At 49.1% G+C, this 57,671-nt stretch carries 50 protein-coding genes; 26 read left to right on the top strand and 24 right to left on the bottom strand.

The annotated features are described in order from the left end of the window. Window positions 1-3: 3 nt before the first annotated feature. The 3 genes from HMPREF2596_RS02460 to grxC form a co-directional block, all read right to left on the bottom strand. Window positions 4-3,048 (bottom strand): TonB-dependent siderophore receptor, encoded by a 3,045-nt coding sequence (locus tag HMPREF2596_RS02460; protein WP_070849588.1) that lies wholly within the window; start codon window positions 3,046-3,048, stop codon window positions 4-6. A 262-nt stretch (window positions 3,049-3,310) separates the two neighbouring features. Next, window positions 3,311-3,745, bottom strand: a complete 435-nt coding sequence (gene secB / locus HMPREF2596_RS02455; RefSeq protein ID WP_003745844.1) for a protein-export chaperone SecB — start codon at window positions 3,743-3,745, stop codon at window positions 3,311-3,313. A gap of 21 nt (window positions 3,746-3,766) precedes the next feature. Next, a complete protein-coding gene (gene grxC, locus HMPREF2596_RS02450) occupies window positions 3,767-4,024 on the bottom strand; it encodes a glutaredoxin 3 (RefSeq protein WP_003684090.1) in 258 nt (85 codons plus the stop codon). Between the two features lie 238 nt (window positions 4,025-4,262). On the opposite strand from grxC, the gene HMPREF2596_RS02445 reads away from it, so the two are divergent. Continuing rightward, a complete protein-coding gene (locus HMPREF2596_RS02445; protein WP_036491908.1) occupies window positions 4,263-5,756 on the top strand; it encodes an Rne/Rng family ribonuclease in 1,494 nt (497 codons plus the stop codon). A 59-nt stretch (window positions 5,757-5,815) separates the two neighbouring features. Here HMPREF2596_RS02445 and HMPREF2596_RS02440 read toward each other — a convergent pair whose 3' ends face one another. The 4 genes from HMPREF2596_RS02440 to HMPREF2596_RS02425 all read right to left on the bottom strand — a co-directional run bounded on the left by HMPREF2596_RS02440 (window position 5,816) and on the right by HMPREF2596_RS02425 (window position 9,483). Beyond that, complete coding sequence (locus tag HMPREF2596_RS02440; RefSeq protein ID WP_049352170.1) at window positions 5,816-6,484, bottom strand: DUF3108 domain-containing protein; 669 nt, start codon at window positions 6,482-6,484, stop codon at window positions 5,816-5,818. A 30-nt stretch (window positions 6,485-6,514) separates the two neighbouring features. Next, window positions 6,515-7,141 carry a phosphoribosylglycinamide formyltransferase gene (gene purN / locus HMPREF2596_RS02435; protein WP_070849423.1) on the bottom strand — a complete coding sequence of 209 codons (627 nt, stop codon included), beginning with the start codon at window positions 7,139-7,141 and terminating at the stop codon, window positions 6,515-6,517. 97 nt (window positions 7,142-7,238) lie between these two features. Beyond that, window positions 7,239-8,057 carry an FKBP-type peptidyl-prolyl cis-trans isomerase gene (locus tag HMPREF2596_RS02430; protein ID WP_070849421.1) on the bottom strand — a complete coding sequence of 273 codons (819 nt, stop codon included), beginning with the start codon at window positions 8,055-8,057 and terminating at the stop codon, window positions 7,239-7,241. A 160-nt stretch (window positions 8,058-8,217) separates the two neighbouring features. Then, entirely contained in the window at window positions 8,218-9,483 is a 1,266-nt protein-coding gene (locus HMPREF2596_RS02425) for a Glu/Leu/Phe/Val family dehydrogenase (RefSeq protein ID WP_049348913.1), read from the bottom strand. 421 nt (window positions 9,484-9,904) lie between these two features. On the opposite strand from HMPREF2596_RS02425, the gene HMPREF2596_RS02420 reads away from it, so the two are divergent. From HMPREF2596_RS02420 to HMPREF2596_RS11360, 3 genes are all read left to right on the top strand, one after another. Beyond that, window positions 9,905-10,618 carry a phosphoglycolate phosphatase gene (locus HMPREF2596_RS02420; protein WP_070849420.1) on the top strand — a complete coding sequence of 238 codons (714 nt, stop codon included), beginning with the start codon at window positions 9,905-9,907 and terminating at the stop codon, window positions 10,616-10,618. 96 nt (window positions 10,619-10,714) lie between these two features. Beyond that, window positions 10,715-11,176, top strand: a complete 462-nt coding sequence (recX, locus tag HMPREF2596_RS02415) for a recombination regulator RecX (RefSeq protein ID WP_036491744.1) — start codon at window positions 10,715-10,717, stop codon at window positions 11,174-11,176. Between the two features lie 75 nt (window positions 11,177-11,251). Continuing rightward, window positions 11,252-11,413, top strand: a complete 162-nt coding sequence (locus HMPREF2596_RS11360; protein WP_003745829.1) for a hypothetical protein — start codon at window positions 11,252-11,254, stop codon at window positions 11,411-11,413. 117 nt (window positions 11,414-11,530) lie between these two features. On the opposite strand, the gene HMPREF2596_RS02410 is transcribed toward HMPREF2596_RS11360, so the two are convergent. From HMPREF2596_RS02410 to gmk, 3 genes are all read right to left on the bottom strand, one after another. Next, entirely contained in the window at window positions 11,531-13,687 is a 2,157-nt protein-coding gene (locus HMPREF2596_RS02410) for a RelA/SpoT family protein (protein WP_036491742.1), read from the bottom strand. 105 nt (window positions 13,688-13,792) lie between these two features. Continuing rightward, the gene (gene rpoZ / locus HMPREF2596_RS02405; protein ID WP_003682294.1) at window positions 13,793-13,999 is read right to left on the bottom strand and encodes a DNA-directed RNA polymerase subunit omega; all 207 of its coding nucleotides are present in this window, start codon (window positions 13,997-13,999) and stop codon (window positions 13,793-13,795) included. A 52-nt stretch (window positions 14,000-14,051) separates the two neighbouring features. Next, window positions 14,052-14,669 (bottom strand): guanylate kinase, encoded by a 618-nt coding sequence (gene gmk, locus HMPREF2596_RS02400; protein WP_036491739.1) that lies wholly within the window; start codon window positions 14,667-14,669, stop codon window positions 14,052-14,054. Window positions 14,670-14,837: 168 nt separating this feature from the next. Here gmk and HMPREF2596_RS02395 point away from each other — a divergent pair, with 168 nt between their 5' ends. Beyond that, window positions 14,838-15,398: an adenine phosphoribosyltransferase gene (locus HMPREF2596_RS02395; protein WP_003745823.1), complete on the top strand. Its 561-nt coding sequence runs from the start codon at window positions 14,838-14,840 to the stop codon at window positions 15,396-15,398. A 46-nt stretch (window positions 15,399-15,444) separates the two neighbouring features. On the opposite strand, the gene HMPREF2596_RS02390 is transcribed toward HMPREF2596_RS02395, so the two are convergent. The 3 genes from HMPREF2596_RS02390 to HMPREF2596_RS02380 all read right to left on the bottom strand — a co-directional run bounded on the left by HMPREF2596_RS02390 (window position 15,445) and on the right by HMPREF2596_RS02380 (window position 19,658). After that, complete coding sequence (locus tag HMPREF2596_RS02390; RefSeq protein ID WP_049335445.1) at window positions 15,445-16,182, bottom strand: toxin-antitoxin system YwqK family antitoxin; 738 nt, start codon at window positions 16,180-16,182, stop codon at window positions 15,445-15,447. 225 nt (window positions 16,183-16,407) lie between these two features. Further along, the gene (gene prmB / locus HMPREF2596_RS02385) at window positions 16,408-17,307 is read right to left on the bottom strand and encodes a 50S ribosomal protein L3 N(5)-glutamine methyltransferase (protein ID WP_070849418.1); all 900 of its coding nucleotides are present in this window, start codon (window positions 17,305-17,307) and stop codon (window positions 16,408-16,410) included. Between the two features lie 95 nt (window positions 17,308-17,402). After that, window positions 17,403-19,658 (bottom strand): nitric-oxide reductase large subunit, encoded by a 2,256-nt coding sequence (locus HMPREF2596_RS02380; RefSeq protein ID WP_070849416.1) that lies wholly within the window; start codon window positions 19,656-19,658, stop codon window positions 17,403-17,405. Window positions 19,659-20,057: 399 nt separating this feature from the next. Here HMPREF2596_RS02380 and nirK point away from each other — a divergent pair, with 399 nt between their 5' ends. The 4 genes from nirK to HMPREF2596_RS02360 all read left to right on the top strand — a co-directional run bounded on the left by nirK (window position 20,058) and on the right by HMPREF2596_RS02360 (window position 24,896). Continuing rightward, entirely contained in the window at window positions 20,058-21,218 is a 1,161-nt protein-coding gene (gene nirK / locus HMPREF2596_RS02375) for a copper-containing nitrite reductase (RefSeq protein ID WP_049352146.1), read from the top strand. 174 nt (window positions 21,219-21,392) lie between these two features. Next, on the top strand, window positions 21,393-22,148 hold the full coding sequence (locus HMPREF2596_RS02370; RefSeq protein WP_070849414.1) for a formylglycine-generating enzyme family protein: 756 nt from the start codon (window positions 21,393-21,395) through the stop codon (window positions 22,146-22,148). Window positions 22,149-22,357: 209 nt separating this feature from the next. Continuing rightward, a complete protein-coding gene (gene rpsO / locus HMPREF2596_RS02365) occupies window positions 22,358-22,627 on the top strand; it encodes a 30S ribosomal protein S15 (RefSeq protein WP_036491726.1) in 270 nt (89 codons plus the stop codon). Between the two features lie 175 nt (window positions 22,628-22,802). Then, entirely contained in the window at window positions 22,803-24,896 is a 2,094-nt protein-coding gene (locus tag HMPREF2596_RS02360; protein WP_070849413.1) for an AsmA family protein, read from the top strand. Between the two features lie 267 nt (window positions 24,897-25,163). Here the strand turns inward: HMPREF2596_RS02360 and ubiD are convergent, their stop codons facing one another. Together ubiD and HMPREF2596_RS02345 are read right to left on the bottom strand one after the other, a co-directional pair. Further along, window positions 25,164-26,642 carry a 4-hydroxy-3-polyprenylbenzoate decarboxylase gene (gene ubiD / locus HMPREF2596_RS02350; RefSeq protein WP_070849409.1) on the bottom strand — a complete coding sequence of 493 codons (1,479 nt, stop codon included), beginning with the start codon at window positions 26,640-26,642 and terminating at the stop codon, window positions 25,164-25,166. A gap of 328 nt (window positions 26,643-26,970) precedes the next feature. Continuing rightward, window positions 26,971-27,480 (bottom strand): DUF2199 domain-containing protein, encoded by a 510-nt coding sequence (locus tag HMPREF2596_RS02345; protein ID WP_049348938.1) that lies wholly within the window; start codon window positions 27,478-27,480, stop codon window positions 26,971-26,973. Between the two features lie 285 nt (window positions 27,481-27,765). Here HMPREF2596_RS02345 and HMPREF2596_RS02340 point away from each other — a divergent pair, with 285 nt between their 5' ends. From HMPREF2596_RS02340 to trmA, 7 genes are all read left to right on the top strand, one after another. Then, a complete protein-coding gene (locus tag HMPREF2596_RS02340) occupies window positions 27,766-28,428 on the top strand; it encodes a DedA family protein (RefSeq protein WP_036491712.1) in 663 nt (220 codons plus the stop codon). A gap of 66 nt (window positions 28,429-28,494) precedes the next feature. After that, complete coding sequence (locus HMPREF2596_RS02335; RefSeq protein WP_070849407.1) at window positions 28,495-29,478, top strand: asparaginase; 984 nt, start codon at window positions 28,495-28,497, stop codon at window positions 29,476-29,478. Window positions 29,479-29,491: 13 nt separating this feature from the next. After that, the gene (locus HMPREF2596_RS02330; protein ID WP_070849406.1) at window positions 29,492-30,259 is read left to right on the top strand and encodes a TatD family hydrolase; all 768 of its coding nucleotides are present in this window, start codon (window positions 29,492-29,494) and stop codon (window positions 30,257-30,259) included. Between the two features lie 287 nt (window positions 30,260-30,546). Then, window positions 30,547-31,815 (top strand): Nramp family divalent metal transporter, encoded by a 1,269-nt coding sequence (locus HMPREF2596_RS02325; protein WP_004519380.1) that lies wholly within the window; start codon window positions 30,547-30,549, stop codon window positions 31,813-31,815. Between the two features lie 156 nt (window positions 31,816-31,971). Next, window positions 31,972-33,048, top strand: coding sequence for a peptide chain release factor 1 (gene prfA, locus HMPREF2596_RS02320; protein WP_070849404.1), 1,077 nt, complete (start codon window positions 31,972-31,974; stop codon window positions 33,046-33,048). 149 nt (window positions 33,049-33,197) lie between these two features. Beyond that, window positions 33,198-34,700, top strand: a complete 1,503-nt coding sequence (pta, locus tag HMPREF2596_RS02315; protein WP_070849402.1) for a phosphate acetyltransferase — start codon at window positions 33,198-33,200, stop codon at window positions 34,698-34,700. A 117-nt stretch (window positions 34,701-34,817) separates the two neighbouring features. Then, window positions 34,818-35,900 carry a tRNA (uridine(54)-C5)-methyltransferase TrmA gene (gene trmA, locus HMPREF2596_RS02310; protein ID WP_070849400.1) on the top strand — a complete coding sequence of 361 codons (1,083 nt, stop codon included), beginning with the start codon at window positions 34,818-34,820 and terminating at the stop codon, window positions 35,898-35,900. 69 nt (window positions 35,901-35,969) lie between these two features. On the opposite strand, the gene HMPREF2596_RS02305 is transcribed toward trmA, so the two are convergent. Then, entirely contained in the window at window positions 35,970-37,010 is a 1,041-nt protein-coding gene (locus HMPREF2596_RS02305; RefSeq protein ID WP_070849399.1) for a zinc-dependent alcohol dehydrogenase family protein, read from the bottom strand. A 162-nt stretch (window positions 37,011-37,172) separates the two neighbouring features. Between HMPREF2596_RS02305 and mutY the strand changes: the two genes are divergently transcribed. Next, window positions 37,173-38,207 (top strand): A/G-specific adenine glycosylase, encoded by a 1,035-nt coding sequence (mutY, locus tag HMPREF2596_RS02300; protein ID WP_070849398.1) that lies wholly within the window; start codon window positions 37,173-37,175, stop codon window positions 38,205-38,207. Between the two features lie 6 nt (window positions 38,208-38,213). Here the strand turns inward: mutY and HMPREF2596_RS02295 are convergent, their stop codons facing one another. After that, a complete protein-coding gene (locus HMPREF2596_RS02295) occupies window positions 38,214-38,570 on the bottom strand; it encodes a hypothetical protein (RefSeq protein ID WP_070849395.1) in 357 nt (118 codons plus the stop codon). A gap of 3 nt (window positions 38,571-38,573) precedes the next feature. Beyond that, window positions 38,574-38,771, bottom strand: a complete 198-nt coding sequence (locus tag HMPREF2596_RS02290; RefSeq protein WP_036491686.1) for a zinc-finger domain-containing protein — start codon at window positions 38,769-38,771, stop codon at window positions 38,574-38,576. Window positions 38,772-38,878: 107 nt separating this feature from the next. Here HMPREF2596_RS02290 and HMPREF2596_RS02285 point away from each other — a divergent pair, with 107 nt between their 5' ends. After that, window positions 38,879-39,379, top strand: coding sequence for a DMP19 family protein (locus HMPREF2596_RS02285; RefSeq protein ID WP_083324970.1), 501 nt, complete (start codon window positions 38,879-38,881; stop codon window positions 39,377-39,379). Between the two features lie 62 nt (window positions 39,380-39,441). Here HMPREF2596_RS02285 and HMPREF2596_RS02280 read toward each other — a convergent pair whose 3' ends face one another. Both HMPREF2596_RS02280 and HMPREF2596_RS02275 read right to left on the bottom strand, forming a co-directional pair. Next, entirely contained in the window at window positions 39,442-40,215 is a 774-nt protein-coding gene (locus HMPREF2596_RS02280) for a M48 family metallopeptidase (RefSeq protein WP_070849393.1), read from the bottom strand. A 108-nt stretch (window positions 40,216-40,323) separates the two neighbouring features. After that, a complete protein-coding gene (locus tag HMPREF2596_RS02275; protein ID WP_188211458.1) occupies window positions 40,324-41,256 on the bottom strand; it encodes a serine hydrolase in 933 nt (310 codons plus the stop codon). A 289-nt stretch (window positions 41,257-41,545) separates the two neighbouring features. Between HMPREF2596_RS02275 and clpX the strand changes: the two genes are divergently transcribed. Continuing rightward, window positions 41,546-42,811 carry an ATP-dependent Clp protease ATP-binding subunit ClpX gene (gene clpX / locus HMPREF2596_RS02270; RefSeq protein ID WP_070849390.1) on the top strand — a complete coding sequence of 422 codons (1,266 nt, stop codon included), beginning with the start codon at window positions 41,546-41,548 and terminating at the stop codon, window positions 42,809-42,811. A gap of 207 nt (window positions 42,812-43,018) precedes the next feature. Here the strand turns inward: clpX and HMPREF2596_RS02265 are convergent, their stop codons facing one another. Further along, the gene (locus tag HMPREF2596_RS02265; RefSeq protein ID WP_036491675.1) at window positions 43,019-43,354 is read right to left on the bottom strand and encodes a hypothetical protein; all 336 of its coding nucleotides are present in this window, start codon (window positions 43,352-43,354) and stop codon (window positions 43,019-43,021) included. A 431-nt stretch (window positions 43,355-43,785) separates the two neighbouring features. Between HMPREF2596_RS02265 and HMPREF2596_RS02260 the strand changes: the two genes are divergently transcribed. Next, window positions 43,786-45,180: a DEAD/DEAH box helicase gene (locus HMPREF2596_RS02260; RefSeq protein ID WP_114139652.1), complete on the top strand. Its 1,395-nt coding sequence runs from the start codon at window positions 43,786-43,788 to the stop codon at window positions 45,178-45,180. A 161-nt stretch (window positions 45,181-45,341) separates the two neighbouring features. On the opposite strand, the gene acnB is transcribed toward HMPREF2596_RS02260, so the two are convergent. Together acnB and HMPREF2596_RS02250 are read right to left on the bottom strand one after the other, a co-directional pair. Continuing rightward, complete coding sequence (gene acnB, locus HMPREF2596_RS02255) at window positions 45,342-47,927, bottom strand: bifunctional aconitate hydratase 2/2-methylisocitrate dehydratase (RefSeq protein ID WP_070849384.1); 2,586 nt, start codon at window positions 47,925-47,927, stop codon at window positions 45,342-45,344. 200 nt (window positions 47,928-48,127) lie between these two features. After that, window positions 48,128-49,165, bottom strand: a complete 1,038-nt coding sequence (locus HMPREF2596_RS02250) for a sensor histidine kinase (RefSeq protein WP_070583547.1) — start codon at window positions 49,163-49,165, stop codon at window positions 48,128-48,130. A gap of 92 nt (window positions 49,166-49,257) precedes the next feature. Between HMPREF2596_RS02250 and argH the strand changes: the two genes are divergently transcribed. Beyond that, on the top strand, window positions 49,258-50,637 hold the full coding sequence (argH, locus tag HMPREF2596_RS02245; protein WP_070849382.1) for an argininosuccinate lyase: 1,380 nt from the start codon (window positions 49,258-49,260) through the stop codon (window positions 50,635-50,637). Between the two features lie 166 nt (window positions 50,638-50,803). Then, entirely contained in the window at window positions 50,804-51,328 is a 525-nt protein-coding gene (locus HMPREF2596_RS02240; protein ID WP_070849379.1) for a hypothetical protein, read from the top strand. A 50-nt stretch (window positions 51,329-51,378) separates the two neighbouring features. On the opposite strand, the gene fumC is transcribed toward HMPREF2596_RS02240, so the two are convergent. Continuing rightward, on the bottom strand, window positions 51,379-52,767 hold the full coding sequence (gene fumC / locus HMPREF2596_RS02235) for a class II fumarate hydratase (protein WP_070849376.1): 1,389 nt from the start codon (window positions 52,765-52,767) through the stop codon (window positions 51,379-51,381). 309 nt (window positions 52,768-53,076) lie between these two features. Here fumC and HMPREF2596_RS02230 point away from each other — a divergent pair, with 309 nt between their 5' ends. The 4 genes from HMPREF2596_RS02230 (at window position 53,077) to HMPREF2596_RS02215 (ending at window position 57,625) form a co-directional block, all read left to right on the top strand. Next, complete coding sequence (locus tag HMPREF2596_RS02230) at window positions 53,077-54,996, top strand: TonB-dependent receptor (RefSeq protein WP_070849370.1); 1,920 nt, start codon at window positions 53,077-53,079, stop codon at window positions 54,994-54,996. Window positions 54,997-55,053: 57 nt separating this feature from the next. Next, window positions 55,054-56,031 (top strand): ABC transporter substrate-binding protein, encoded by a 978-nt coding sequence (locus HMPREF2596_RS02225; RefSeq protein ID WP_070849366.1) that lies wholly within the window; start codon window positions 55,054-55,056, stop codon window positions 56,029-56,031. A 104-nt stretch (window positions 56,032-56,135) separates the two neighbouring features. Continuing rightward, entirely contained in the window at window positions 56,136-56,933 is a 798-nt protein-coding gene (locus tag HMPREF2596_RS02220; RefSeq protein ID WP_070849363.1) for an ABC transporter permease, read from the top strand. Continuing rightward, entirely contained in the window at window positions 56,933-57,625 is a 693-nt protein-coding gene (locus HMPREF2596_RS02215; RefSeq protein WP_009310824.1) for an ATP-binding cassette domain-containing protein, read from the top strand. Before HMPREF2596_RS02220 ends, HMPREF2596_RS02215 begins: the two co-directional genes overlap by 1 nt. The last annotated feature ends 46 nt before the right edge of the window (window positions 57,626-57,671 follow it).

The raw sequence follows: 57,671 nt of genomic DNA, 5'->3' as shown, positions 1-57,671 counted from the left end.
CTCCTAAAAATGCCAATCCAATTTCAATTTGACTGTCCGCGGTTCGCCATAGAAATTGTTTTGACCTCGCGTACGGTTATAGTTGTTTTCAAAATACGTCCTGTCAGCCAGGTTCGTTCCTATCAGGCTGATTCTGCCGTGTTTGTGGAAGTCATATTGAACAAAGCCATCTATAAGTCCGTAGCCCCCTTGGCGAATATTGTAAAGGCTACTTGTGCGACTTTGCGCGGATATTCCGCCACCCAAGGTCAATTTAGTTTGAGGCAAGCGGTAGCTTGTACCGAGGCGGAACATATGTACCGGCGTGAAGTTACTGAAGTTATACGGATCGGCAGTCGTGTTTTTCTCCAACCGCTCCGCATTGACTTCTGCAGCATTTTTATACTTACTTTTGTTATATGTGTAGCCAACAAAAATACGCCAGTTTTCCGACAATTCGCCAGCCAATTCAAGTTCTGCACCGCTGCTCTTAACCTTACCCACAGGTTTAGCGATGGTTTGGAATGAACCTCCGTTACGACTAGTATCAGGAACAAATCCGAAATCGACAACGGTACGGTTTTTCTGCTGTAAGACAAACAAGGCAAGCGAAGCATTCAGACGGCCTTGCAAGAACGACCCTTTCCAACCTATTTCATAGTTAGTCCCGATGAGTGGTGGAAGAACGGATTTGCTGGTTACATCAACGTTATCCTGTTGTTTAAAAATCTTAGTATAGCTGGCATACAAGCTTTGTTGCGGCGTCAGGTCATAGGTAATGCCTGCATATGGCGTGAACCTATGACTTTGCATTTTTGAGGTGTAATGCTCTTTGTCGATTTTGTTACTGCTCTCAGTTTGGAATGCCGTAGCAGGCTGGCCGTAGCGTACAGGCATTTCTTTGGCTTGTGTGGTTTCATAGCGCGTATAGTGCATTCCACCCAAGAGATGCAGACGGTTGGTTGCATTAAAGCGGGTGCTGACAGTCAAAGAATGTGTTTTATTCGTGTTAAGGTATTTCGAATAATTGTATAACGCCGGAACATGATCATCTGCAACCTGAACAGTTTTCCACAGCGGTATTTTCAGATATTGGTTTGCCCATTTCAAATTTCCCTCTTCATCCCGCTCCTGTATTTTGTTTCCATTTGCATCCAATTCGTAAACAGGATCTTGCACCATTACGCGCTCACCATTGTCGTTGACTGTCCAGACAGGCTTACCCTCTGCATCCAAACGAGGAGTATATTTGGTCACATGCGCGCCACTGCATTCCGGCACATAGATCTTGTTATTACCTTTTTCGTTATAAATATGCCAATCTGGTTCGACAATACCTTTTTCTAAAGGATTACGCTCCGGACCATCGGGATGAATGCCGCAACTGCCTGCACCTGCATAACCTTGAGGACGGACAAAATAACGGTTTTGATATATTTCCGTATAAGCAGAACGAATTTTTTCATTGTTATACGCATAACCGACAAAGAAATCATGTTCACGCCCAAGCAGGCGGTAATTACCTGTCAGATCCAGCTTAAAGCCCCATTGCACATCGTGTTTGGTATAGTGCAACGGCATGAAGTTGTAACGGCGGTTGTATGTGTGGCGAAGATTGTATGCTGAGTCGTATAGACGGTTGGGAAACAGGCCTTCTGCATTGTTAATAATTCCTTGCTTTGCAAGCTCCTTATCAACAAACTCTTTTTTATCTACTTCTACACCCGGATCCTGCCAGTCGTTGCATAGGAAATCCAAACCAATGTCCTGCATACATTGATCGAAACCTGCCCGACGTGCTGCCGCCCTTTGGGAGCGATATTGTTCAAAAGCAGATGAATCGAAATGATGGGCAACGTAATCTGCTTTTTTCTCTTCATATGTTTTCGTGACGCCATCACGATATTCTTTTAATTTTGCCAACGCCTTGTCTTTAGGCTCAAAAGGAATAACCTCCCCCTTCTCGGTTAAGAAACCCGTTGCCTCAGATGCTGAAATACCTGCCGCGTGTTCGTTTTTCAGAAAAAATTGTCCGACTTTGGCATCTGAATCATTATGCGTATAAGAAATTTCTGCATTGAGTTGCCATCCATTGTCAAAGACATGTTTGAAACCGGAAAAAATATTGTATTTATCAGCATTCAGGCGTGACCATGAGGTTTCACCCAAATAAGTTTTACGTGGCAATTTCAAAGGATTGTTACAGGCAGGACTGGAGCTGAAGGCCGCAGTTTTTTGATCCTCACAAGGTAAAATCACGCCGGCAAAATCGGGAATGTCTTTATTTTTCTGATAAGTGCCGCCCAATGTCAACATACTGTTATCACTCAAATCCGTATCGATCACGCCATAAACCATGTCTTTCTTGTTCCATACACCCTCTTTAAAAGAACGGTGGTCCTCATGAACACCAACCAGCCTACCGCGTACCGTATGTTCATTATTCAAGCTTCCAGATACATCCAAAGCCAAACGCTTGCTGCCCCTATGGTCAGTACTGATTTCACCGGTATGCTTAAACAAAGCTGTTGGCCGCTTACGGATTAAATTAATGGTTCCACCCGGTTCGGAATTGGATTGAGTAAGACCGGTTGCACCTCTGACAACCTCAATGTGATCATAAACAGCAAGGTCTGTGCTCGGTGAAACATCGATTTTTGCCGTATAGCCCGAACGTCCAGACACATTCGTGGTAATACCGTCTTCACCAATCTGATCAACATAGAAACCACGAGACAAAAAACGAGTTTGTAGGCCCGAATCGCGAACCACGTTGATTCCCGTAGTGTTTTTCATTGCCTCTTCTAAAGAATATATTGCTTTATCATCTAGCTGCCGACGCGTCATTACGCTCACCGACTGCGGCGTATCCTTGCCTGAAATACGCAAGCCAGTCGCTGTTGCCATCGTTCCGATTGTATAAGACTGACTGCGCTCGGTATTCCTTTGTGCCTGCCGTTTGCCACTGACCTTGACCGTATCCATATCTACATGTTCCACTTCTTGATGTCCCGTATCTGCAAAAACAGTTTGGCAAGGCAGCACTAATAACAAACAAATTGTTTTCATTTGAAAATCAGGTTTCACAACTATTTCCTTAATTAATATAATCTACTTATCTGCTAGATAAAAATTACAATTTATTGATTTTAAATGGTATATAACCTATAAAATTTAAAATTAAATCGTAATGATAAACGATATCATTATATACTTATTGCATTAATATATGAACTTTTTGTTATAGATTTTTTCTTATGTCCTGATTTTTAGATAAAAAAGGCCGTCTGAACGCAATGTTTCAGACGGCCTCAATTTAGGTATAACGCGATTAAGCGTTAGCTTCCTGTTGTTGTTGGTAGATGGCTTCGAAGTTGATCGGAGCGAGCAATACAGGTGGGAAGCCGGCGCGGGTTACGCTGTTGGAAATGGCTTCGCGTGCGTAAGGGAACAGGATGTTCGGACAAGCAACGCCCAACAGCAGTTGTACGTCTTCTTCAGGAATGTTTTCCAGACGGAAGATGCCGCTTTGGGTAACTTCGTTCAAGAACATGGTGCGCTCTTCGTTCAGTTTGGCAGTCACGGTCACGGTAACGTCAACGCTGTAGAAACCGTCTTCCAGTTTGGTGTTGCCGGTAGAAACGCGCATATCCACTTCAGGCTCGCCTTGCTCCAAGAAGATTTGTGGCGCGTGAGGCACTTCCAAAGACAAGTCTTTTACATACAGACGCTCAACGCTGAATACGGGTTGCAATTCTTCGCTCATTTTATTTTCCTAAGTTAAGGGTTAAGGATTCAGTAATTCGTCCAACTTGCCTTCCTGCTGCAAGCGGTACAAATCGGTAAAGCCACCGACATGGGTGTCGCCGATAAAAATCTGCGGCACGCTGCGCTGGCCGGAAAGCTGCTGCATTTCGGCAAAAACTTCCGGATTGCCGTCGATGCGGATTTCGTTGATTTCTTTCACACCCACCGCCTGCAACAGCCTTTTCGCCATGGTGCAGTACGGGCAATATGGACCGGTATAAACAGTAACGGTTTGCATGATTTCTTCCAAAATACCAATGTTCATGACTATATGGGCATAGGTGTTATTTTACAAGTGTTCCCGCTGTACGGTTGTAAAAAACATTCAGACGGCCTCTTGGCCGTAAACATCTGCGCAGATGCGGAAAACCCATAATTAAAGTATGATAAGCGCTTTCGATGAATGACTTTTGCCATTTGTTTTTTTGAAGAAGAACACTTCGCAAAAGTTTTTCTATTCAAAATCAGGTATCCCCATGCTTTCAGGAATCCCCATCCCCAAGGACGCCGTGCGTCCGCCCGAAACTGTCCTCGTCAACATTACGCCGCAAGAAACGCGTGTGGCTGTTTTGGAAGAGAACAATATCTGCGAGCTGCACATCGAGCGCAACAGCGGCCACAGCTTGGTCGGCAATATTTATTTGGGCGTCGTCAAACGCGTCCTCCCCGGCATGCAAAGCGCGTTTATCGATATCGGTTTGGAACGCGCCGCGTTTTTGCACATCGTCGATGTCCTCGAACAACGCCGCAATCCGGACGAAACCCAACGCATCGAACACATGCTCTTTGAAGGCCAGTCTGTCTTGGTTCAGGTCATCAAAGACCCCATCAACACCAAAGGCGCGCGGCTTTCCACCCAAATCTCACTGGCCGGCCGTTTCCTCGTTCATCTTCCGCAAGAAGACCACATCGGCATTTCCCAACGCATCGAGGACGATGCCGAACGCAGCAGTTTGAGGGAACGCCTCAACAACCTGCTGCCCGAAAACGCCTGCCACGGCTACATCATCCGCACCAACGCTGAAAACGCCTCCGATGACCAACTGCAATCAGACATCAACTATCTGACCAAAGTGTGGGAACACATTCAAAAACAGGCGAAAATCCAACCGCCTGAAACCCTACTGTATCAAGATTTACCTTTGAGCCTGCGCGTTTTGCGCGATATGTTTAGCCTCGATACGCACAAAATCCTGGTTGATTCCACCGAAAACCACCGCCGCATGACCCAGTTTGCCGAGCAATACGTCCAAGGTGCATTGGGCAGAATCGAGCTGTTCAAAGGCGAACGCCCCCTATTTGAAACCCACAACATCGAGCAGGAAATCGCCCGCGCCCTGCAACCGCGTGTCAACCTCAACTTCGGCAGCTACCTCATCATCGAGTCCACCGAAGCCATGACCACCATCGACGTCAACACTGGCGGCTTTGTCGGCGCGCGCAACTTTGATGAAACCATCTTCCGCACCAACCTCGAAGCCTGCCACACCATCGCCCGCGAGCTTCGCCTGCGCAATCTCGGCGGCATCATCATCATCGACTTCATCGATATGGCGCAGGAAGCCCACCGCGAAGCCGTCCTGCAAGAGCTTGCCAAAGCCCTCGCCTTCGACCGCACCCGCGTTACCCTCAACGGTTTCACCAGTTTGGGTTTGGTCGAGCTGACGCGCAAACGTTCGCGTGAAAACTTAAGCCAAATCCTCTGCGAACCCTGCCCTTCCTGCCAAGGCCGGGGCCGTCTGAAAACACCGCAAACCGTGTGCTACGAAATCCAACGCGAAATCGTCCGCGAAGCGCGCCGCTACGATGTCCAAGCCTTCCGCATCTTGGCCGCTCCGAATGTCATCGACTTGTTCCTAGATGAGGAATCGCAATCGCTGGCGATGTTGATAGACTTTATCGGCAAACCGATTTCGCTGGCTGTCGAAACTGCCTACACGCAGGAACAATACGATATTGTGTTGCTGTAAAAATAAGGCCGTCTGAAAACTTTTCAGACGGCCTTCTTTCTTGTTTGAGCAAATAAAGATTACGGTTTCACTACTTTACCGTTGATTTTGACGGAAGTCAGTTTCAGGTTGTAGGTTTTACCGTCATCGGTATAGCTGATTTGCGCAGGGATATTGTCGATATCGGAAGCAAACGAGTAAGTAACGGTATCGTCGCCGCGGCGGACGCGATATTTGCTCACAGGCGTTGTACCGCCGTTCAGTTTATAGCTTTCGTTGCCGATTTTGTTCATGCTGCCGACGGTGTACAGTTTTTTACCGTTGGTAATTTTCAAACCTGACGGCAGGCGTACGTCATTGGCAGCCAGTTGCCATGCCAAAGTGAACAAGTCCATGGCCGGGCCGGATTTTTCGGTTTTCAAATCACCTGCTTTGCCGTAAGTGATGTTGCCGCCGGAGAATTTGGCCTCGGCATACACTTTGCCGCCGCGTACATCTTTGTAGTAAGACGGATGCAAGGTCGTGCCGTTGATGCTGCCGCCGGATTCAAAGCGGATATTGTAAAGCGGTACTTTGATGGTAGAGACGATTTTGTATTGGTTGCCGCTGCGTGTGAAGGTCATGGTCGCAGGAATACCGTAGCTGCCTGAGTATTGTAAAACGGCAGATTGCGGCAATTCAGCGGCTTGCGCGCCGATAGAGGCAGTGAGCAGGGAAAGTGTCAGCAGGGTTGTTTTAATCGGATTCATGATGTTTTCCTTGTGTGTATGGTGTTTCAATCAAGCCAGCAGGCTTTGACCGGCGGCATTGCGTTGTGCATTCAAAACGCGGTTGCCTTCGATTTTCAGACGGCCTGCAACAAAGTCGGCAACGGCTTGCGGAAACAGCTGGTGTTCAACCGTCAGCACGCGTGCGGCAACGTCGTCGGCGGTATCGCCGTCCAAAATCGGCACAATGCCTTGCGAAATAATCGGGCCGCAATCCAGCTCAGGGGTTACGAAATGGATGGTGCAGCCTGCCACTCGGCAACCTGCTTCCAATGCGCGTTCATGGGTATGTAAACCGGTAAAGGAAGGCAGGATGGACGGATGGATATTGATCAGGCGGTTTTCATAATGGGCGCAGAATTCCGGGGTCAAAATGCGCATAAAGCCCGCCAATACAACCAAATCGGGTTGATAGGCATCGATTTTTTCCATCATGGCCTGATCAAATGCCAGACGCGAGTCGAAGTTTTTATGGTTCAAACTGTCGGTGGCTATACCGCGCTCTGCCGCCCAGGCCAATCCGGCTGCGGTCTCGTTGTTACTCAATACGGCTGCAATGTTGGCATCGGGAATATTGGCATTCACAATCGCCTGCATATTGCTGCCGCGTCCGGAAATAAGGATGACGATATTTTTCATCATAATTCCTTGTTGGTTTGGAACAAAGGCCGTCTGAAACGGAATTTTTTCAGACGGCCTTTTATCCGTTGTTTAAGGGCGTAAGCCTTGATTCGGATTATTGAACTTTTTGTACGTCAACTTGTACTGGTTGTTGTGCGGCAGCATCAGGCGCGCCGACTTTAACCAGTTTCACGTCGAATACCAAAGTGGCGTTCGGGCCGATTTTATCGCCGGCACCCACTTCGCGGTAAGCCAATTTAGCCGGGATGTAGAATGTTGCTTCGCCGCCTTCTTTCAAGAGTTGGATACCTTCAGTCCAACCTGGAATGACTTGGCTTACAGGGAAGCTGACTGGGCCGCCGTTGGCTTTGCTGCTGTCAAATACGGTACCATCAATCAGACGGCCTTCGTATTCAACGGTAACCATATCGTCTTTAGTCGGTTTTTTACCTTCGCCTTCTTTGGTGATTTTGTATTGCAGACCGGAAGCGCTGGTTTTCACGCCTTCTTTAGTCGCGTTTTCTTTCAAGAACGCTTCGCCTTTTTCCAAGTTTACTTTGGCATCTTCAGCACGTTTGGCAGCCGCTTTTTCTTGTTGCTCTTGCAGGAATTTCATCATCACTTCCTGAGCTTGGGCTTCAGTCATTTTAACTTCTTTGCCTTCAAACATGGCTTCCATGGCTTCGGTGAAGACTTTCAAATCGATTTCTGTGCCTTGGTCTTTCATTTGTTTCAATGAACGGCCGATGTCCACACCCATTGCGTAGCTGGCTTGTTGGGCAGTAGAACCGATGGTGGAAGCATCTGCAGTCGCATTTGAAGCTGCGGAAGCAGCAGGAGCATCTTTGGCCGCAGTGTCTTTTTGTTGGTTGCAAGCAGTCATTGCCAACAGAGCAGACAAAGCCAATGCGCTGAATTTGAAAGTTTTGTTCATGATTATGTCTTTTCCGGAAAGGTCAAAAAAGGGGATTATAGCTGAGTTTGATTGAAATGGAATCAAGGTGGATTAAAATTTGTAAAGGCTCTTATCAAAAACATCAAGGCCGTCTGAAAACAGGTTTCAGACGGCCTTGTCTTAGCTATCGGTCAACCGATTAATACCAACCACGCAGTTTCATTGCTTTTTCAACACGACGGATACTCATCATGTAAGAAGCGGTACGCAGGTCAACATCGTATTCTTTAGCCAAGTTCCAAATATCGCGGAACGCACGGCGCAGAACCACGGTTTCTTTCTCTTGAACTTCGTCAAACTCCCAGTAGTAGCCTTGCAGGTTTTGTACCCATTCGAAATAAGATACAACCACGCCGCCGCAGTTTGCCAAAATGTCAGGAACAACCAATACGCCGTTTTGACGCAGGATAACGTCGGCTTCAGGAGTGGTCGGGCCGTTTGCGCCTTCAACCACGATTTTCGCGCGGACTTTGCCGGCATTTTCGGAAGTCAATTGGTTTTCCAATGCGCAAGGGGCGAGTACGTCCACATCCAAAGCCAAAAGTTCGGCATTGCTGATTTCTTTACCGTAACCGGCTTCATTGGTGATGAAACCTTTTTCTTGGTATTCTTTGAACAGCGCTTCCATATCCAAGCCGTTTTCGTTGTAGATGGCAACGTCAACAGTAGATACGGCAACGACTTTCGCACCGGATTTGTGTGCATAGTAACCGGTGTGGTAGCCCACGTTACCGAAACCTTGAATGGCGTAAGTGGCACCTTTCACGTCTTTGCCCAGTTTTTCCAAAGCTTGGACGGCGGCGAAGTTTACGCCGTAACCGGTGGCTTCGGTACGCGCCAAGGAGCCGCCAAACTCAACCGGTTTGCCGGTGAATACGCCCGGTGCGGAATGTTTTACCACGTTTTCATAGGCATCAACCATCCAAGACATGATTTTGCCGTTGGTGTTCACATCGGGGGCGGGAATGTCGATTTTCTCGCCGATCAGCGGAGAAATGGCTTCGGAATAAGCGCGGGCGATGCGTTCCAATTCTGCTTCGGAATAATTGCGCGGATCCAAAGTGATGCCGCCTTTGCCGCCGCCGTAAGGAATACCGGCTACGCAGCATTTGATGGTCATCCAAATAGACAGGGCTTTGACTTCGTCCAGATTCACATTGGGATGGAAGCGCACGCCGCCTTTGTAAGGGCCGACGGCGTTATTGTGTTGGGAACGGTAACCGGTGAAATTTTCTACTGTACCGTTGTCGAGTTTGACAGGGAAGTTCACTTCCAAAACACGTTGCGGCTTTTTCAAGATTTCAAATACTGCCGGGTCGGCATTCAGGCGATCGCAGGCAATTTTTACTTGTTTTTGTGCAATTTCAAACGGATTCAGTGTTTCTTTAACAGCAGATGCGGACATGTATTTTTCCTTTTCATACACATGATTAGACGAGAGCCATACTTGTTACTATATACAAAAACGGGAAAAAATGTAATAGCATGTAGTCAATAAAAAGCAAATCCATTCATTTATATATGAATTTAGTTTGAGGCCGTCTGAAAATATAGACGCCTTGACTCAAAATTTTCAGACGGCCCAGCCTCAATATTCCTCAAACCCTCTCTCAAAACGATACAAACTCTTTGTTTTTCAATACCTACCCAAGCTCCCTTTTTGTTGACAAAATCACTTCTGCCCTTCCCAACAGACAACCAACCCTACGCCTGCAAAAATTGTTAACAATTTAAACAAGCAGCCATTGAAAAATCGGCAAAACATCGGCAAATCGGGGAAATAATGCTAAAATAACGCCTTAAACGATATGACAGAAAGCTATTTAATGACCGCTGCTACTTTAGAACACGTTCAAGCCGTTGCTTTTGATTTGGACGGCACTTTATGCGATTCCATCCCGGATTTGACCGCCGCCGCCCAAGCCATGTGCGAATACCTGGGTTTGCCTGTTTTACCCACTCAAACGGTTGAAAGTTATGTCGGCGACGGCATCGGCAAGTTGGTTCATCGTGTCATCACCCATGATCGTGAAAAAGAAGCCGATCCTGAAATCTGGGAAAAAGGCTTTGTGTTCTTTATGAAATATTATCGCGAGCACTTAAGCGACTTTACCCGCCCCTACCCTGAAACCGAAGCCGGCCTCGGCCTGCTCAAATCCTTGGGCATCCCGTTGGTTGTCATTACTAACAAAAATGAAGTACTGGCTGCCGAGCTGCTGAAACAGCTCAATCTCGACAGCTATTTCAGCCTGGTTCTCGGCGGCGACAGCCTGATAGAAAAAAAACCCAGCCCATTACCGCTTCAGCATGCGGCCGAAGTATTGGGCATCGATGTTGCCAATATGCTGATGGTGGGCGACTCTAAAAATGACATTCTTGCCGCCAAAGCGGCCGGTTGCTTCAGCATCGGCGTAACCTTCGGCTACGGCGACATGACTTTGCTCTCCCAAGACAAAACGACCAAACCTGATTTATTGATTCGCGCCCTGCCTGAAATCTACGAAAATCTGCAACCGCAAAAAAATAAAGACGAAGAATAATTCGGCTTTATTTTCAGACGGCCTTTTCGGCTATTTTCCCAATCAGGCCGTCTGAAAATGTAATTCAATGTAGTTACCTCACCTCCGCCATATCCCATGAGACCCCCTAAAACCTTACGTGCCCGCGCCTTGGATATTCTTTCCCGTCAAGAAGTCAGCCGCGTCGGTTTGAAACGCAAACTGGCTCCGCACGCTGAAAGCGAAGAAGAATTGGAAAAGGTTTTGGACGAATTCGCCGAACGAAATTGGCAATCCGACCAACGTTACGCTGAAGCCTATATTCACAGCAAGAGTAACCGTTACGGCACGCTCCGCCTCAAACAAGCCTTGGCTCAACAAGGTATTAATGCGGATGACTGTCGGGAATTACTACCCGACAGGGAGGACGAGCTGCAAACCGCCATTTCTGTTTTGCGTAAAAAATTCAAGCAAGAAGCTGAAGATTTGAAAGAAAAACAAAAACAAGCGCGTTTCCTTGCGTATCGCGGCTTTGGTGCAGACACCATTCAGACGGCCTTAAAAACCGCATGGAATGAAGAAGAAGACTTCTATCAATAATCATTCCTACTTGAATCTTTACGGCTATCGGCGTACCCTTACGCTTTCATTCAATAATCCAATCAGAGCTTCATCATGTCCGACAAACCACACGATACATCCAATCCCCTACTCGAAGACGAACGCAAAAACCCTGTTTACCGCTTGGGTCAGGCAGTGGCCGGATTCATGTTGCTGGTTTGGGCCGGCGTTTTGGTCTTGGTTTTTTTCTTGGTTTTCCGATTTTGGTTGAGTTAAATCCAACCTGAAGCATTATTTTTCTTCAAAACAAACTAACAGAGTTTGTTTGTACATACTCAAAAGGCCGTCTGAACATACTTTCAGACGGCCTTTTCTTAGCACACTTATTACAGACTATCCTCGGATTACTTTGCGGATATTCGGATTGGCATGCATTTCATGAACAATCTGATTAACCTGATCCAAGTCCTTGACTTTAATTGTGAATTTAAATTCTACAAAGCCTTCCGTTCCTGCTTGTGCTTTGGTCGGCGTATCGACAGATTCGATGTCCGCCCCCGAGTTGGAAATCGCTTGCGCCATTGAAGCCAACAAGCCATGAGCATCTTCGGATTTGACGTTGAGAATGGTGCGATATGTTTGATTACGCATACTGTCCCAACTTGCATCCAACTGCTCTTCCGGATCGGCTTTAACCAAAGTTTGACAGGTATCACGGTGAATAATCATGCCCTTGTCTTTGACCAATAAGGCGCGAATCGGATCACCAGGAATCGGATGGCAACACTCCGCAAAATGAATCCGGCCGGTCTCTTGATCGTTGACTTTAATCGGGCTGAGTTTAACCTCACTGCCGAAATGTTGGCCAGCCAACTCGGCAATATGCATGGCAACGTGAATCGGCAAAGTATGCCCCATACCGACTTTGTAGAGAACTTCTTCAAACGAAGTTTGTTTGGTATTCAAATCAGCAAGGTATTTTTCTTTGAGGTCGTCTGAAAGCAAAACATCTTTAGGCAGCAGGCTGGATAAAGCTTTTTGCAGCAGGTTTTCACCCAAAACAACGGCATCGTGACGATTCAGATTTTTAACGTATTGGCGGATGGCGCTGCGCGCACGGCTGGAAACGGCAAAATTCAACCATGCCACATTGGGCTTGGCATGTTCGGAAGTAATGATTTCGACCGTATCGCCGGTTTTCAGCTTGGTGCGCAACGGCATCATGACATTGTTAATGCGCGCGGCAACGGTTTTATGACCAATGTTGGTGTGCACGGCATAGGCAAAGTCAATCGGCGTTGCACCCTTAGGCAAGGTCAAAATATCGCCTTTCGGAGTAACGATATAGACTTCATTGGGGAACAAATCGACTTTGACATGTTCCAGAAACTCGATGGCATTTGAGCTGCTGGCTTGCAGGTCAAGAATATTTTTCAACCATCGGTTCATATGGAGGACGGCCTGATCCGGAGTGTTTTCGCCGGATTTATAAATCCAATGGCCGGCAATACCGCCCTCGGCTACGGCATCCATTTCACGCGTACGGATTTGCACTTCGATCGGCAAACCGTAAGGACCGACCAAGGTCGTGTGCAGGCTTTGATAACCGTTGCTTTTCGGGATGGCGATATAGTCTTTGAAACGACCGGGCTTGGGTTGGTATAAATTATGCAATGCACCCAATGCGGCATAACAGGCAGGAATGCTGTTGACGATGACCCGAAAGCCGTAAATATCCATTACTTCGGCAAAACGCAGTTTTTTAGCCAGCATTTTTTGATGAATGCTGTATAGGTTTTTCTCGCGACCTTTGATTTTGGCTTCAATATTTGCACCTACCAAACGCTGACTGAATGCACGCAGCACTTTGCCGACAACATCGCGACGGTTTTTGCGGCTGTTGTCCATGGCTTTTTTCAGGGTTTCGTAGCGGCTTGGGTGAAGGTTTTGGAACGATAAGTCTTGAAGCTCTTGATACGCGTTGTTCAGACCGATGCGGTTGGCGATTTGAGCATAAATTTCGAGGGTTTCTTTGGCGATGCGGCGGCGCTTGTCCGGACGCATAGAGCCAAGGGTACGCATATTGTGCAATCGGTCGGCCAGTTTGACGACGATGACGCGCACGTCTTTAGTCATGGCGAGGATCAGTTTGCGGAAACTTTCCGCCTGATGCTCGGCATGATCTTCAAATTTGAGTTTTTCCAGTTTGGAGAGGCCGTCTACCATTTCGGCAATGGTATCGCCGAATTCCGCCGCCATTTCGACTTTGGTTACGCCCGTGTCTTCCAATACATCGTGCATAACGCCTGCGCAAAGGCCCTGAACATCCATGTGCCAAATTGCAAGCTGCGTGGCAACGGCAAGGGGATGGGTGATGTAGGGTTCGCCGCTCTTACGGGTTTGTCCGTCATGGGCATGAAAAGCGTAGGCAATGGCTTTTTCAAGCTCGGCCTGTTCATTCTCATTGAGATAGGATGCGGTGCGAAACAGAAGATCGCGCGCTTCTGCTGTCAACGGGTCATAAGGAGCGGTAGGCAGTGGGGCTGGCATTTTCAGACGGCCTTTTATGGCTATTTTTTAAGCCGTCAGACTGTATCGGTTGTTATATTGCACCGATACAGTCCGCACGGCGGTTTTATCGGTTTGCCGGTTGGTTTATTTGTTGCGGGTCAGAAGCTCGGTTCCGATTTGTCCGGCTGCGATTTCGCGCAGGGCGGTTACGGTTGGTTTGTTGTTGCGGATGTCGTCAACCAAAGGCGTATTGCCGTTTTCCAGTTGGCGTGCGCGACGGGCGGCGACGAGTGTGAGGTCGAAGTGGTTAGGGATTTTACCTGTGCAATCTTCAGTAGTAATACGGGCCATGTTTGCTTGCTTTCTTTCTATGTTTCAAATAAACGGTTATTTTCGCTGTTTTTTACGAATTTTCCAACAGGTTTGAGATAAATCCCTGCTGGGCGGATTTTTTCAGACGGCCTGCTTTAATGATGTGGAACAAATCGGCTTCGGCACGATCCAAATCGTCATTCACGACGACGTAATCAAACAAAACGGATTGTTCAATCTCGTGACGGGCTTTGGACAGGCGTGTTTGAATGACTTCTTCGCTATCCGTACCACGGCCGATCAAACGTTGCGCCAATACCTCAAAGGAAGGCGGCAGAATGAAAATACTGCTGGCTTCAGGCAACGATTTACGCACTTGCGCCGCACCTTGCACATCGATTTCCAAAATCACATCATAGCCCTCTTCGCTCAACGAATTTACGCCGGCGATGCTGGTGCCGTAATAATTGCCGAACACATTGGCGTGTTCCAAAAAGGCCCTTTGCTCAATCAGTGATTCAAATTCGTCTTTGGGGACAAAGTGGTAATGCACGCCATGCACCTCTCCTTCGCGCGGCTGGCGCGTGGTGTGAGAAATGGAAACACGGATATCGTCATGATTTTTCAACAGGCGCGACACCAAAGTCGTTTTGCCTGTGCCCGAAGCGGCGGAAATGATGAAAATATTGCCTTTTTTGTGATTTTGCATGGTAATTCAGCTGATGGTATGTATCTGTAAATTATAACACAACACAATGTTTATCGGAATTTCAGACGGCCTGTTGCAAAATTTGGCTATTGTATCGATTAATTTGGCAAGTTTGCATATGACCGCTACAATGTCGTGTTAAAAACTTTTTGATTTCGGAATGTCGAAATGTTGATTCATCCTGAAGTAATGGGCGTAGAAGCTTTGGCGGACAAAATCCGTAAAATTGAAAACTGGCCGCAAAAAGGGATTTTGTTTCATGACATTACTCCCGTTTTGCAAAGTGCAGAATATTTCCGCCTGCTGGTTGATTTGCTGGTTTACCGCTATATGGGGCAAAAAGTTGACGTTGTGGCAGGCTTGGACGCGCGCGGTTTCATCATTGGCGCGGCTTTGGCCTATCAACTGAATGTCGGCTTCGTTCCCATTCGTAAAAAAGGCAAACTGCCGTTTGATACGGTTTCTCAAAGTTACGCTTTGGAATATGGCGAGGCAACGGTAGAAATCCATACCGATGCCATCAAACCGGGCGCACGCGTTTTGTTGGTAGATGATTTGGTGGCGACCGGCGGCACAATGCTGGCAGGCGTCGAGCTGATCCGCAAACTGGGTGGCGAAGTAATCGAAACGGCTGCTATTTTGGAGTTTACCGACTTGGACGGCGGCAAAAAAATCCGCGAAAGCGGCGCGCCGTTATTTACCCTATGCCAAAACAAAGGCTGTATGTAATAAAAAAACCGCAAGCCAATCAGCCTGCGGTTTTTTATTGTCAAAATTATTCGAGAACGTATCCGTCTGTATCCCAAAAGGTTTTTTTCACCAACTGGTCGTCTTTATACACCAACTCGGATTTCTTCGCACCATCATCATACCAATCCAAAATAATGCCGCTGCGTTTGCCGTTGCGAATACTCAATTCAGACACAATGCGGCCATTTTCATCCCAACTGATAATCTCCGTCGGTTTATCATTGCTCATCATCATTTCGGTTTTCGGGCTGCCGTCTGAATACCATTGTTTCCAATGACCGTTGGCCTTATCGTGCTTGAATTGGATTTCGCTTTCTTTGACGCCGTTGCGGTAATAACGAGAGCCTACGCCCTCACTCAAGCCGTTTTGATAAGGCATGACCGCAGATTTTTTGCCGTTTGGATACCAGTTAATCCACTCGCCGTGCGGCTTGCCGTTACGATAGCTGCCAACCATCTTTTTCTGCCCGTTAAAATGCCACAGGGTCAGCGTGCCATTGTCCAGAGCCGGCACAAAAACCTTAATCTGACCAGCAGGTATCTCATACGGATCAGAATATTTTTTCATTGATGGATAGTAAAAATCCTGAACCTGCGCCTTGCCTGCCGCAATTTTGTATTGGCGGACATAAGCAACCGAAGGCATGGTTGCCGTCAGTTTACCGTTTTGATTGAAATAAACGGTATATTGCTGGGCAAAAGCGACAACGGGCGTACTGAATAAAACAGCAGCCAACAGGCCTGATTTTAAACAATTATTCATAATATTGGGTTTGGCAGTATATGTTCTACAAAAAGTCAGTAATAAAAATCTACCGGCATTTAAATCTATGACAAATATTATAAGCCATAGTTTCAAACCCTGCTTGGATTTCACAACCGACATATCATAGGCGTTTGTATTTTCTTAAAACATTAAAGACATTACAAAATAGAGGCCGTCTGAATTTTTTTCAGACGGCCTCTATTTCAATTACATTAAAACAATTTATTCTTCACCCAACAATTGCTCACGGGTCAATAAGAATACAAACCCGTCGCCACCACTGGTTTCCAACCAAGTAAACGGCAATTCCGGATAAGCCGCCTCCAATACGTCGCGGTTGTGGCCGATTTCAACCAGCAATACACCTTTCGGATTCAAATATTTCGCAGCCTGCAAAATGATTTGGCGTGTAGCATCCAAACCATCTTCGCCACTACCCAAAGCCAATTCCGGCTCATGCAGGTACTCATCGGGCAATGCTTCCACAGATTCCGCATCAACATAAGGCGGATTGGAAACAATTAAGTCATAGGTTTCATCTAAACCTTCAAACAAATCGGTATGCACCAAGCTGATGCGGTCTTCCAAGCCATAATCTTCAATATTGATCGCGGCCACTTCCAGCGCATCCAAGCTCAAATCAACGGCATCGATTTGTGCATCGGGATAGTGATGCGCCATTTGAATGGCCAAACAGCCGCTACCGGTACACAAATCCAAAGCTCGATGCACCAACTCATCATGTTCAATCCAAGGACGGATACCGTCGCCAAGCAATTCATAAATAAAAGAACGAGGCACGATGACGCGCTCATCGACATAAAAATCAAACTCACCCTGCCATGCTTGATGTGTCAGATACGCGGCAGGAATATGCTCCACTGCGCGGCGTTCGAGAATGGACAATACCTCCTCCTTCTCACTTTGCAACAATTTAGCATCCAAATAAGGCTCCAACGTATCCAACGGCAGATTCAAAGTGTGCAAAATCAGATAGGCCGCCTCATCATGGGCATTATCGCTTCCGTGTCCGAAAAACAGTCCGGCATCGTTAAAACGGCTGACGGCGAAACGCAACAAATCGCGAACAGTGGTCAGCTCTTGAGCAGCTTGCTTAAACATAATGTTTTGTCTTGTCGATTTAAGAATATTGAAATTATAACAGAAAGGCCGTCTGAAAACTTTTCAGACGGCCTTCGATTTAATTCAGCTTAAGATTATTTATCGCGGCTGAATACGATTTTGGTAGCTTGGATAGCAATGCAGACAGCACCACCGATGAAGATCAAGTCAGCAGCGGTACGAACCCAACGCAGAGTATCCAGAATTTCCATTTGCAGGAATTCTTCGCTACGTGCATACCACAGACCGTGAGTGATAGAAGCATAAGCTTGAATCACGCCGACCGGCAACAGGCTAATGGCAATCATACCCACCAGGCCGCCGTTCAACAGCCAGAATGCCCAAGTCATCAGTTTGTCGTCAAATTGAGCATTAGGTTTCAGGTAGCGTGCAACCAGCAATACGAAGCCCAGAGCCAAGAAACCGTACACACCGAACAGAGCCGCGTGAGCATGAACTGCAGTAGTGTTCAGACCTTGAATGTAGAACAGGGAAATCGGCGGGTTAATCAGGAAGCCGAATACGCCGGCACCAATCATGTTCCAGAAGGCAACTGCTACGAAGCACATCAGAGGCCAACGCAGACGTTTCGCCCAGTCGGACAGGTGTTGGTAAGACCAGTGTTCGTAAGCTTCACGGCCCAGCAGAATCAAAGGTACAACTTCCAAAGCGGAGAAACATGCACCGATTGCCATAGAAGCAGAGGTAGAGCCGGAGAAGTACAAGTGGTGCAATGTACCTGGGATACCGCCCAACATGAAGATGGCAGCGGCAGCCAAAGTAGAAGCAGTAGCGGTACTACGGCGGACAAAGCCCATGTTGTAGAAGATGAATGCGAAGGCGGCAGTAGCGAACACTTCGAAGAAACCTTCTACCCACAGGTGAACCACCCACCAACGCCAGTATTCCATCACAGCGATTGGAGATTTTTCACCGTAGAACAGACCAGGAGCGTAGAACGCACCCACACCGACCATAGAAGCTACGAAGATAGCCAACAGGTTTTTGTCTGTACCTTTTTCTTTAAAGGCAGAGATAGTACAACGCAGCATCAGGAACAGCCACAACAGCAAGCCGACCATCAACAACAATTGCCAGAAGCGACCCAAATCCAAGTATTCGTAACCTTGGTGACCGAACCAGAAGTTCAGCTCAGGCGGAATGATGTGAGTCAAAGCAAAGAAGTTACCTGCATAGGAACCGCCGACTACGATGAACAGAGCGATGTACAGGAAGTTCACACCGGCACGTTGGAATTTAGGATCTTTACCGCCGTTCACAATCGGAGCCAAGAACAGACCTGCTGTCAGGAAGCCGGTTGCAATCCAGAAAATAGCGGATTGGATGTGCCAAGTACGGGTCAGTGCGTATGGGAACCAGTCGGCCATTTCAAAGCCCAAGGCGGTATCGATACCGTAGAAACCTTGACCTTCGACAGTATAGTGAGCGGTCAAACCACCCAACAGTACTTGTACGACAAACAGCGCAACAGTCAGGAATACATATTTGCCCAACGCTTTTTGAGAAGGAGTCAGTTGTACTTTGGAAATAGGATCCTCAGTAGGTACTTCAACCTCTTCGTGTTTGGTCAAGAAAGAGTAACCCCACATCAGCAAGCCGATACCCATCAGCAACAATACCACGCTGGTGAAAGACCACATGTAGTTTTCAGTAGTCGGTACGTTATTGATCAAAGGCTCGTGCGGCCAGTTGTTGGTGTAAGTGAAGTTCTCGTCAGGACGGTTGGCCGAAGCAGACCAAGAAGTCCAGAAGAAGAAGTTGAACAGTTTTTCACGCGCTTCTTGGCTTGGCAATGTGTTGTTTTTCATTGCAAAGTGTTCGCGAGTGGTTTGGAACTTAGGATCGTCGCTGTACACACCGTGGTAGTAAGGCAGAATGCTTTCGATCGCTTTCACGCGAGTATCGCTGATAACGACAGAACCGTCTTCCTTAATACGGCTTTGGTTGCGGTATTCGTCAGCCAAACGGGTTTTCAGAACAGCTTGTTCCTCAGGAGAAACTTCGTCAAATTTTTTGCCGTAAGTTTCTTGCGCAGTCAGATCCAACCATGCAACCAGCTCGCGGTGCAGCCAGTCGGCAGTCCAGTCCGGAGCTTGGTATGCACCGTGACCCAATACAGAGCCAACTTCCATACCGCCGGTAGTTTGCCATGCAGATTGACCTGCCAAAATATCGTCTTTGGTCATCAGGACTTTGCCGGATGCAGAAACGACTTGTTCAGGGTATGGCGGAGCCTTTTTATAGACCTCGCTACCCATATAACCAAGAATGGTAAAGCATACTGCCAGTACGGCAAACAGCAAGTACCAAAGCTTCTTGTACTGTCCCATTTTGAGTACTCCTTGATTTTGGTAAAAAGTGGTTGGGTATTAATTCATCAAATATGAATGTTAAAGATTGTATCACGGTTTTAAAAGTAAAGAAATATTTTGTCAATAATATTCCTTTAAAACCATTAACTTACATGATATTGATTCCTATTATCCTGTATAACTCCTCCTTTGTTATATTTTGTGTTAAGCCCACACTAACATTTTCACACAAAAATAAACTTTTCGGTTTAGTTTTTTATACTACTAAAGGAGTATTTAAGGATTAAAAGATTCATATTCATTGAACAATTTGATTTATGTCAAAATACACCCAAACAAGCGCCTACATAATCATACAAAATTTCAAACCATCCTATCAGGATACTTAACTTTTCTTACAATAAGGAAACTTTAAACATGAAACGCCAAACCTTAGCTGCACTTATCGCTTCTGTATTTGCACTGGCCGCATGCGGCGAACAAGCTGCTAAACCAGCTGAAACTCCGGCTGCCACCGCTTCTGCCGAAGCTCCTGCTGCTGCTTCTGACTCACAAGCTGCTGCCGAGACTCCTTCTTCAGAACTGCCTGTAATCGATGCTATCGTAACTCACGCTCCGGAAGTTCCACCTCCAACTGATCGCGATCATCCGGCTAAAGTACGCGTTAAAATGGAAACTGTTGAAAAAACCATGACCATGGAAGACGGTGTTGAGTACCACTACTGGACATTCAACGGCGACGTTCCAGGTCAAATGATCCGTGTACGTGAAGGCGATACTGTTGAAGTTGAATTCTCTAACAATCCTTCTTCTACTGTTCCTCATAACGTTGACTTCCACGCTGCAACCGGCCCAGGCGGTGGTGCAGAAGCTACCTTTACTGCCCCAGGCCACACTTCTACCTTCAGCTTCAAAGCACTGCAAGCTGGTTTGTACATCTACCACTGTGCCGTTGCTCCTGTAGGTATGCACATCGCCAACGGTATGTACGGTTTGATCTTGGTTGAACCTAAAGAAGGTCTGCCTAAAGTGGACAAAGAGTTCTACATCGTACAAGGCGACTTCTATACTAAAGGTAAAAAAGGTGCTCAAGGCCTGCAGCCTTTCGATATGGATAAAGCGATTGCTGAACAACCTGAATACGTTGTATTCAACGGTCACGTAGGCTCTATCGCCGGCGACAACGCTCTGAAAGCTAAAACTGGTGAAACTGTTCGTATGTACGTTGGTAACGGTGGTCCTAACTTGGTATCTTCTTTCCACGTTATCGGCGAAATCTTCGACAAAGTATATGTTGAAGGTGGTAAACTGATCAACGAAAACGTACAAAGTACCCTGATTCCTGCCGGTGGCGCCGCCATGATCGAATTCAAAGTCGACGTTCCAGGCAGCTACACTGTGGTTGACCACTCTCTCTTCCGTGCGTTCAACAAAGGTGCTTTGGGTCAATTGAAAGTTGAGGGTGATGAAAACCCTGAAATCATGACCAAAAAACTGAGCGACACCGTTTACCAACCTGCCGGTGCTGCCGCTTCTGCTCCAGCAGCTGCGTCTGGTGCTTCTGAAGCCGCTAAATAATCTCTCGGTTTAATACGCCAAGCCACTGCTGCCCTACTCTTTAGAGCAGCAGTGGCTTCCATCACGATTAATCTTCCTGTTCAAATCAGACAGATTGATTTTTCAGACGGCCTTGTTATGATTAGGCTATCTGAAAAATAAATTTTCTGTTTCAATCGATAATAAGGGCGTACCATGAAACTCATACGACTCCTCCTCTTAGGCAGTGCCTTAATCTGCGGCAATACATTTGCTGCCGAAATGGTAAAAATCGAAGGAGGCAGCTACCGTCCTCTCTATCTCAAAAAAGAAACTTCCCTTATTAAAGTCAAACCCTTCCAGCTTGACAAATATCCGGTGACTAATGCTGAGTTTGCCGAATTTGTGAACACGCATCCGCAATGGCAAAAAGGCAAAATCAGTTCCAGACATGCTGAAAAAGCTTACCTGAAACATTGGGTAAAGAACGGCAGCAACAGTTTTGCTCCTAAAGCCAGCGAACTCAAACATCCGGTAACCAATGTTTCATGGTTCGCCGCGAATGCTTACTGTGTTTCCAAAGGTAAACGCCTGCCGACTATTGACGAGTGGGAATTTGCAGGCTTGGCTTCTGCCACTCAAAAAGACGGCTCTGCCGAACCCGGCTACAACCGTACCATCTTGGATTGGTATGCAGACGGCGGCCGCAACGGCCTGCATGACATCGGTAAAAACAAACCCAACTACTGGGGCGTATACGATATGCACGGCCTGATTTGGGAATGGACTGAAGACTTCAACAGCAGCCTGCTCTCGTCAGGCAATGCCGATACGCAAATGTTTTGCAGTGGCGCATCCGTAGGTTCCAGCGATCCATCAAATTACGCCGCCTTCCTGCGCTACGGCATCCGTACCAGCCTGCAATCCAAATATGTTTTAAATAACTTAGGCTTCCGCTGTGCAAGCAAATAAAGTTTAGTTTTATCACCAAAGCAGCTTTGGCGGTACTGGAAGGTATCGCCGCTTTTTTTGGCCGTCTGAAAAGATGTGGCACACAGAGACAAATTGTGGCATAATCCGCCCGTCTTTATAAAAAGGCGCTTAGGAGTTTGCTTAGGTCGCTTGGCTTGGCAAACTTGTCCGAACCTGAAAAGGTTCTTTTATTTTCGGAGTTATCCATCATGGCATTGACCGTAGAACAAAAAGCACAAATTGTTAAAGATTTCCAACGCAAAGAAGGCGATACCGGTTCTTCTGAAGTACAAGTCGCTCTGTTGACTTTCCGCATCAACGACCTGACTCCTCACTTCAAAGCCAACCCTAAAGACCACCACAGCCGTCGCGGCCTGTTGAAAATGGTTAGCCAACGTCGTCGCCTGCTGTCTTACCTGCGCCGTACTCAGCCTGATACTTACCGTTCACTGATTACCCGCCTGGGTCTGCGTAAATAATTTATGCTTAAAATCAACACCGCCTTTGGGCGGTGTTTTTATTCACATGCCCATGCCGTCTGAAACCAGGCTCACTCTGTGTTATACTTCCACACGCTTAAGCAGCAAGGCTTAAACTCCCAATCATTCCTTAAAGCTCCCATCAAAGCGAGAATCTGAATTGTCTGTTCATTCCATGTTGCACTCAGGAAAATTTTGGCTGAAAACCCTGGTTTTCAGCATTACCGCGCTTTTATGTCTCGCGGCGGTATTGAGTGCCTTAATGTTCCGCATATTCAACACAGAAAACATCGACGCATTCATACAAAAAAACTTTTCCGCCCATGGCTGCCAAATCAAATACAACGCCACTATCGGCAGAAAATGGCTGCCGCGCCCCACGCTGATTTTAAAAGACCTCAGCCTTTCCTCTTCCGAACCTGACACGCCGACGTTGAACATCGCCGAGTCAAAAATGGGCTTTGGCTGGAGCAGCCTATGGTCGGATGCCCCCATTCTTGAAAAATGGATTCTTTTAAACCCGACACTGACACTGGACTCAAAACACCATCTGCCCACCTGCCTGCAACAAGACCCATCGTCAAAAGAAAGTTTTCAGCTCAACCGCATCATCATCAATAACGGCAGCATCCGTTATCACACTAAAGAGCAAAATATTGCCTTAAACAACCTGCAATTTTCCCTGCAGCAAGCTGATTCAGACGGCCATCCCTTCGACATCAGCGGCACACTGCAAAACATCGGCAACCCCATCAGTTGGCAGGGTGCAGGCTATCTGGTACCCAACAATGCCGGTTGGAGTGTTCCCGCCCTTAAGCTGAACCTGCAAACCGTATTACTCAAAAACAAGCTGGATGCCCAAATCGCAGGCAGCCTTAATTGGCAAAACCAAACCGCCCTACTCCGCGACTTCAATCTGCAAGCCGAAAGCGGCTTTCAAAACTTGCATATCAACGCACGTTCTCCTCTATTGCAATTCAAAAACGGCTATTTACACCTTAATACACTCAACGGCGCATTGACCGCCGGCAGCGAAAACAACCAATGGGACGGCTCATTCAAACTGGACAAAGCCAACCTCTACGCAACCGTTTTGACCGCCGCCAATTTTGAACTCAAAGGCAGCCATAAAAACGACCGCCTCCAAACCAACTTTACCTTTTCCAGCCCGTTGGTTTGGCAAAAAGGTAAAGGCATCGATGCGCCCAAACTGCACCTCAGTACCCTGCAAGACACCATCAACCGCCTTCCCCGTCCACGCTTCATCAGCACACTCGAAGGGCAGGCTAACTTCAGCCTGAATACATGGGAAGGCCGTCTGAAAGGCGCATTTGACAGACAAGCCCTCGCCTTAGCCTTTAAATACCAACGCGATGCCCAACCGCGCCCGCACCTTGACGCCGGTATCGCCTTACAAAAACTTAATCTGACCCCTTATTTAGAAGACCTGAAAACCCAGCCGTCGCTCAGTCTTCCTTCCCTTCTGACCAAATCCTGGCTGCCCGACATTGAGGCCAACCTCCAAATCGGCAGCATTCAAACTGCCGGCCTGCAACTTGAAAACGTCGAATCCCTGCTTACCGCAGATAAAGAACATATCGCCCTGCACCGTTTCAAAGCCGGGCTTTATGGCGGCAAAACAGAGGGCGGACTGAGTATTGCAGCCACCCAACCCGCTTCTTACCACCTCCAACAAAACGCAAAAGGCATACAAATTCAGCCGCTGCTACAAGACCTGTTCGGTTTCCACAGTTTCAGCGGCAGCGGCGACGCCGTTATCGACATTCAAACTTCCGGCAACGACCGCGCCCAAATGATACAAGCCCTAAACGGCAGCCTGCTCCTCGATATTACCAACGGCGCATGGCACGGCATCGATATGGACAGCATTCTGAAAAACGGCATTTCTTCGGAAAAAATCGACAACAGCAACCTCAAAACCCCTTTCCATCATTTCATCCTCAATAGCGAAATCGAGAAAGGCATCAGCCATCATATCAACACCGAACTGTTTTCCGACAGCCTGCACGTTGTCAGCAGCGGCTATACCGATTTGAATACCCAAAAACTGTCCGAAAACCTGCTTATCAGCAACGTACTGCAACCCAAAAACAAACCGATTCCCCTCAAAATCGGCGGAACCGTACAAAACCCTTCCATTACCCTTGATTACAGCCGCTTGACCAATGGCATGAACACACCGGCAGAAAAACAAAAAGCCCTGCAAGAAACCATACAAGAACAATGGAAGTGGCTCAAACCACGCTAAATTTTCAAATCAAAGGCCGTCTGAAACCCAAAAAGTTTCAGACGGCCTTTTAACAGATGTATTGTCAAAATAAGATGTTTACTTAGGAATGACCATATACACAATCAGTGCAACAATAATGGCAGACCATACGGTCAACATTATCAAGCCTTTTTGGGAGAGTTTTCTTTTTCCCCAATCGAGCCACAATATTTCTACCGTACCCTCAAACATCGCCCCAATCATTTCCATCACGATTTGAAGTATAAATTCCAATAGAAATGACATCTATAAGCCCAAACGCTCCCAAATCTCATCGATTTTGGCCGTAACGGCAGGGTCTTTTTTGATCACACAACCCCATTCGCGGTTGGTTTCACCCGGCCACTTGTTAGTCGCATCCAAACCCATTTTGCCGCCGAGTCCGCTGACAGGGCTGGCGAAATCCAGATAGTCGATAGGCGTATTTTCCATCAAAACAGTGTCGCGTACGGGATCCATGCGCGTGGTGACTGCCCAGATGACTTCTTTCCAGTCGCGCACGTTCACATCGTCATCCACCACGATGATGAATTTGGTGTACATAAACTGGCGCAGGAACGACCAGCAGCCCATCATCACGCGCTTGGCGTGTCCGGCGTACTGTTTTTTCATGCTGACCACCGCCATACGGTAGGAGCAGCCTTCGGGCGGCAGGTAGAAATCGGTGATTTCGGGGAACTGCTTTTGCAAAAGCGGCACAAACACTTCGTTCAACGCCACGCCCAAAACGGCGGGTTCATCGGGCGGTTTGCCCGTGTAGGTGGAGTGGTAAATCGGGTTTTCACGCATGGTGATGCGTTCGACCGTGAACACGGGGAAATGATCCTGCTCGTTGTAATAGCCCGTGTGGTCGCCGTATGGGCCTTCCAGCGCGGTTTCGTTCGGATGAATCACGCCTTCCAATACGATTTCGGCGCGGGCAGGCACTTGCAAATCGCTGCCGATACATTTCACCAGCTCCGTCCGCGAACCGCGCAGCAGTCCGGCAAACTGGTATTCGCTCAAGGTATCGGGAACAGGCGTTACCGCGCCCAAAATGGTGGCAGGGTCGCAGCCGAGCACGACGGCGACGGGATACGGCGTATCGGGATTGAGTTTGCGGAATTCCTGATAATCCAACGCGCCGCCGCGATGCGACAGCCAGCGCATAATCAGCTTGTTTTTGCCGATTAACTGCTGACGGTAAATGCCGAGATTTTGGCGTTTTTTGTTTGGTCCGCGCGTAACGGTCAAACCCCATGTGACCAGCGGCGCAACGTCTTCCGGCCAGCAATGCTGAATCGGAAGTTTATATAAATCAACGTCTTCACCTTCCCACACGATTTCCTGACACGGCGCGTTTTTTACCACGTTCGGCGCCATGCTCCAAATATCTTTCAGCAGCGGCAATTTGGAAAACGCGTCTTTAATGCCTTTAGGCGGTTCGGGTTCTTTCAGATATGCCAAAGTTTTACCGATTTCACGCAACTTGGACACGCTGTCCGCCCCCATGCCCAGCGCCACGCGTTCGGGCGTGCCAAACAGATTCGCCAACACGGGATAATCATAACGCGTACCGTCGGGCTTAACCGGGTGTTCAAACAGCAACGCCGGCCCCTCGGCGCGCAGCACGCGGTCGGCGATTTCGGTCATTTCCAAATGCGGCGACACCGGATGCTGAATGCGCTTGAGTTTGCCATCAGCTTCCAATCCGGCAATAAATTCTCGCAAATCTCTGTATTTCATGTTGATCCTTATTTGAGGCCGTCTAAAACCAAATTTTGGATTTCAGACGGCCTGAATCATATATTTATTGCAATATGGCTTTTGGGCATTCGCTGTTTTCAGCAAAAACCAATATTTACCATATGGGTTGTGAATACTGAACTTCCAGCCCTTGTAGCAGAAATCTATCCACATTTCACCTGTAATCGTATCAGACACGAAGGCAGTAGGCATTCCGCTGAAGTGGACAATTTGCTCAATAGCAGACAGGTTTACAAAACAGTTGCAGGAAAAGGCAGGAAATATCAAGTATGGTTTCGTTCAAGAGAGGAATGTTTACTTTTTGTCCTTAGTAATCCGATCCGAATACCGCATCTATTCTTGCCTGCGCTTCAGCGCATTCTATGCCTTGGTAAAAGTCACGTATCAGCGGATGTTTGCCACTTTGATGGGGTTGTAGCAGAGGGCGTTGGTTATTAGACTGTGTAACAACATTACAATGCAGACCGAAGGTGTTGGTTTCATATGGGGGCAGCCAGTTGCATATCATACCGAAATAAACAACGTTTTCCGAATTATCATGAAAGTGGCTTTTATAATCGTTAAAACTCTTTTCGCTGACAGATACCCATACGCCGTATTCCAACGTTTCCTCATGTCCGATAATGGGGATATGCAGCACCGTGCGGATAAAGCGGTCAGTTTGGTCAGGATAGCGGATAATACAGAAATCACTGTTACACTCGGCTTGGTAGGTACTACGTTCGTCCTCGCTTAGCTCATTATAGGGATCTGGAGTGATAAAGCCGATTGCGGGCATCTCTTCATGGTTTTCGCCGCAGGAAGTACAAGTGTACATAATGGATTCCTTTTGAATTTTAGATTCTTTAATTCCACAACCAACTTTCCAAACAGGCCGTCTGAAAACAGACCGCCATTTCGGCTTTGAAAGATAAACCAGTGGCTATTGTACCTGCCAAATCCGTCCATATCCCAACTTTCCGCATCCGAATTTCCATATTTTTTGCAAACTACCGTCAAATTTGAACAATATCTGCTTGTGATTGCTTTCAGACGGCCTTATCTTTGGTAGAATTCCAACTTAATCCAGTCATCAATCAATATCTATCGTGGGACGGCGGCCATGTTTGCATTTTTAGAATCTTTTTTCGTTGAATACGGCTATGCGGCCGTGTTTTTCGTTTTGGTTATTTGCGGCTTCGGCGTGCCGATTCCTGAAGATTTGACGCTGGTAACCGGCGGTGTGATTTCCGGCCTGGGTTATACCAACTCGCATATTATGTTTGCCGTCGGCATGCTCGGCGTATTGGTAGGCGACGGCTTTATGTTTGCGGCCGGCCGGATTTGGGGACAAAAAATCCTTAAATTCAAACCAATCGCGCGCGTGATGACGCCCAAACGCTATGCCCAAGTACAGGAAAAATTCGACAAATACGGTAACTGGGTTTTATTCGTCGCCCGTTTCCTGCCCGGCCTGCGTACCGCCGTTTTCGTGACCGCAGGCATCAGCCGCAAGGTTTCCTACCTGCGCTTCATCCTGATGGACGGTTTGGCCGCACTGATTTCCGTGCCGGTTTGGATTTATTTGGGTGAATACGGCGCACGCAATACCGACTGGCTGATGAAAAAAATGCACAGCCTGCAATCCGGTATCTTTATCGTACTGGGCATCGGCGCAGTCATTGTCGGCTGGATTTGGTGGAAAAAACACCGCCGCCACACCTTCTTCCGCGAGAAGCTGCACGAAAAACGCGCGGCAAAAGCCAAAAAACAAACCAATCAATAAACCATTCCAGGCCGTCTGAAACACTTCCCCTCTTTCAGACGGCCTCAATCATTCATCAGAAACACCATGAAACAAAAAATCTTTGTCCTCTACACAGGCGGCACCATCGGCATGACCCAAAGCAGCGCCGGCCTGCGCCCCGATACCGCTCTCGTCGATAAAGCCCTTGCCCCCTTTTCAGACGGCCTTGATTTCGAATGGCACGTTTGCCAGCCGCTCATCGATTCTTCCGCGGTAACGCTGCAAAACCAACGCGACTGGCTGGAGCTTATTATCGCCAAACTGCCTGACTATGACGGCATTTTGGTGTTGCACGGCACGGATACCATGGCATACACCGCCAACCTATTCGCCCTTTCACTGCAAGGTTTGGACAAACCCGTTATCCTGACCGGCTCGCAATGGCCTTACGATGCCGCCAACAGCGATGCGCCGCGCAACCTGGCCACCGCCGTTTCTGCTTTCTCGCTCAAGCTCAAACAAGTGGCGATTGCCTTTGACGGCAAGCTCTTCCCCGCCGTCGGCAGCAGCAAGGTCAGCACCGAGACCGCCGCTGGTTTTGACAACCTGCATTTTAGTGCGCTCGCCGAATGGGAGGAAAACAAAGGTTGGCACAATATCCGTACCGCCCCGACCCAACATTCAGACGGCCTCAAACCGCGTCTTCCCAATCCTGAAGCCAAAGTTTCCGTCCGCACGCTGATTCCCGGTTATGCTGCGCAAGAACTTTCAGACGGCCTGCCCCACCTTTGCGCCCAAGCCCTGATTCTGCAAAGCTATGGCCACGGCAATGCGCCAAGCAACGATGCGTTTGTCCGAGCCGTTCAAGCCTTTACGCAACAAGGCAAGCTGCTGCTCAACATCAGCCAAGTGCCGCAAGGTTGCGCCGCCGCCGTCTATGCCCAAGGCAATGCTTTGCGTCAGGCAGGTATTATCAACGGCGGCAAATGCAATCTTGAAACGGCCACCGCGCTGATGACCCTTGCCGTATCACATGACTGGGATGCGGATAAGGTGCAACAAGAATTGCGACAATTAAATCTGCTGTAAACCGCCATTTAGTATGACTTTTACCGACACCCACTGCCATCTTGCCGACCCCAAACTTTCCGACACGCTGCCTGCCGTGCTTGCCGAAGCGCAAGCCGCCGGCGTGGCGCGTTTCATCGTACCGGCTACGTCCCCCAAGGATTGGCACTCCGTTGCGCAGTTGGAAAGGCCGTCTGAAAACATCCATATCGCTTTGGGCATTCATCCGTGGTTTTCAGACGGCCTCAACGAAGCGGCATTCCAAGAGTTAGAGAAAGAATTAATCCGGCATCCGCAAGCATGGGTTGGCGAAATCGGCTTAGATTTTTATGGCAAAGAGCAAACCCAAGCGCAACGCGACACGCAGACCGACGTCTTTATCCGCCAACTTATCCTCGCCCAACACCTCAACCGCCGCGTCATCATCCATAATCTGAAAGCCACCGCCGCCATTGCCGCCGCCGTCAAAACCGCCGGTTTCACGCAAGGCGGTATCGTCCACGCTTTCTCCGGCAGCGTAGAAGAAGCGCGGATTTTGGTGAAACTCGGCTTCAAAATCGGCATAGGCTCGCTGCTGCTCAATCCCAATGCCAAAAAAGTCCGTGCCGCCTTACAAGCCTTAGATGACACGGATTTTGTTCTCGAAACCGACAGCCCCTTTATGCTCGGCCACGAAACCAATACACCAGCCAACATCTGCCGTATCGCCGAAATTGCCGCCGAAATGCGCGGCGTACCGCTGGCACAACTGGCTGAAGCAACCGAGCAAAACGTGAATTCCCTGCTCCATACTTCCCTTTAATATACCGGCCTCAAGGCATCAAAAAGCCTCGCCCAGCCGTTCCGTTTCCAAACGGACACACTCAGTCCTCCCTACCCCATGTTCATGAATAAAAAGCGATACAAGGCCGTCTGAAAAAATGTTTTTGGCACAAAATATCGTTCGCTCCGTCATCTCGGCTTTTTAACACCGTATTTTCCCTTTGATTGATAAAAAGTATTACGCATATTATTGGGCAAACTTTTTATTTACGTTAAAATATGCTTTTTTTTGATAATAAGGCCGTCTGAAAAAGGCGGAAACTAATTATGACTGAACAACATACACACGCTTCCACCTGGAAGAGCAAAATCAATGCTCTGGGCCCGGGTATCATGATGGCTTCGGCGGCAGTCGGCGGTTCGCACCTGATTGCCTCCACGCAGGCAGGCGCACTTTACGGCTGGCAGCTTGCGCTGATTATTATTCTGACCAACCTGTTCAAATACCCGTTTTTCCGCTTCAGCGCACATTACACGCTGGATACGGGCAAAAGCCTGATTGAGGGCTATGCCGAGAAAAGCCGCGTTTATTTGTGGGTATTTTTGATTTTATGTATTGCATCGGCAACGATTAATGCCGGTGCAGTCGCCATCGTTACCGCCGCCATCGTCAAAATGGCAATCCCGTCACTGACTTTCGATGCCGGCATGGTGTCCGTCATGATTATGGTTTCCTGCCTGCTGATTTTGGCAAGCGGCCGCTATAAAGCATTGGACAACGTTTCCAAAATCATCATCGTCAGCCTGACCATCGCCACCGTCGCCGCAGCCGCCGTGGCCATGTCTCGCGGCATGCAGATGAAACCCGACTTTATCGAGCCTACCCCGTGGACATTGGCAGGCTTGGGCTTCCTCATCGCGCTGATGGGCTGGATGCCTGCGCCGATTGAAATTTCCGCCATCAACTCTTTGTGGGTTACCGAAAAACAACGCATCAACCCTTCCAGCTACCGCGACGGTATTTTCGACTTCAACGTCGGCTACATCACCAGCGCGATTTTGGCAGTCGTCTTCCTCGCCTTGGGTGCATATGTCCAATACGGCAACGGCGAAGAAGTGCAAATGGCGGGCGGCAAATATGTCGGCCAGCTGATTAATATGTACGCCGTGACCATCGGCGACTGGTCGCGTCCGCTGGTGGCATTTATTGCCTTCGCCTGTATGTACGGCACCACCATTACCGTAGTGGACGGCTACGCCCGCGCGATTGCCGAACCGGTACGCCTGCTGCGCGGTAAAGACAAAACCGGCAATGCCGAATTGTTTGCTTGGAATATTTGGGTCGCAGGTTCAGGCTTGGCCGTGATTTTCTGGTTCAACAGCGCAATGGCCGAGCTGCTCAAATTCGCCATGATTACCGCTTTCGTTGCCGCTCCCGTGTTTGCTTGGTTGAACTACCGCCTCGTCAAAGGCGACAAACGCCACAAACTGACCATGGGCATGAACTTCCTCGCCATTATCGGTTTGATTTATTTGACCGGCTTTACCGTTTTATTCCTGCTGAACCAAACAGGCATCTTGGCTGCGCCTAAATAAACACATATGAAAAAAGGCCGTCTGAAACTTCAAAACAGGTTTCAGACGGCCTTTCCAATCCATCATATCTTTTTGAATTTTCATTCAAACCCATTATAATAACGCCTTATTTCGCCGTTGCAGACCACTCGACGGCATCCGTATTTTGGAAAATTTATGAAGCCGTCTATCTTAGAAAAACTACAACAACTCAGCGACCGACTGGAAGAAGTCACGCATTTGCTCGGACAGCCCGAAGCCACGTCCGATATGGACAACTACCGCAAACTCACGCGCGAACACGCCGAATTGATGCCCGTGGTCGAAGTGTTCCAAAACTATCAGCTGGCGCAAAGCGACTTAGCGGATGCCGAAGAAATGCTGTCCGACCCCGAAATGAAAGACTTTGCCGCCGAAGAAATCGAAGCGGCGAAAGCCAAAATCGACACGCTCGATACCGAATTGCAAAAACTGCTGCTGCCCAAAGATGCCGACGACGACAAAAACATCTTCATCGAAGTGCGCGCCGGAACGGGCGGCGACGAAGCCGCGCTGTTTGCAGGCGACTTGCTGCGCATGTACAGCCGCTACGCCGAGCGCAACCGCTGGCAGGTCGAAATCGTTTCCGCCAACGAAAGCGAGTTGGGCGGCTATAAAGAAGTCATCGCCCGCATTATCGGCTTAGGCGCGTACAGCCGTCTGAAATTTGAATCCGGCGGCCACCGCGTACAGCGTGTCCCCGCCACCGAAAGCCAAGGCCGTATCCACACCTCAGCCTGCACCGTCGCCGTCATGCCCGAAGCGGACGAACTGGAAGACATCGAGTTGAACCCGGCCGACCTGCGCATCGACACCTTCCGCGCATCCGGCGCGGGCGGTCAGCATATCAACAAAACCGACTCCGCCGTCCGCATCACCCACCTGCCCACCGGTATGGTGGTCGAATGCCAAGACGGCCGCAGCCAACACGCCAACAAGGCGCAGGCGATGAAAGTCCTCGCCGCCCGCTTAAACGACGCGCAAAAACGCGAAGCCCAAGCCAAAGAGGCCGCCGAACGCAAATCCCTCATCGGCAGCGGCGACCGCAGCGAGCGCATCCGCACCTACAACTACCCACAAGGCCGCGTGACCGACCACCGCATCAACCTTACCCTGCACAAACTGGATTTTGTAATGGACGGAGATTTGGAAGAAATCACCAACGCCCTGATTGCCGAGCATCAAGCCGAGCTTTTGGCGGCAATGGGGGATTGATGGATTTGGTCCATTGCGTTTATACTTTTCAGACGGCCTGATGACATATGTCAATATGACCGTATATATGTTATCCCAAAGTGATAAAATGCAGCACCAGCTGCACAACAGCAACACCCTTCTACAATCACCGAAAGAGAGGACACAAAATGGCAAAAATCCTGATCGCACCGGTATCTACCGGCCTGAGCGCCGATGCAGCGGCAAAAGCATTTGCAGCGGCATTGAATGCGCAAGTTTTCCAAGCCGTTGACTCCACTACAGAAGCCCTGTTGGCTCAAGGCAAGAGCGACGACTGGTTTGACGCACTTGTCGGTAAAGTTGCCGCATTGAATGCAGATAACCTCATTATCGAAGGCATCACTCCTGATGCAGACAAATTGTTCTTGGCAGGCAAAAACGTCGAATTGGCGCTGTCTTTGGACGCAGGCGTTGTATTGGCGCTGAAATCCGACAACACCGACGCAGCCGCCGTTACCCAACAATTAAACCTCGCCAAACAGCTCTACACCAACTCCCCGGGCTTATTGGAAGGTTTCATCATTGACGGCGCAGCCGCTGCTTTGGGCGCACAAGTTGCCGAGCAAACCGGCCTGACTTTCTTCGGCTCCAGCGACAAGTTGCAAGACGTTTCCGCTTTGGCCAAACGCGAAGCCAAACGCCTGTCTCCAGCCCAATTCCGTTACAACCTGATCGATTTTGCCCGCAAAGCCAATATGCGCATCGTTCTGCCTGAAGGCGCCGAACCTCGCACCGTCGCCGCCGCCGCCATCTGTCACGAAAAAGGCATCGCCCGTTGCGTACTGTTGGCTACCCGCGAAGAAGTTGAAGCCGTGGCCAAAGAACGCGGTATCTCCCTGCCTGATTCTTTGGAAATCATCGATCCTGCCTCTTTGGTTGAGCAATACGTCGAGCCTATGTGCGAATTGCGCAAATCTAAAGGCCTGACTCCGGAAGATGCCCGCAAACAGCTGCAAGATACCGTCGTACTGGGCACCATGATGATGGCTCAAAACGACGTGGACGGTTTGGTTTCCGGCGCAGTCCACACCACTGCCAACACCATCCGCCCTGCCCTGCAACTGATTAAAACCGCTCCGGGTGCAAGCCTCGTATCCAGCGTATTCTTCATGTTGCTGCCTAACCAAGTTTTGGTATTCGGCGACTGCGCGGTCAACCCGAACCCAACGCCTGAGCAACTGGCCGACATCGCCATCCAATCTGCCGATACCGCCAAAGCTTTCGGTATCGATCCGAAAGTGGCCATGATTTCCTACTCTACCATCAACTCAGGCAGCGGTCCTGACGTCGATGCCGTGATCGAAGCCACCAAACTGGCAAAAGAGAAACGTCCTGATTTGGAAATCGACGGTCCGCTGCAATACGATGCGGCCACCGTTCCATCCATCGGCAAATCCAAAGCTCCGGGAAGCGCTGTCGCAGGTCAGGCAACCGTCCTGATTTTCCCAAGCCTCAACACCGGCAACTGTACTTACAAAGCCGTACAACGCAGCGCCAACGTCCTGAGCGTAGGCCCATTGCTGCAAGGCTTGCGTAAACCGGTTAACGACTTGTCCCGCGGCGCATTGATTGAAGACATCGTCTTCACCATCGCCCTGACTGCCGTTCAAGCCAAACAAATGCAAGGCTGATTGACGAGCTGATGCTTTGAAATCAAAGGCCGTCTGAAACCGATGTTTCAGACGGCCTTTCGTATCTTTACGCCAACTATATTATAATTCGCCATTATTTTCTGAAAGACTGCCCCGATGACTGCCTACCAGCAACAACTAGCCGACAAAAAGCAATATCTTCAGCAACTTTTCCAAGGACTGGATTTTCCAGAAATCGAAGTCTTTGAATCTCCGGAACAGCATTACAGAATGCGTGCCGAGTTCCGCATCTGGCATGAAGGCGGCGAAATGTTTTACGCCATGTTTGAGCGCGGGCAAAAGGCAAGCGGGGCAAGCCTGATCCGTTGCGACCAATTTCCTGCCGCATCCGAATCCATCAATGCCTTGATGCCGAAACTGATTGAAGCCGCATCCAATCATCCCGAGCTGAAAAACCGCTGGTACGCCGTCGAATTTTTATCCACTTTAAGCGGCGAAATGCTGGTTACCATGATTTACCACAAGAAGCTGAACGAAGCATGGCAACAAGCCGCGCAAGAGCTGGCGCACAATTTGGGCATCCACATCATCGGCCGCAGCCGCGGACAAAAAATCATATTGAGCCAAGATTTCGTAACCGAAGCATTGACAGTCAACGGCAAAACCTTCCGCTACCGTCAAATCGAAGGCAGCTTTACCCAACCTAATGCCCAAGTGTGCCAAAAAATGCTGACGTGGGCGTGTGATGCCGCGCAAAACTTAGGCAAAGACCTGCTTGAGCTATATTGCGGCAATGGCAATTTTACCCTGCCGCTTTCGCAACATTTCAATCAAGTGCTGGCAACCGAAGTTTCCAAAACTTCCGTCAATGCCGCCCAGTGGAATATTGAAGCCAACCAAATTACCAATCTCAAAATCGCCCGCCTGTCTGCGGAAGAGTTTACCGAGGCCTACACGCAAAACCGTGAATTCCGCCGTCTGCAAGAACAAGGCATCGACTTGAAAGACTATGATTTTTCAACTATTTTCGTTGATCCTCCGCGCGCCGGTGTCGATGATGAGACGCTCAAATTGGTTGCCCGATTCGACAACGTCCTCTATATTTCCTGTAATCCTGAGACCCTGCGCGCCAACCTCGACACGCTCTGTCAAACCCATACCATCGAACGCACCGCCCTGTTCGACCAATTCCCATTTACCCACCATATCGAAAGTGGCGTTTGGTTGAAGAAAAAATAAAACCATACAAAAAGGCCGTCTGAATGTTCAGACGGCCTTTAATTAACAGCATATTAAGCGATTTTCAAATCAATCCGCTTCCAAAACCACTTTCATGGCTTGGTTTTCAGCAGCGTGTTTGAATACATCGTAAGCTTTTTCCAATTCGCTGAATTTGAAATGGTGGGTCATCATTTTGGTGTAATCCACTGGGCTGCTGGAAATGGCTTTCATCAGCATTTCGGTGGTATTCGCGTTAACCAGGCCTGTTGTGATGGCAAGGTTTTTAATCCACAGTTTTTCCAGTTTGAAATCAACGGATTGACCATGTACGCCAACCACAGCGATATGGCCGCCGGGTTTCACGATATCTTGGCACATATTCCAAGTCGCAGGAATACCAACCGCCTCGATGGCGCAATCTACGCCGTCTTCGCCAACGATAGCGGCAACTTGCTTGCTCACATCGCCGGAAGCAGGGTTGATGGCATGGGTTGCGCCCAATTCTTTCGCCAGTTTCAAACGATTTTCGTCCATATCGCAAACGATGATGGCGGCAGGGCTGTACAGTTGGGCGGTCAGCAAGGCGGACATGCCAACAGGGCCGGCACCGGCGATGAATACGGTATCGCCGGGTTTCACATCGCCATATTGCACGCCGATTTCGTGGGCGGTCGGCAAAGCATCGCTCAACAGCAGGGCGACTTCTTCGTTGACGTTGTCAGGCAGCGGAACCAAGCTGTTGTCGGCATAAGGCGTACGAACGTATTCGGCCTGAGTACCGTCAATCATATAGCCCAAGATCCAACCGCCGTTGCGGCAGTGTGAATAAAGTTGGATTTTACAGTTGTCGCAAGTACAGCATTTGCTGACACATGAAATAATGACTTTATCACCGACTTTGATGTTTTTTACAGCATCGCCGACTTCTTCTACAATACCGATGCCCTCATGGCCGAGAATACGACCGTCGGCAACTTCGGGGTTTTTCCCCTTCCAAATACCCAAGTCAGTACCGCAAATCGTGGTTTTAACGATTTTGACGACTGCATCGGTCGGATCGATAATTTGAGGGCGGGGTTTTTCTTCAAAACGGATGTCGTTTGCGCCGTGATAAACCATTGCTTTCATGTGAATCTCCTTGAGTGGTTAATAAACTTTAACAATACTGCGTAAATCCACGTTAACTATATTTATATACCCCTCCACCAGATAAGTCAATTCTGATTATTATTTCGTATGTTATAGTATAACATGCTGTTTTAAAAATAAATAATTAAAAAGAAAATATTAATGAACACACCCACATTATTCGCACGCCGACTCATTGATTGGCAACGGCAACACGGCCGTCACGATTTGCCTTGGCAGGTCAAAGATCCTTATTCCGTCTGGCTTTCAGAAATCATGCTCCAGCAAACGCAGGTTGCCACCGTATTGGACTACTATCCGCGTTTCTTAGCCAAATTCCCAACCGTGCAATCGCTGGCCGCTGCGCCGCAAGACGAGGTTTTATCTTTATGGGCAGGCTTGGGCTATTACAGCCGTGCACGCAATCTACACAAAGCCGCGCAACAAGTCGTCGGACAATTCGGCGGTGTCTTTCCATCCGAGCGCAAAGACTTGGAAACGCTCTGCGGCGTAGGCAGAAGCACCGCCGCTGCCATTTCTGCCTTTGCTTTCAACCGCCGCGAAACCATCTTGGACGGCAACGTCAAACGCGTTCTCTGCCGCGTGTTCGCCCGCGACGGCAATCCTCAAGACAAAAAATTTGAAAACTCGCTCTGGTCGCTCGCCGAAAGCCTGCTGCCGTCTGAAAACGCCGATATGCCTGCCTACACGCAAGGCTTGATGGACTTGGGTGCAACCGTGTGCAAACGGACAAAACCTTTTTGTCATCAATGCCCTATGGCAGACATCTGCGAAGCAAAAAAACAAAACCGCATTGACGAGCTGCCGCGCAAAAAAACCGCCCTTGAAGTACATACCCTGCCGCTTTACTGGCTGATTATTCGTAACCAAGACGGCGCATTATTGCTTGAAAAACGCCCTGCCAAAGGTATTTGGGGCGGTCTGTATTGCGTACCCTGTTTTGAAAAATTAGACGATTTGTATGCTTACGCCGAACGCTTCGGCATTATTTCAGACGGCCTTGAAGAACAAACCACGTTTACCCACCGCCTGACCCACCGCTTATTGATGATTACCCCTTTTCAGACGCAACAAAGGCCGTCTGAACATCTTTCAGACGGCCTTTGGGTATCATCGGAACATTTGACGGATTATGGTTTGCCCAAACCTTTAATCAAATATTTGGCTAAAGGCTAAACCGCCCTATTCCACAATCTCTTTAAATACAACTTCTTTTCCGCCTCGAATCAGCACTGCAAACCCATCGCCAATCTGCCAACGCGAGCTTGGATTGGCGTACTCTACGCCCTGACTGCGCAAGCGGACTTGCACCAGTTTCTCAACCGTATTGCCTTCACGCAGCTCAACCATCATCGGGCTGTGGCTGTTGATATAAATTGCAGTAATCGTCCGACCTTGTGCGGATTGATAACGGACAGAATACGTCTGCGCCTGTGCAATGACCGGTAACGGCGCGTCAGGGCGCACGGCCTTATACGAGCCGCACGCAACGCACAAACTCAGGCACAAAGCGCAGATGATTTTGTTCAACATAGGCATAGATTAGTAATGGTGATGCGGAATCTCGCCATCAAGACGGTAATAAGTGCTGCAATACGGGCATTCAATCTCGCTGTTGGACTGAATCGGCAAGAACACGCGCGGATGGCCGTTCCATGTTTCATGATTAGGGCCGGAGCAATGCAGCGGCAAATCCTGCGGCTTGATGACTACAACGTTTTTTTCAGATTGTGTACTCATGGTTTGGTTCCTCACTATGTTTTCTTATCTTCCGATATTGTAAAGCAAAACGGCCGCTAGGTTCAGACTGAAAACATTATATAATCACTTTTTTCAGACGGCCTTTGATGATGATGACCACCCTGCTTAGCATTCAAGATTTCGACACTTCCGATTCCGCTTCATTTCTTTATACACTCAGCACAGCCTATTTGGACCACACCGAACAGGCAGGCGACGAGGAAATGTCCGGCCTCAACGACGAACAGCATACATTGACCGCGCTCTGCTATCTCGACAGCCAAGTTCAAGAAGGCGGCTTTGTCCAGCTTATCGCGTCAGGATACGGAGAATACATCTTCGGCAACCCGGTTGCCGACAGCCTGCGCCGCTGGCGCATCAAGCCGATACCGAAAATCTTAGACAAAGCCAAAGCCCTGTACGAAAAACACGGCGAAGCCATTGAAAAAATGGCAGACGAACAAAGGGATTTCGACGAAATCCGCAAAGCTTTTCCCGATTTTGAAGAACTTGACGGCAATTATTATGACGTTGCCGACGAAGACTTGGAAACCGCAGCAGCCTACGTTCAGGCAAATTGGGATAAATTTGCAAAACTGTCAGACTGAAACCTAAAACTTTGCCGGTTTGAATCATCCGTTCAAACCGGCAAAATTATAAGTTCATCACATTAACGTTTGTTTTTCTGATAAATCGGCATTACTTCAGGCAACATTTTGCGGATTGCATTGATACGCGCCTGATTGGTCGGGTGGGTCGACAAAATAGACAATGAGCTGCCGCCCTGTACTTTGTTCATTTTTTCCCACACGCTTACCGCAGCCTCAGGGTTGTATCCTGCTTCAGCCATCAAACGCACACCGCCGGCATCCGCTTCGCTCTCCTGATGGCGTGAGAACGGTTTGGTCGCCAACAAATCTGCACCCAAGCCGACCAAATCGCCATCCACACCGGTTGAGCTGGCCAAAATCGAACCACCCAAGCCGGTCAATACTTGTCCGCCCAAAGCTTTTTTACTGTGTTCCAACAAAGCATGGGTCATTTCATGGCCGACAACGGCGGCAATTTCATCATCAGTCAGCTTCAATTTTTCTACTATGCCGGTGTACACGGCCATTTTACCGCCCGGCATTGCCCATGCGTTCATTTCATCACTGCGGATAACGTTCATCTGCCAGTTGAAAGGCACGCCGGTTTTGTTGGCGCGCTCAGCATGAGGACGCAGACGTGCAAACACGCGTTGAACGCGTTGAGCAGTTGGAGATGAAACATCCAAAGCTTTTTGCCCACGTGCTTTTTGAATGACTTGTGAGTAACTTTTAGCCGCGTCTTCATTTAAAGTCGCAGTATCGTAGCCAACCATATCCGCTACAGAAGTACAGCCGGTCAAAGCCAAAATCACGCCCATGCCGGCCCAATATTTTTTATTCCATTTTTTCAACATGTTTTCTCTCTGTGTTTTAAAGTTAATGTAACGACATTGTACCCAAATTTAATACACTTTACACAAAAGGCCGTCTGAACGGTTTCAGACGGCCTTTAAGCGTAACATTTAAGAACGGCGCTGCAACATCCAAGACTCAATCTTACGCGCATCGTTCACGCGTGTTGTAGAGGATGGAGAATTAAGCAATACAATGGTAATCGGCTGATTCTGTACATTGGCCTTAACCACCATAGAACGTCCAGCTTCACGGATATAGCCGGTTTTCTGCAATTCGATATTCCAGCTGCCCTCACGCACTAAGGCGTTGGAGTTTTTGTAGTTTTGGCGGCCGTTTGCCGTCAACACCGAGCCGTAATTTGAAGTTGAATTTTTACGGATTAACGGATATTTGCTGGCTGCCGCAACCATACGGTTCAAATCGCGTGCAGTGGAAACGTTTTGGAAATTCAAACCGGTAGGCTCATAGAAACGGCTGCTGGTCATACCCAGGCTTTGCGCTTTGGCATTCATGGCCGCAACAAACGCGCTCATACCGCCCGGATAGGTACGGCCCAATGCATGGGTAGCACGGTTTTCACTGCTCATCAGGCTCAAATGCAACAACTCGCCGCGCGTCAGCGTCGTGCCGATGCTCAAACGGCTGCCCGTACCTTTCAAACGGTCGATTTCAGCCTCGGTAATCGTGATAGGCTCGTTCATATCGAGATGCGCATCCAAAACCACCATTGCGCTCATCAATTTGGAAATAGAGGCAATCGGCATGACACGATCAGGGTTTTTCTGATACAGCACTTCACCGGTTTTATTATTGAAAATCAAAGCAGATTGCGAAGAAAGCAGAGGACCGGCCAAAGCAGCCTGAGCTTCGACTTGGTCGGCATGGCTCAACGCAAAAGCTTCCATCGGGTCATTTTGAACTGGGAAATTTTGCTCCAAAAATTGTCCCAATACATCCATATCATCGGCAACGGCAGGCGCAGAAGCAAAGGCCAATGCCACACCTGTCCATACCATTCCTAAAGTTTTATAGAATTTCATATCTGCCAATTCAAAAAAATACATTTAATTCAACATTCTGTTAAATTTTTCGGCAATTGTAAAGCGAGTTGAGAAAACTTTGCGTTTGTTTGCGAGATATTCAAATCCCACGCCCTCATCTGTTTCTTAGACGATACGGCGCGATACCTGCTCTGATTTGAAAAAACACAAGATAGTCATTATACTTAGGCACCTTTGTCAGAGGCATTCCCTCAATCCGGCAATACGCCCGAAATATCTGTTTCCCCTTTACAACACAGCCTCCATACAACCATACGAAGAAATTATTATGTCTGAAGAAAAACGCACCTGTTCATTCTGCGGAAAGTCTGAAAACGACGTTAAAAATCTGATTGAAGGCGAACACGCCTTCATCTGCAACGAATGCGTGGAAACTTGCGGCCTGATGCTGCAAGATAACGAATCCGGCGAGATTGAAAACGAATTTGCCAAAGTAAAAGAAGAAAACGCCGAGAAAAAACTGCCTACCCCTGCCGAAATCGTTGCCAACCTCAACGACCACGTTATCGGCCAGGAACACGCAAAAAAAGCTTTGGCGGTATCGGTTTACAACCACTACAAACGCCTGCGCCATCCAAAAGCAGACGGCAAGGTTGAACTGTCAAAATCCAATATCCTGCTGATCGGCCCGACCGGCTCAGGTAAAACCCTGTTGGCGCAATCTTTGGCGCGCAAACTGGATGTACCTTTTGTCATGGCGGATGCCACAACTTTGACCGAAGCCGGTTATGTCGGTGAAGACGTCGAACAAATCATCACCAAACTTTTGGGCAAATGTGATTTTGACGTTGAAAAAGCCCAGCGCGGCATCGTTTATATCGATGAAATCGATAAAATTTCACGCAAAAGCGACAATCCATCCATCACGCGCGACGTATCCGGCGAAGGTGTGCAACAAGCCCTGCTGAAACTGATTGAAGGCACGGTAGCCAGCGTTCCTCCTCAAGGCGGCCGCAAACATCCGAACCAAGAATTCATCAACGTTGATACCACCAACATCCTCTTTATCTGCGGCGGCGCATTTGCCGGCTTGGAAAAAGTCATCCGCCAACGTACTGAAAAAGGCGGTATCGGCTTTGGTGCGGCGGTACACAGCAAAGATGAAAACGCCGATATTTCAGCCCTGTTTGAAACAGTTGAGCCTGAAGACTTGATTAAATTCGGTTTGATTCCCGAGCTTATCGGCCGTCTGCCCGTGATCGCCACATTGGCAGAATTGGACGAAGATGCTTTGGTCAACATTTTGACCGAACCAAAAAACGCCTTGGTCAAACAATATCAAACCTTGTTTGAAATGGAAAATGTCGGCCTTGAGTTTGAAGAAGACGCCTTGCGCAGCATCGCCAAACTGGCAATGGAACGCAAAACCGGTGCGCGCGGCCTGCGCTCTATCGTCGAACGCTGCCTCTTGGACACCATGTACGCCCTGCCAGATTTAAAAGACGTAGCCAAAGTCGTCATCAATAAAGAAGTGGTGGAAAAAGGCGATCAGCCAAAACTTTTCCGTGAAGACGGCAGCGAATACAAGCAATAAGGTTTATTCTTCGAAAAAGACGTGTACCCATTACACGTCTTTTTTATTTTCTTAATAAAACCAAAACCATATTTTCTAATGATGGCCTTATACATGAAAAACAAAGGCCGTCTGAAACATATTCAGACAGCCTTTGTTTTCAAGTTGCTCTAAGTCTGTCTTCATCCGGAGTATTGATGAGAGTGACTTCCTTGAATTTTATGAAGCTTATTTTTTTGCTTTTTTAGCAGCTTTTTTTGCAGGAGCAGCTTTAGCAGCAGGCTCGGATGCGGCAGCTTCAGGAGCAACAGCCTCAGGCGCTGCTACCGGTTCAGAGGCAGCAGGCTCGGAAGCAGCTGATTCAGCGGTACGTTGATAGCCTTTGTCTTTCATGCAGGCATCAAACACAGCGCGGTCAGCATTTTCACCAGATGCCTGTTGGCATTGGGTCATTGCTTCTTCAACAGTGACGCGTGGCGCTGCCGCTTCTTCAGCAGGTTTGGAAGAAGAACAAGCTGCCAACATCAGGCTACCGGTTGCAAGAGCGATCAATAAAGTTTTCATAATTGTATATTCCTAAATTTTAATTTTATGGTTTACCGTTAAACGGGAGATACAGGCTACAAAACAAGCTCTGCACCTCAATATTGAGTACGTGAGTACAATTTAGTTTCATTTTAGCCTGTAAGTTTTTGATAAATTAATTCTATTGACGTTAAGACAAATGCTTAATCTTCAATAAACTCAAAACCTTGCAGGCCCGTAAATTTTTCTGTTTTTAAACTGTAAAAATATCAAAACTTAGACGATTTTAGCTGCAACCATCATTTGGGGAGTCCCTTTTTTTATGGCATAATGGACTACTTGACGGATTGTTCCGCTCCCCATTTTTTTCAAACCGCAGAATCAAAATAATACTGCGGTTTGTCCATTTCAGAATCAGATTTTTTCAGACGGCCTTATTATGCAAAAGGCCGTCTGAACAGAAAGCCACTATCATGAATCCTTTCTCTTCACTCGGTTTAGGCAGCGAATTGGTCTCTGCCCTGACCGATCAGGGTTATGAAAACCCTACGCCCATCCAAGCCGCAGCCATTCCTAAGGCGTTGGCCGGACACGACCTTTTAGCTGCCGCCCAAACCGGCACAGGAAAAACCGCCGCCTTTATGCTGCCCAGCCTCGAACGCCTGAAACGCTATGCCACATCCAGCACTTCCCCGGCCATGCACCCCGTCCGCATGCTGGTATTGACCCCGACCCGCGAACTGGCCGATCAAATCGACCAAAACGTACAGGCATACATTAAAAACCTTCCTTTGCGCCACACCGTCCTCTTCGGCGGCGTCAATATGGACAAACAAACTGCCGACTTGCGCGCCGGTTGCGAAATCGTTGTTGCTACGGTTGGCCGACTGCTCGACCACGTCAAACAAAAAAACATCAATTTAAACAAAGTTGAAATCGTTGTACTCGACGAAGCCGACCGTATGCTGGATATGGGTTTCATCGACGACATCCGCAAAATCATGCAGATGTTGCCCAAACAGCGACAAACCCTGCTTTTCTCCGCCACTTTCTCACCGCCTATCCGCAAGCTTGCACAAGATTTTATGCACACGCCTGAAATGGTCGAGGTGGCCGCGCAAAACACCACCAACGCCAATGTCGAGCAACACATCATTGCCGTTGATGCACTTAAAAAACGCAATCTGCTCGAACGCCTGATTGTTGATTTGCATATGAATCAAGTTATTGTTTTCTGCAAAACCAAACAAAGCGTCGATCAAGTTACCCGCGACCTCGTCCGCCGCCATATCGCCGCGCAATCCATCCACGGCGACAAATCCCAACAAAGCCGACTGGAAACCCTCAACGCCTTTAAAGAAGGCACATTACGCGTTTTGGTTGCTACCGATGTTGCTGCGCGCGGCCTGGATATTGCCGAGTTGCCTTTCGTCATCAACTACGAGTTGCCGACCCAACCCGAAGACTACGTCCACCGCATCGGACGTACCGGCCGGGCCGGTGCCGATGGCGTTGCCATTTCCTTGATGGATAAAACCGAACAAAAAATGTTTGAAGCCATTAAAGAGCTGACCGGCAGCGATTTGAAAGTGGAACGCATCGAAGGTTTCGAGCCGCATTGGTGGGGCAACGGCAACCAAGATGAAACTGAAACACACCAGAATCAACACAACGACAGCCGCTCCCGCCGCGATGACAGAAACAAACGCAGCGAATATGCGAGCAAGTCGGACAAAAACTCGAAAAAAACAGAAGACAAAAATGACCCGGGTATTGCCTGCGGCAAAATTGCCGGCAGAACACGCCGCAGCCGTCACGAGCGTCAGCCTTGCGCCCTACTCCAACCTGGTTTTGGCGTAAAATAAACCACGCTGTTTTGTACTAAAAGGCCGTCTGAAATATATCTTTCAGACGGCCTTTTATTAAACCTAAAATAAAAAGGACGTGATGAACACGTCCTTTATTTATCCGTTTCAGACAGCCTTGGTTATTTAAGGCCGTCTGAAAATCGGTTTACCTTGTTACATTAAACATTCACGGTCTCGGCTACTTCGTTGTAGCTGTCGATTTCGTTGAAGTTCATGTAGCGGTAGATTTGGTCGCCCTGTTCGTTGATGATGCCGATGTTGGCTTGGTACTCTTCAACGGTCGGGATTTTACCCAGTTTGGAGCAAATCGCCGCCAACTCTGCCGAGCCGAGGTAAACGAAGGTGTTTTTACCCAAGCGGTTCGGGAAGTTGCGGGTGGAAGTGGACATGACGGTCGCGCCTTCGTGTACTTGGGCTTGGTTACCCATACATAATGAACAACCCGGCATTTCCATACGCGCGCCTGCACGGCCGAGTACACCGTAGTGGCCTTCGTCGGACAACTCTTTCGCGTCCATTTTGGTCGGCGGCGCCATCCACAGGCGGACGGGGATGTCGGACTTGCCTTCCAAGAGTTTGGAGGCGGCGCGGAAGTGGCCGATGTTGGTCATGCACGAACCGATGAACACTTCGTCGATTTTGGTGCCGGAACGTTCGGACATGAAGCATACGTCGTCCGGGTCGTTCGGGCAGGCGATAATCGGCTCTTTGATGTCGTCCATGTTGATTTCAATCACGGCAGCGTATTCGGCATCTTTATCCGCTTCGAGCAATTCGGGGTTTGCCAACCATGCTTCCATGGCTTTGATGCGGCGTTCCAAAGTGCGCGGATCTTGATAGCCGTCGGCAATCATGTTTTTCATCAACACGATGTTGGATTTCATGTACTCGATAATCGGCTCTTTGTTGAGCTTCACGGTACAGCCTGCGGCGGAGCGTTCGGCAGACGCGTCAGTCAATTCAAAGGCTTGTTCCACTTTCAAATCAGGCAGGCCTTCGATTTCGAGGATGCGGCCGGAGAAGATGTTTTTCTTACCGGCTTTGGCAACAGTCAGCAGGCCTTGTTTAATCGCGTACAGCGGAATGGCGTTCACCAAGTCACGCAGGGTTACGCCCGGTTGCAGTTTACCGCTGAAGCGTACCAATACTGACTCAGGCATATCGAGCGGCATCACGCCGGTAGCTGCTGCGAAAGCAACCAAGCCGGAGCCGGCAGGGAAAGAAATACCGATAGGGAAACGGGTGTGGCTATCGCCGCCGGTACCGACTGTATCAGGCAACAACAGACGGTTGAGCCATGAGTGAATCACGCCGTCGCCTGGACGAAGGGATACGCCACCACGGGTAGAGATGAAAGCAGGCAATTCTTTATGGGTTCTCACATCGACAGGTTTTGGATAAGCGGCGGTGTGACAGAAAGACTGCATCACCATATCTGCTGAGAAGCCCAAGCAAGCCAGGTCTTTCAATTCGTCGCGAGTCATAGGGCCGGTGGTATCTTGCGAGCCGACAGTAGTCATGCGTGGTTCGCAGTAAGTACCCGGACGCACGCCTTTGCCTTCCGGCAAACCGCAGGCCCGACCAACCATTTTTTGAGCCAAGGTGAAACCGGCTTTGCTTTCGGCAGGCGCTTGAGGCAGGCGGAATTCGGTAGAGGCAGGCAGTTTCAGTGCTTCACGCGCTTTGGCAGTCAAACCGCGACCGATAATCAGGTTGATACGGCCACCAGCTTGCACTTCATCCAGCAATACTTGGGATTTCAGGCTGAATTCGGCAACGGTTTCGCCGTTTTTCACGATTTTGCCTTCATAAGGCAGGATATCGACGACATCGCCCATTTTCAGCGCGGAAACATCGACTTCAATCGGCAATGCGCCTGAGTCTTCTTGAGTATTGAAGAAAATAGGAGCAATTTTGCCACCCAGGCATACGCCGCCGAAACGTTTGTTCGGTACGAATGGGATGTCTTCGCCAGTATGCCAAATGACGGAGTTGGTCGCAGATTTGCGTGAAGAACCGGTACCGACCACATCGCCGACATAGGCAACCGGATGACCTTTGGCTTTGAGTTCTTCCAACAATTTAATCGGACCGACTTCGCCCGGTTTGTCAGGAGTGATACCGTCGCGCGGGTTTTTCAACATCGCCAGCGCGTGCAGAGGGATATCAGGACGGCTCCATGCGTCAGGTGCAGGAGAGAGGTCGTCTGTATTGGTTTCACCGTCGACTTTGAAGACGGTAACAGTGATTTTTTCTGGAACTTTGGCACGAGAAGTAAACCATTCGGCATCTGCCCAAGATTGCAATACTTCTTGCGCGTATTTATTGCCTTTTTCGGCTTTTTCTTGAACATCGTGGAAAGAGTCGAACATCAGCAGAGTGTGTTTCAGACCATTTGCAGCAATAGGCGCAAGTTTGTCGTTGTCCAAGAGTTCGATGAGTGCATGAATGTTGTAACCGCCAAGCATGGTACCCAACAGTTCGGTCGCATATTCGGGGGAAATCAACGGGCTGGATGCGCTGCCTTCGGCAACGGCTGCCAAAAATGAGGCTTTAACTTTGGCGGCATCGTCCACACCGGGTGGTACGCGGTGAGCCAACAGCTCAACCAAGAATTCACCTTCACCGGCAGGTGGATTTTTCAGCAGCTCAACCAAATCAGCAGTTTGCTGAGCAGTCAGAGGAAGGGCGGGAATACCAAGGGCAGCGCGCTCGGCGGCGGCTTTACGATAGGCTTCTAACATCTCTTTGTTCCTTTTTCTGTTTTTTCTTCTGGGCAGTTGCAAATGATTTGCAGTTAAAGATTGTAAACAATCCTTTTGAGCATCATAGACCAGTTTTCAAAAAATGGGAACAGTTATGTTACTGAATGTAATAAATTTAAACTATTTTATTTAATGTATTAATAGTCCAATTTATCTCAAGCCGCCCTCTTCTACGCGTTTTAACCAAACAAACGGGAAACTTCGGCTGATTTTTTACGGTACGGCAAGATGATTTCAACGCGGAACAGGCCGTCTGATTGGATGCTTCTGATTTTTGCGTCGGTGTCATACATCAAAGTCAGGCGCTCTTTCAGGTTGCGTAAGGCCATAGAATTGCCTTTATGCGGCTTGGTATTTTCATTAGGTTCCGTCCCGCACGGATTCTCGATACTGATGAAAATAGAGGATTTTTCCAATTTTGTTAATACCGTAATTATTCCTGGACGGTGGATGGATTCGACACCATGAAAGACGGCATTTTCCAAAAGCGGCTGCAGCAGCAGATGCGGCGTTTCCGCATCGTCGGGCGCATGGTGTTGCCACATAACCTGTACGCGCATATGCCCCATGCGGATTTGCTCGATGGCAATATATTCCTGCGCCCATTCGATTTCCTGCCCCAAGGTACTGTTTTGACTGCCGTCGCGCAGCTGTGCGCGGAACAGGTTGGCCAGATTTTCCAGCAAAGTTTCTGCATCATACGGGCGTAGACGGATTAAGCTGATGGCGGCATTTAGGCTGTTAAATAAGAAATGCGGACGGATACGCGCCGTCAACGCGCTCAACCTGGCTTCGGAAATGGAAGGCGCAAGGCTGTTGCGGCGGGCGGCTTCGATGTACATGAAACTGAAACAAAAAAAGGTCAGCAAGAAGAAGTGTTGAATCAGCGGCCAAATTTCCGTCTTCAAAATCACTAGATCGACAAACAAGAAAATCAGCAGGTTGGAGACGTAGGAAACCACGACGCTGTACTGCGAGCGAAGCAGGGACGGCGCAAATGCCTGTAAGAAATAGACCTTGAGTAAAATCAAGAGGATGACGGGGCAAGCCCATGAAAAATGTTGGAAAATCTGCTCCGGATAAGGCACGCCCGATACCGTCATCAACGGAAAGATAAACAAACTGATTAACAAAACAATAAGCAGGCGCACCAGAGTTGCGGAATTGCGCAAATCCGGCACTGCGAAATTCTGGTTTATTTGACGTATAATAGACATGATTTCAACCGTTTTCTTTCATAATGTATAGACGGGTCTGCTATATTGAAGACGTAGACCCTGTTTTTTATTTATATTTTAAGGATGCTGATATGAGCAAGGACAAAACCTGGTCAGGCCGTTTTAACGAACCTGTTTCCGAGCTGGTCAAAAAATATACCGGCTCGATTGATTTTGACAAACGACTGGCAGAATGGGACATCCAAGGCTCGCTGGCACACGCGCAAATGCTGACACAGTCGGGCGTTTTGAGCGAAGACGACCTATCCGCCATCCGTCAGGGCATGGCCGAGATTATAGCAGAAATCAAGGAAGGAACGATTTCCTGGTCGCTGGATTTGGAAGATGTCCACATGAACATCGAACGCCGCCTCACCGACAAAATCGGCGATGCCGGCAAACGCCTGCACACCGGCCGCAGCCGCAACGACCAAGTCGCTACCGACATCCGCCTGTGGCTGCGCGATCAAATTACCGTTATCCAAAGCCTGATTCAAAACCTTCAGACGGCCTTGGTTGATTTGGCGGAACAAAACGCTGAAACCGTTATGCCCGGCTTTACCCACCTGCAAGTTGCCCAGCCGGTCAGCTTCGGGCATCACATGCTCGCCTACGTTGAAATGCTCGGCCGCGATTTCGAGCGCATGGCCGACTGCCGCAAACGCGTCAACCGTATGCCGCTCGGCGCCGCAGCCCTTGCCGGTACCACCTACCAGATTCAACGCGAAATTACCGCCGAACTGTTGGGCTTTGAGCAAATCTGCCAAAACTCGCTCGATGCCGTATCTGACCGCGATTTTGCCATTGAGTTCACCGCCGCCGCTTCCCTGATTATGGTTCACCTGAGCCGTCTTTCTGAAGAATTGATTTTGTGGATGAGCCCGCGTTTCGGCTTTATCGATATTGCCGACCGTTTCTGCACCGGCTCGTCCATTATGCCGCAGAAGAAAAATCCCGACGTACCCGAACTCGTGCGCGGCAAATCCGGCCGCGTGATTGGCCACCTGATCGGCCTGGTTACCCTGATGAAATCGCAGCCTTTGGCATACAACAAAGACAATCAGGAAGACAAAGAGCCTTTGTTTGACACTGCCGACACGCTTATCGACACCCTGCGCATTTACGCCGACATGATGCGCGGCGTGACCGTCAAACCCGACAATATGCGCGCCGCCGTAATGCAGGGTTTTGCAACGGCTACCGACTTGGCGGATTACTTGGTGAAAAAAGGCATGCCTTTCCGCGACAGCCACGAAGTTGTTGCCCAGGCCGTGCGCCATGCCGATGAAGCAGGTGTTGATTTGAGCGAATTGCCGCTCGAAGTCCTGCAAGGTTTCAGCGGTTTGATTGTAGACGATGTGTACAGCGTGCTGACACCCGAAGGCAGCTTAAACGCGCGCAACCACTTGGGCGGCACCGCGCCGGAACAGGTCCGTTTCCAAGTCAAACGCTGGCGTGAATTGTTGGCTTAAACCCATCTAAACACATAACAAAAGGCCGTCTGAAAATTTTCAGACGGCCTTTTGATTACCTGTGTTACACTCAACCTCACAATAAAAACAGATAAAACCTAAACTTACCTTCAAACGAGAAAACACGCCTCCTGACTTTGCCGACATCTTCAAAAAAGGAGCGAGGATGAAAAACATTGTCTTAAAATTGGCTATGATCTGCCTATTCAGCGGATGCTATGCCTTATTCGTCGCCTGGGAAAATGGCGGATTCAGCCAGCTCCATGATTTCCAAGCAATAGAGCGCAACGGCATGAGCGCATACCTTCATCAAACCTCCGCCGCCACCATGCAGGCCGAAAAAAACGAGCTGTCGATTTTGCAAAACAACCAAAACAGCTTAGCCTCTTGCGTCGGCATTGAATCTTTATGCGAACACGCCAAGCCGGGCATCTGGGTTGAACATGCCAAATTCTTACAACACAAGGACACGGGCAAATTATTGGTACTTTCGTTGGACTATTTGGAAAACAATGACACCGCAAAAACCCTACACAACCGCTATTCTGCATCGCTCCTACCCCAAGCAGACAGAAAGGAAGCGTGGCATTACGCCTGGCGTACATTTTTGAGCTCAATAATGTTTCTAATGGTCATCAATCTGACGCCAATGATTTTTGCCCTATTCGAAGAAAAGACAAGCGCAGCATAAAAACATGCCGTCTGAACACATTTTCAGACGGCATGTTTCATTATTAAAGCTTAACGCGGATGAACCATATCGGCAGGAACGACCAATTCGTCAAACTCTTCGCCTGTCAACAAGCCCAATTCGATGGCGGTTTCGCGCAACGATTTATCGTTTTTATAGGCGGTTTTGGCGACTTTGGCAGCGTTTTCGTAGCCGATTTTGCGGTTTAACGCAGTAACCAGCATCAAGGAATGGTGCAGGAAATAGTCGATTTTTTCCGGCACGGGTTCGATGCCGATGGCGCAGTTTTTGTTGAAGCTGTTGCACGCATCACCCAACAGGCGGATGGATTGCAAGAGGTTGTAAGCGATAACGGGCATATAGACGTTCAGCTCGAAATTGCCCGACGCGCCAGCCATGCCGATGGTAACGTCGTTGCCGAACACTTGGCAGCACACCATGGTCATCGCTTCGCATTGGGTCGGGTTGACTTTGCCTGGCATAATGGACGAACCCGGCTCGTTTTCAGGGATTTTGATTTCGCCCAAACCGCAACGCGGGCCGCTTGCCAGCCAGCGGATGTCGTTGGCGATTTTGTTCAGGCTTGCCGCCAGCGTTTTCAATGCGCCCGAAGCGGCAACGGCGGCATCGCGTCCGCCCAAGGCTTCAAATTTGTTCGGCGCGCTAACAAACGGCAGGCCGGACAGTTCGGCGAGTTTGGCGGCGGCTTTTTCGGCGTATTCGGGATGGCTGTTCAAACCCGTGCCGACCGCCGTGCCGCCCAAGGCAAGTTCGTACAAACCCTTGAGCGCGTCGTTCAGACGGCCTAAGCCGTGGTCGAGTTGGGAAACGTAGCCGGAAAATTCTTGTCCCAAAGTCAGCGGCGTCGCATCCTGCAAATGGGTGCGGCCGATTTTGGCGATGGGGGCGAATTCTTTGGCTTTTTTGTCCAATGTATCGCGCAGGGCTTTTACCGCCGGAATAAGGTGGCGGTTGATTTCAATCGCGGCGGCGACGTGGATGGCGGTCGGGAATGCGTCGTTGGTCGATTGCGCGTGGTTCACATGGTCGTTGGGATGGACGGGCTGATACGCTGCCAAACCCGTACCGGCGATTTCGTTGGCGCGGTTCGCCAGCACTTCGTTCATGTTCATATTGGATTGCGTGCCAGAACCGGTCTGCCACACTACCAATGGGAACTGCCCGTCGAGCTTACCGTTCAACACATCATCCGCCGCCTGCGTAATCAAATCCGCCTGCTCGGGCTTAATCCTGCCGAGGGCGACATTGGTGGCGGCGGCGGCTTTTTTCACCAGCGCCAAAGCATAAATCAACGGCTGCGGCAGGGTTTCGCCGCCGATTTTGAAATTGTTGCGGCTGCGCTGGGTCTGCGCGCCCCAATAGGCTTCGGACGGGACTTCGACATTGCCCATGGTGTCGTGTTCGGTACGGGTACTCATGCGTTTCTCCTACATTTAAACAGAAATAATAATGATTCGTAAATTTATTATACCCAGCAAAAGGCCGTCTGAAAAGAGAGAGGTTTTCAGACGGCCTTTTGCTTTATTACCCTGAAATATTAATAGAAGATAAAACTCGATTGCAGAATTAAATACAACCTGCGCCGCCGCTCCCCTTTTCTAAAAATTCTCCTCCTTGTCGATTTGTATTTTGCGCTAGGTGTTTATCGACAATAAATACCTTATCGTTTCTTTACTTTGTTTCTCTCCAAGAGCATAATGAATAAAAATGATTATCAGGAGATGAAGATGAAACGAAAACATTTGGTTTACCTGTTAATGAGCAGTTTTGCCGCCGCAAATGGCTTTGCCGAAACCTTGGCAGACCCTGATGAAATCCAGCCTGTCAAAACCTTTTCCCCTCCCAAACCGATTGCACCGACCGCCGCACAAGGCCATTTCCCCGAAAACCAATTCGACCGCACCGACCGCAGCGATCATTACTTTGTTACCGAAAACATAGACCAAGCCTTCCGTCCATTGAAAGCAAACAGTGGTTTTTACGGCAAAAGTTTTTACAATTCCATTACCGCGCAAGCGCGTGGGGCAAAGGTGTACGGCGTAGCCAACCTCAATCACACCAAGGCCAACGGCTACAAAGACGGCGACGGCAATCAGACCGATTGGAAATACAGCCGTTTCAATCAAGCTTTGGTACTCGGTTTCGTGCCGTCTGAAAACCAGGAATACCGCCTTACCTACCTACACGACGACATCAACGATGACCGCCAACCGCAGTTCGTCAACGACGCATTGGATACCGAACGCCACATCGCCAAACTCAACGCGCGTTGGGGCAATGCCGATTTGAGCAATACGGTCAGCGCGGAAGCAGGCGTCATCAAACTCAAACGCCACGCCGACAATTACTCCCTGCGCCCAAACAATACGCCGCAACAAATGTTTGTAGAGCTTGACCGCAAAGTGTACGACTTCTCGCTCAAATACGACGCGGACTTCGGCAAATTCCACAACAACGCCGCCGTCAGCTACCGCAACGACAGCCAAAACGGCGAGCGCAACGTCCACACCGCCATGCGCGACTTCCTCAACGGCTACCGTTTCGCCGATGTGCACCTCGACCGCTGGCGCATCGCCGATACCCTGTCTTACAAGTTTGACGACCAACACAAACTGGGCTTGGGCTTAAGCTACGAAATCAACGAAGCGGACGTACGCAAAAATACGGCGCAGCCTGCCCATCCGATGAACCGAAACCTTGCCTTCGCTTCATCGCAACAAATCTGGAAAACCCATTACGGCTACAACTTCAACGGCAAAGTTCGCCACCATGCTTTGTCGGGCGAACTCAAATACGATTTCACGCCGTCTGAAACGCAAAAATACAGCGTTTCCTTCGCACATTTGGAACGCATCGGCGACAACACCGAACGCTTCAACTCGCTTGCCGCCATCGTGCAAAACCGCATGAACGGCATGCTGATGAACCAAAACCCAGCCGCCGCCATCGCAGGCAATCCCCTGCTGAAAACCGAAAAACACAACCGCATCAAGCTCACCGCCGACAGCCGTAACGACTACTACAACGGCTACATGAACTCGTTAGCAGGCGCAGGCTGGAACGTGGGCGGCACACTTGTGGCGGACAAAGTCAAAGACCTGATTATTTTTGACCGCGCACGCGGACAAAGCGGTATTTCATCCAACGGCGGCGGCATCATCACACGCAATGTCGATGCACGCCTATTCACCGCGCAGGCCTACGCGCGTTACAACTTCAATCCGCATTGGGCGGCAGGCATCAAAGCCGCCTACAACTACGGACACAATGAAACCGACGGCAGGCCGCTCTATCAAATCCGTCCGTTTGAAGCCGCCGTCCAAGCCGACTACAAAAATTACTTTGCCCACGGCAGCTACAACATCGGCGCCGCCACACGCTTTGTTGCCAAACAAACGCGCGGCGATTTTGACGCGGCAAGCGGTTTGGGCATAGACAAACGCGAAGCCGCCAAAGGCTTTACCGTTGCCGACGTGTACGCAGGCGTAAACTTCAAAGACAAATACGGCTTACGCTTGGGCGTGAACAACGTGTTCAACAAAAAATACGCCGAATACATCAGCGGCGACCACGTCCTCGCCCTGTCGCCCAGTGTGGTGTATGCACCGGGCAGGACATATTGGTTGAGTTTGCATGCGGCTTTTTAAAATCAGGCCGTCTGAAAGAATGCCTGCATTGGCTTATTAAGAATTAGGAGATAAAAAATGGAACTGAAAAGACGCGATTTCTTAAAAATGACCGCCGCGCTGGCAGCCGCAGGCGTTTCGCCTTCATTGTTGGCAGCCGGTAAAGAACAATTTACCGTGTACGGCGCGCCGGCAATGCCCAGCGTCACCATTGCCGTAGCGGCGTTACAAGGCAAGCTGGCGAAGCAGGCGGATGTATCGCTGAAAATCTGGCGTTCGCCCGACCAACTGCGCGCAGGCGTGGCGAGCGGACAATTTAAAGTGATGATGAGCCCGAGCAATGTTGGCGTAAACCTGCGCAACCAAGGGCAGAAAGTCGGCATGGTCAATATTTTAACCAACGGCATCACGCAGCTGATGTGCAAAGGCGGCGCGATTACCTCGCCACAGGATTTGGTCGGCAAAAAAATCCTTGTGCCGTTTAAAAACGACATGCCCGACATCGTGCTGCAAGCCTTGTTGAAAAAACTGAAAATCGACGCGCACAAAGTCGGCATCACTTACACTGCCACGCCGCCAGAAGCAGTCGGACTGTTTTTGAGCAAGGACTACCACGCCGCCATTCTGCCCGAACCGATGGCAACCGCCAGCCTGCTTAAAGGCAAAACCATGGGCGTAAACGTCGTGCGCGGTTTTGATTTGGTAAAAGCATGGGGACAGGCATTTGACACCAAACCGCTGATTCCGATGGCGGGCATCATCGCCAACGAAGAATATTTCCACGCGCACAAAGCGCAGTTCGACATCTTCCATCAGGATTTGAAAAACGCGCTCAACTGGATACTGGCCAACCGCCAAAGCGCGGCGAAAATCGGCAAAAACTACCTCCCCGCCCCCGAACCCGCCCTAGTCATGGGCTTGGACGGCGCGCGGCTGACGGTAACCAAAGGCAGCGAAGTGAAGAACGAGATTTTGAAGTTTTACGAAATCCTGATGCAGTTCAACCCGAAACTTTTGGGCGGCAAGCTGCCGGATAACGGGTTTTTCTTAGCTTAAAAGGAAAGAGGTCGTCTGAAAGTTTAGAATAGTTGAAAATATTCAATCTTCTATTTTTCAGACGGCCTATTCTCTCCAAAACATAACTACCAAAAAAACAAACCATGATTAAAACCGACAAAATCCGTAAACCGCAGCCTGCGCTGTTTTACATCATCGACTACCTTTGGAGCGGCTTTGCCGGTCTAGGCGTGGCAATGGTGGTGGTGGCGTTGTGGGCGTGGGGCAGTGCCGTGTTCGGCGAGTTTATGCTGCCTGCGCCGGTGGAGGTGTTTCAAAAATCTTTGGATTTATTGAAATATTTTCAGGAAAACGAAATCGGGATTTCGCTGTGGCGTTCTGTGGTGGGCATTTCGGTTGCGCTGGTAGCGGGATTGGCGGCAGGGCTGGTGGCGGGCAGTTTTAAGACGGCGATGGCGTTGCTCAAGCCTGTGATTACGATTTTGTTGGCGATGCCGCCGATTATTTGGGTGGTGATGGCTCTGTTTTGGTTCGGGTTCGGCAATCCGAGCGTGTTGTTTACCATCATTGTATTGGTTGCACCGCTGACGTTTGCGAGTGCGGCAGTCGGGATGGCGAGCGTGAACAAGCAGCATGAGGAGTTGTTTGACGCTTATAAATTAGGCCGTCTGAAAAAAATCCGTTATCTGTATATCCCTCATCTGATGGGCTATGTGATTTCCAGCATCGGCGTGGCTGTGGCGATGGGGGTGAAGGTGGTGATTATGGCGGAACTCTTGGGCGCGAGCGAAGGCGTGGGCGCGCGGATTGCAGACGCGCGGGCGATGTTGGAGACTTCGACGGTGATGGCTTATGTGGTGCTGGTTATCGTGTTTGTGTCGCTGTTTGAATACCTGATTACCAAGCCTTTGGAAATTTTGTTTATGCCGTGGAGAAGATGATGCTCTGTCTTGAAAACGTGCGTTTTGAAATTCTCCGCGACCCCATCGTGCGCGATTTCAGTTTGAACTTGCAACATGGTGAAGTGAAAGCCTTGTTCGGGCCGAGCGGCTGCGGCAAGACGACGGTTTTGCGGCTGATTGCGGGCTTGGAAACGCCAAAATCGGGCACGATACGCAATACTTTCCGCAAAACGGGTTTTCTGTTTCAGGAAAACCGCCTGCCGGGAAACTTGACCGCGATGCAGAATATCGCTATTTTTATGGACAAACCCGATGAAGGCGAAATCATCGCGCTGGCGGCGAAAGTCGGGCTGACTGCGGGCGATTTGAACAAATATCCGACCGAATTGTCCGGTGGCATGGCGAAACGGGTAGCATTTTTGCGCCTGCTGCTGTGCGGCTGCGACCTTGCCTTGCTGGACGAGCCGTTCGTCGGTTTGGACCGCGATTTGCGCGATATTTTGGTCGCCATGCTGGTGGAAAAAATCGAGCGGCAGGGCATGGCGTGTATGCTGGTAACGCACGACCGCTTCGAAGCCGCACGCCTGAGCCATGAAATCATGCTGCTTTCCACTAAGGGCATGAACGTGCAAAACGTGATTACCCTGCCTACGCCGCTGTCCGAACGCGATTCGGCTTTTGAAGAAGCCGTGGTGGCAAGAGAGTTTCAGGGGATTCATTATTATGAGTGATAGGAATTTAAATTTCTGACAAACCTTGCGGTTCGTTGCCCTCTCA

This window comes from Neisseria sp. HMSC078C12 (assembly GCF_001838065.1).
In the GTDB taxonomy this organism is placed as follows: domain Bacteria; phylum Pseudomonadota; class Gammaproteobacteria; order Burkholderiales; family Neisseriaceae; genus Neisseria.
This window is presented reverse-complemented; position numbering and strand designations above follow the sequence as displayed.

Bases quoted from the DNA above. Each gene is read 5' to 3' on its own strand.
- purN (WP_070849423.1), bottom strand. From the start codon at position 7,141: ATGAAAAATATCGTCATCCTTATTTCCGGACGCGGCAGCAATATGCAG.
- HMPREF2596_RS02380 (WP_070849416.1), bottom strand. From the start codon at position 19,658: ATGGGACAGTACAAGAAGCTTTGGTACTTGCTGTTTGCCGTACTGGCA.
- HMPREF2596_RS02410 (WP_036491742.1), bottom strand. From the start codon at position 13,687: ATGCCAGCCCCACTGCCTACCGCTCCTTATGACCCGTTGACAGCAGAA.
- HMPREF2596_RS02290 (WP_036491686.1), bottom strand. From the start codon at position 38,771: ATGAGTACACAATCTGAAAAAAACGTTGTAGTCATCAAGCCGCAGGAT.
- HMPREF2596_RS02240 (WP_070849379.1), top strand. From the start codon at position 50,804: ATGAAAAACATTGTCTTAAAATTGGCTATGATCTGCCTATTCAGCGGA.
- mutY (WP_070849398.1), top strand. From the start codon at position 37,173: ATGAACACACCCACATTATTCGCACGCCGACTCATTGATTGGCAACGG.
- gmk (WP_036491739.1), bottom strand. From the start codon at position 14,669: ATGCAAAATCACAAAAAAGGCAATATTTTCATCATTTCCGCCGCTTCG.
- HMPREF2596_RS02335 (WP_070849407.1), top strand. From the start codon at position 28,495: ATGAAACAAAAAATCTTTGTCCTCTACACAGGCGGCACCATCGGCATG.
- rpoZ (WP_003682294.1), bottom strand. From the start codon at position 13,999: ATGGCCCGTATTACTACTGAAGATTGCACAGGTAAAATCCCTAACCAC.
- HMPREF2596_RS02340 (WP_036491712.1), top strand. From the start codon at position 27,766: ATGTTTGCATTTTTAGAATCTTTTTTCGTTGAATACGGCTATGCGGCC.
- acnB (WP_070849384.1), bottom strand. From the start codon at position 47,927: ATGTTAGAAGCCTATCGTAAAGCCGCCGCCGAGCGCGCTGCCCTTGGT.
- HMPREF2596_RS02445 (WP_036491908.1), top strand. From the start codon at position 4,263: ATGCTTTCAGGAATCCCCATCCCCAAGGACGCCGTGCGTCCGCCCGAA.
- pta (WP_070849402.1), top strand. From the start codon at position 33,198: ATGGCAAAAATCCTGATCGCACCGGTATCTACCGGCCTGAGCGCCGAT.
- fumC (WP_070849376.1), bottom strand. From the start codon at position 52,767: ATGAGTACCCGTACCGAACACGACACCATGGGCAATGTCGAAGTCCCG.
- HMPREF2596_RS02360 (WP_070849413.1), top strand. From the start codon at position 22,803: ATGTTGCACTCAGGAAAATTTTGGCTGAAAACCCTGGTTTTCAGCATT.
- HMPREF2596_RS02440 (WP_049352170.1), bottom strand. From the start codon at position 6,484: ATGAATCCGATTAAAACAACCCTGCTGACACTTTCCCTGCTCACTGCC.
- ubiD (WP_070849409.1), bottom strand. From the start codon at position 26,642: ATGAAATACAGAGATTTGCGAGAATTTATTGCCGGATTGGAAGCTGAT.
- rpsO (WP_036491726.1), top strand. From the start codon at position 22,358: ATGGCATTGACCGTAGAACAAAAAGCACAAATTGTTAAAGATTTCCAA.
- HMPREF2596_RS02395 (WP_003745823.1), top strand. From the start codon at position 14,838: ATGTTGATTCATCCTGAAGTAATGGGCGTAGAAGCTTTGGCGGACAAA.
- HMPREF2596_RS02325 (WP_004519380.1), top strand. From the start codon at position 30,547: ATGACTGAACAACATACACACGCTTCCACCTGGAAGAGCAAAATCAAT.
- HMPREF2596_RS02330 (WP_070849406.1), top strand. From the start codon at position 29,492: ATGACTTTTACCGACACCCACTGCCATCTTGCCGACCCCAAACTTTCC.
- prmB (WP_070849418.1), bottom strand. From the start codon at position 17,307: ATGTTTAAGCAAGCTGCTCAAGAGCTGACCACTGTTCGCGATTTGTTG.
- HMPREF2596_RS02420 (WP_070849420.1), top strand. From the start codon at position 9,905: ATGACCGCTGCTACTTTAGAACACGTTCAAGCCGTTGCTTTTGATTTG.
- trmA (WP_070849400.1), top strand. From the start codon at position 34,818: ATGACTGCCTACCAGCAACAACTAGCCGACAAAAAGCAATATCTTCAG.
- HMPREF2596_RS02460 (WP_070849588.1), bottom strand. From the start codon at position 3,048: ATGAAAACAATTTGTTTGTTATTAGTGCTGCCTTGCCAAACTGTTTTT.
- HMPREF2596_RS02390 (WP_049335445.1), bottom strand. From the start codon at position 16,182: ATGAATAATTGTTTAAAATCAGGCCTGTTGGCTGCTGTTTTATTCAGT.
- HMPREF2596_RS02265 (WP_036491675.1), bottom strand. From the start codon at position 43,354: ATGAAAACTTTATTGATCGCTCTTGCAACCGGTAGCCTGATGTTGGCA.
- HMPREF2596_RS11360 (WP_003745829.1), top strand. From the start codon at position 11,252: ATGTCCGACAAACCACACGATACATCCAATCCCCTACTCGAAGACGAA.
- HMPREF2596_RS02425 (WP_049348913.1), bottom strand. From the start codon at position 9,483: ATGTCCGCATCTGCTGTTAAAGAAACACTGAATCCGTTTGAAATTGCA.
- clpX (WP_070849390.1), top strand. From the start codon at position 41,546: ATGTCTGAAGAAAAACGCACCTGTTCATTCTGCGGAAAGTCTGAAAAC.
- HMPREF2596_RS02250 (WP_070583547.1), bottom strand. From the start codon at position 49,165: ATGTCTATTATACGTCAAATAAACCAGAATTTCGCAGTGCCGGATTTG.
- HMPREF2596_RS02230 (WP_070849370.1), top strand. From the start codon at position 53,077: ATGAAACGAAAACATTTGGTTTACCTGTTAATGAGCAGTTTTGCCGCC.
- HMPREF2596_RS02295 (WP_070849395.1), bottom strand. From the start codon at position 38,570: ATGCCTATGTTGAACAAAATCATCTGCGCTTTGTGCCTGAGTTTGTGC.
- recX (WP_036491744.1), top strand. From the start codon at position 10,715: ATGAGACCCCCTAAAACCTTACGTGCCCGCGCCTTGGATATTCTTTCC.
- prfA (WP_070849404.1), top strand. From the start codon at position 31,972: ATGAAGCCGTCTATCTTAGAAAAACTACAACAACTCAGCGACCGACTG.
- nirK (WP_049352146.1), top strand. From the start codon at position 20,058: ATGAAACGCCAAACCTTAGCTGCACTTATCGCTTCTGTATTTGCACTG.
- grxC (WP_003684090.1), bottom strand. From the start codon at position 4,024: ATGCAAACCGTTACTGTTTATACCGGTCCATATTGCCCGTACTGCACC.
- HMPREF2596_RS02275 (WP_188211458.1), bottom strand. From the start codon at position 41,256: ATGAAATTCTATAAAACTTTAGGAATGGTATGGACAGGTGTGGCATTG.
- HMPREF2596_RS02280 (WP_070849393.1), bottom strand. From the start codon at position 40,215: ATGTTGAAAAAATGGAATAAAAAATATTGGGCCGGCATGGGCGTGATT.
- HMPREF2596_RS02225 (WP_070849366.1), top strand. From the start codon at position 55,054: ATGGAACTGAAAAGACGCGATTTCTTAAAAATGACCGCCGCGCTGGCA.
- argH (WP_070849382.1), top strand. From the start codon at position 49,258: ATGAGCAAGGACAAAACCTGGTCAGGCCGTTTTAACGAACCTGTTTCC.
- secB (WP_003745844.1), bottom strand. From the start codon at position 3,745: ATGAGCGAAGAATTGCAACCCGTATTCAGCGTTGAGCGTCTGTATGTA.
- HMPREF2596_RS02345 (WP_049348938.1), bottom strand. From the start codon at position 27,480: ATGTACACTTGTACTTCCTGCGGCGAAAACCATGAAGAGATGCCCGCA.
- HMPREF2596_RS02215 (WP_009310824.1), top strand. From the start codon at position 56,933: ATGCTCTGTCTTGAAAACGTGCGTTTTGAAATTCTCCGCGACCCCATC.
- HMPREF2596_RS02220 (WP_070849363.1), top strand. From the start codon at position 56,136: ATGATTAAAACCGACAAAATCCGTAAACCGCAGCCTGCGCTGTTTTAC.
- HMPREF2596_RS02430 (WP_070849421.1), bottom strand. From the start codon at position 8,057: ATGAACAAAACTTTCAAATTCAGCGCATTGGCTTTGTCTGCTCTGTTG.
- HMPREF2596_RS02370 (WP_070849414.1), top strand. From the start codon at position 21,393: ATGAAACTCATACGACTCCTCCTCTTAGGCAGTGCCTTAATCTGCGGC.
- HMPREF2596_RS02305 (WP_070849399.1), bottom strand. From the start codon at position 37,010: ATGAAAGCAATGGTTTATCACGGCGCAAACGACATCCGTTTTGAAGAA.
- HMPREF2596_RS02285 (WP_083324970.1), top strand. From the start codon at position 38,879: ATGATGATGACCACCCTGCTTAGCATTCAAGATTTCGACACTTCCGAT.